Source organism: Streptomyces sp. JN8, assembly GCF_055808075.1.
Genome location: NZ_CM147852.1, coordinates 6,132,218 through 6,188,427, shown reverse-complemented (window position 1 = coordinate 6,188,427; position 56,210 = coordinate 6,132,218). Strand labels below are relative to the sequence as shown.

Below are 56,210 nucleotides of genomic sequence, written 5' to 3'. Positions count from 1 at the left end.
CGAGCCGCTGCCCGGGATGCTAGCGGATAGGAAGGTTTCCTACCAGACCTCGACTCCCGGCGTCGGCAGGCGAGTTCAGGGACGACCGGGGGGCGGCCCCCCGGGGCCCGAGCATCCCCGGAGTCCGGAGCGCGCCACGAGGCGCGGGGGCGCTCAGAGGCTGATGTGGTACGCCTTGCGCAGCGTCTCGTGCACGGTCCAGGTCGTCCGGTCGCCCTCGCGCAGCACACAGGCGTCGCCCGGCCCGAGCTCCAGCACGGCTCCCCCCTCGACGGCGACGGTCGCCCGGCCGGAGACCACCACGAAGAGCTCGTTGGCCTCGGTGTCGGTGACGACGCCGGGCGTGATCTGCCAGATGCCGCGCAGCTGCTTGCCGTCGGCGGACTCCCACAGCACCTTGCCCGTCACCTCGGGCGTGCCGGAGACGATCTGGGCGGGGTCGAGCGGCTCGACCTCGAGCTCCGCGTCGGGGATGTGCACGGCGAAGGAGGGCTGGTCATGTGTCGTCATGGGCGGTGACTGTAGCGGGGGTCCGGGGCCGCCCCGAGACCGGGACCGGGTGGACCGAGGCCCTCCGTTTCGCCTTCCACCAGGGACGATGCCCGGAACCCCGGACGGCGACGAAATCCGCACGAGCCCTTCGGCGCAGCGCCGGACGGGTGGCGCGGCCGCTCCGGACAGGCCCGCCGGGCGGCCCGTGACGGAATCCGAAGGAGCCTCCGCCGGGTGGCCGATGCCCGCCGTCGAGGTTTGCCGGGCTCGTGGCCGCGCCAGGAATGGGACATGTCCACACAGGTGTCCGAAGAGGTACGCGAGGCGCTCCACGAGGGGCGTCCCGTCGTCGCGCTGGAGTCGACGATCATCGCCCACGGCCTGCCGCGCCCGCGGAACCTGGCGGTGGCCCTGGAGCTGGAGGAGCTGGTGCGGGCCGGGGGCGCCGTGCCCGCCACGATCGCCGTCGTCGACGGCACCGCCAGGGTCGGTCTCGACCGGGCGGCGCTGACCCGGATCGCCGAGGACCCGGAGGTGCGGAAGCTGGGTCACCGCGACCTCGCCCCGGCCCTGGCGACCGGCGCCACGGGGGCGACGACGGTGTCGGCGACGGCCTGGCTCGCGCACGCGGCGGGGGTGCGGGTGTTCGCGACCGGCGGCCTCGGCGGGGTGCACCGCGGGTGGACCGAGACGCAGGACGAGTCCGCCGACCTGCGGCTGCTCGCCCGGGTGGGGACCACCGTCGTGTGCGCCGGGGTGAAGTCGATCCTCGACGTCCCCGCGACGCTCCAGCGCCTGGAGACCCTCGGCGTGACGGTCGCCGGATACGGCACGGACCGCTTCCCCGGCTTCTACCTCGCCTCCTCGGGCGAGCCGGTCGACTGGACGCTCGGAAGCCCGGAGGCGGTGGCCGCGGTGATACGGGCCCAGGACCGGCTCGGCGGGCCGCGAGCGGCGCTGATCGTGGCCAACCCGGTGCCGGCGGCGGAGCAGCTGGACCCCGCACTGCACGACCGGGTGCTCGCGAGCGGCCTCGCGGCGGCGAAGGAGAAGGGGATCACCGGGCAGGCGGTGACGCCGTTCCTGCTCGAATACCTGACGGTGCACACGGAGGGCGCGTCCCTGGAGGCCAACCTGGCGGCGGTACGGGGCAACGTGCGGCTCGCGGCGGCGATCGCGGCGGCCTACGCAACGCCGGCCCGGGGCGGGGTGACGCCTTCTGCGGGCGGGGGAACGCCGTCCGCGGACGGGGGGACCGCGCCTGGCGGCCGGGGAACGCCGCCTGCGGACGGAGGAACGCCGTCGCCAGGGGAGGGGACGGCCTCCGCAGGCGCAACGCCGTCTGCGGGCGGGAGGGCAGCGTCTGCCGGCGGGGTGACGCCGTCCGCAGGCGGAGAAGCGCCGTCCGCAGGCGGAGAAGCGCCGTCTGCGGGCGGGGCGACACCGTCGACGGGCGCGGGAACGTCGGCCGCGCACGGCGTTGCGCCGGCTGGGGGCGCGGGGACGCCGGCGGCGGACGCCTCCCCCGGCTCGGCCGGCCGGTGAACCCGGCGGCGGGTGCGCTGCTCGTCGTCGGGGACGTGGTCACGGACGTCGTGGCCCGGCACCGCACCCCGCTGGCACCCGCGACCGACACGGCAGCGGAGATACGGACCCTGCCGGGCGGCGCCGGAGCCAACGCCGCCTGCTGGGCGGCTCGTTCCGGCTGTCCCGACGTACGCGTCCTCGGCCGGGTGGGAACGGACGCGGCCGACTGGCACGAGCGGGCGCTGCGGCGCGCGGCCGTGCGGCCCCTGCTCGTCCGGGACGCGGAGGCGGCGACGGCCACGGTGATCGCACTCGTGGACGCGTCGGCGGAGCGCACCTTCCTCACCGACAGCGGCGCCGTCCTGCGCCTCTCCCCCGGCGACTGGTCGGCCGGCCTGCTCGACGGGGTGGCCCGGCTCCACCTCTCCGGCTACCTGTTCTTCGCCGCGCCGAGCCGCGCGACCGCCCGGCTGGCGCTGCGGGACGCCCGGGAGGCGGGGGTGCCGGTGAGCGTGGACCCGGCGTCCGCGGGGTTCCTTGCGGAGCTGGGGACGGACCGCTTCCTCGCCGCGGCGTCGGGTGCGGAGACCCTGCTGCCCAACGCGGACGAGGCCACGGCCCTCACCGGCCACGCGGAACCGGAGGCCGCGGCCGCCGGGTTGAGCCGTCGCTTCCCGCTGGTCGTGGTGACGCTCGGGGCGGCGGGGGCGCTGGTCGCCGAGGGCGGCGCGGTGATCGCGCGCGTGGCGGCGCCCGCGGCGCGGCCGGTGGACTCCACGGGAGCGGGCGACGCGTTCACCGGCGCCTTCCTGGCGGCCCGGCTCGCGGGCGCGGACCCCGTCAAGGCCGCGGAGGCGGGCTGCCGGGCCGGTGCGGAGGCGGTCGCGGTGGTCGGCGGAAGACCGCCGACCGGTCCGGCGGGCACCAGCGGTCCCGCCGGGTGAGGTGCGCGCCCTGGCGGACGCTCGTTCAGCACGTCCCCCGGCGGACGCCCGTTCAGCACGCCCCCGGCCGACGCCCCGAAGCAGTCGCCCGGCCGCCCGTGCCCGCCCCGGCTAACGGCCGAGGCCCGTCCAGGCCGGATGGCGCGGGTCGTCGGCCCGGACGACGACGTCGGCGGTCCCTGCGGGGTCGACCTCCGCCTCGTACCGTGCGAACGCGGGCAGCGTCCAGCTCTCCTCGGTCCGCCGGGCGAGGGCGGCGGGTGAGAGCCGCAGGTGCACGGAGAGGTCGAAGGGGAACCAGTGCCCCAGGAGGAACGGCCCGTGCAGGACGAGGACCCCGCCGGGCGGCAGCGTCACGTACGGGCTGCGGGTCGCGCGGTCCTTCACCGGGTCCCAGAGGTCGGGCAGCACCCGCCCGGAACCGTCGGGCTCCAGCGGCCCGAAGACCTCCCGCCACAGCGCCCCGGTGTCGGTCCACCCGCTGTAGTACGCGTCGGGGTCCTGCTTGCCGTACTCGTAGCGGAGCGAGGCGGGCCGCAGGAAGCCGCCGGTGCCCACGAGGTGGACGGCCCGCCCGCTCCCGCGCAGGGCCTCGGCGAGGAGCCCGGCGAGCCGGTCCCCCGGCGCGGCGGGCGGCCCGTCGATGCCGACCTTGAGCCAGGACCCGTCCGCCGCCGGGTCGTCGAGGTGGCCGGCGAGCGCCTCCGCCATCCGCTCCCAGGTGATCGCCTCGTATCGCGTTCCGCTCATCCGGTCATCCTGCCCGCAGGTCCTCCGGGCCGTCGTCCCCGGGGGCCGCGGAGGGGTACCGCGAGCCGTTCGGCGGGCGCCCGCACGAGGGTGCCCGGCTGCGCCCGGTCCCCCTGCTGCCACCGGGCCGGCGGGTGCGAACCGCCCGCCGTGCCAAGGAGGACGGCGCCGGGCAACAGGATCCGCCCCCAGGCGTCCCCGCCCCGGCCCCGGCCCCGGCCCGGGCCCGGCTCCGGCCCCAGCCCCAGCCCCGGCCCGGCTCCGGCTCCGGGCCCGGGCCGTACGTCCTGGCTTGACCTTGCCCTTGGCGTCATGGTTCGAGCATCGGATGCATGACCACCGAAACCACGCACACCACCACGCCCGCCAGGGTCGTCCTCGTCACCGGAGCGGGCACCGGCATCGGGCGGGCCACCGCCCGCGCCTTCGCCGGGCAGGGGGCGACGGTCGTCGCCGTCGGCCGCCGCGCGGCGCCCCTGCGGGAGACCGCCGAGGGGCACCCGGGCATCCACCCGCTGACCGCCGACGTCACGGCGGAGGGGGCGCCCGAGGAGACCGTCCGTGCCGCGCTCGCGTCGCACGGACGGCTCGACGTCCTCGTCAACAACGCCGGGATCGCCGCGGGCGGTCCGCTGGACACCCTCGACCGCTCGGTGATCGCCCCGCTCCTGGAGACGAACCTCGTCGCCCCGGTCCTGCTGACCCGGGCCGCGCTCCCGGCGCTCCGGGAGTCCCGGGGCGTCGTGGTGAACGTGACGACGACCATCGGTCAGCGCGGCTGGCCCGGCAACTCCGTCTATCCGGCGACCTAGAGCGCCCTGGAGACGCTGACCCGCTGCTGGGCGGTGGAGCTCGCGCCCGACGGGGTCCGGGTGGTGGCGGTCGCCCCCGGAGCCGTCGAGACCCCGATCGCCGACCACATGGGGCTCTCTCCGGAGCGGCGGGCGGCGCTCCGCGCCTGGCAGCTCGCGCACACCCCGCTCGGCCGGGTCGGCCGGCCCGAGGAGGTCGCCTGGGCGATCACCTCGCTCGCCGCCCCGGACGCCGGCTTCCTGACCGGGACCGTCCTGCCCGTCGACGGGGGCGCGCTGGTCGCGTGATACGACTGCGCGTGGAGGTGGCGTCCTTGCGCATCGGTGAACTGGCCCGGCGGACCGGCGTGTCGCCGCGCGCCCTGCGCCACTACGAGGCGGCGGGGCTGATCGCCTCGGACCGCGCGGCCAACGGCTACCGGGTGTACGGCGCGGACGCGGTGACGCGTGTGTCGAACATCCGGCACCTCCTGGAGGCCGGGCTCACCCTGGACGACGTGTCCGCCTTCCGCTCCTGTCTGGACGGCGACGTGGCCTCGGCCCCGCCGTCCCCCCGCGGCCTGGAGATCGCCCGCGAGCGACTGGCCGTCATCGACGCCCGGATCGCGGCCCAGACCGAGGCCCGGAACCGGCTGGCGCACCGCCTGGACGCCCTCCCGGACCAGGGCTGAACAGCCGCGCAACCGACCGGAGTCCGGCTGCGGACCGTCCCCCGGAGCCCGGCGCGGTCCGGCTGCGGACCGGCCTCGCGAGCCATGCGCGGTCCAGCTGCGGACCGTCCCCGCGAACCCGGCGCGGCGGGGGGGGGACGAGAGCTAGGCCGGGGCGGCCGCGGCGTGCCGTTCCAGCACCGCGCGCCCGGTCTCGATCGCCTCGGCGAGGGTCGTCCCCCCGTCCGCGAGGGCCCGGCAGGTCGCCGCGTCGGTCCGCAGCCGGGCGTCGGGCGCCTCGCCCGTACCGGCGCCGTAGGCCCCGTCCCCGTACGACGCGGTGCCGTCGTCCCCGACCCGTACGAAGAACTCCCCTTCGTCCAGGGTCACCTGGACGACCCCGGCCCCCAGTCCGCCGAGCGCCCCGAGGAGCGGGATCGCGTACCAGTGGGCGCGGACGGCGTCGGTGGGGCGCGGCTCCCCGAGGTCGGGTGCCCCCCAGGCGGCGAGGGTGCGCAGCACGGGCAGCAGGCCGCGGCCGCGCGGGGTGAGCTCGTACACGAACGCCGAGGCGGGCGGCGGCAGTCGGCGGCGGGTGACCAGCTCGGCGCCCTCCATGTCCTTGAGGCGGCCGGCGAGCATGTCGGTGCTGACGCCGGGGAGATCGGCGTGGAGGTCGGTGTAGCGCCGCGGTCCGGCGAGGAGTTCGCGGACGACGAGCAGGGTCCAGCGGTCGCCGACGAGGTCGAGGGCGCGCGCGGCGGCGCAGTGCTGGTCGTAGCTGCGGCGGCGTGGCTGACGTGGCATGCGACGCAGTCTAGACATGTTGTTGGACTTTCCAAGCTCGAACTTGGTAAAACCAAGCAACACTGATTCCGGGGACGTGGGGAGGTCGGACATGGAGTTCCGGCAGTCGAGCAAGCTCAGCGAGGTCTGCTACGAGATCCGGGGCCCGGTCATCGAGCACGCCAACGCGCTGGAGGAGGCGGGCCACAGCGTCCTGCGCCTCAACACCGGGAACCCGGCCCTCTTCGGCTTCGAGGCGCCCGAGGAGATCGTCCAGGACATGATCCGGATGCTCCCCAAGGCCCACGGGTACACCGACTCGCGCGGCATCCTCTCCGCCCGCCGTGCCGTCGCCCAGCGCTACCAGTCCATGGGCCTGCCGGACGTGGACGTCGACGACATCTACCTCGGCAACGGCGTGTCCGAGCTGATCTCGATGGCCGTCCAGGCCCTCCTGGAGGACGGCGACGAGGTCCTCGTGCCCGCCCCGGACTACCCGCTGTGGACGGCGGTGGTCACGCTCGCGGGCGGCAAGCCGGTGCACTACCTGTGCGACGAGGCGGCCGACTGGTACCCGGACCTCGACGACATGGCGTCGAAGATCACCGACCGCACCAAGGCCGTCGTCGTCATCAACCCGAACAACCCCACCGGTGCCGTCTACCCGCCGGAGGTCCTGGAGGGCATCTTCGAACTCGCCCGCCGCCACGGCCTGATGGTCCTCGCCGACGAGATCTACGACCAGATCGTCTACGACGGGGCCGTCCACCACCCGGCCGCCCGGCTCGCCCCCGACCTGGTCGTCCTCACCTTCGGCGGGCTCTCCAAGACCTACCGGGTGGCGGGCTTCCGCTCCGGCTGGCTGGTCGTCACCGGCCCCAGGCAGCACGCCAGGAACTACCTGGAGGGCCTCACCATGCTGGCCTCCATGCGCCTCTGTCCCAACGCCCCCGCGCAGTACGCCATCCAGGCCGCGCTCGGCGGCCGGCAGTCGATCCACGAACTGACCGCGCCCGGCGGCAGGCTCCGCGAACAGCGCGACCGGGCCTGGGAGAAGCTCAACGAGATCCCCGGCGTCTCCTGCGTGAAGCCCAAGGGCGCGCTGTACGCCTTCCCGCGCCTCGACCCCGCCGTACACCGGATCCACGACGACGAGAAGTTCGTCCTCGACCTGCTGCTGCGCGAGAAGATCCAGGTCGTCCAGGGAACGGGCTTCAACTGGCCCCGCCCCGACCACTTCCGCATCCTGACCCTGCCGCACGCCGACGACCTCGACGCCGCGATCAGCCGCATCGGCCGCTTTCTCAGCGGCTACCGGCAGTGACGCGCCGCCCCTCGGCTGTCATGATCTGAGGGCCCGAAGATCCTTCGGGCCGACGGACACGGCGGCAGGACGGGAGGGGGCGCCCGGTCATGGATGTGGCGCTGATTGCGGTGGCGGGGACCCTGTTGGGCGTCATCGCCACGCACTGGTTCCAGGGGAAGGCCACCGAGCGCAACGCCTCGCTGGCCCGGACCGAACAGCTCCGCCAGGAGCGGATCGCGACCTACAGCGCCTACGCGGGCGCGGTCGTCGACTACCGGCACAGCCAGAACGACCGCTGGTTCCGGGCCACCGAGGAGCCGGGGTCGGAGGAGGCGGAGGAGTCCCGTCACGCCTCCTACCGGCAGCGGACGGCCGCCCGGCAGGCCCTGTTCCGCGTGCAGCTGGTCTGCGACGACCCGCGGGTCCGGCAGCTGGCCGAGACCGCCTTCGAGCGCACCCACTGCATGCACGAGGCTCGGGGCGAGACCGAGCGGGCCCACCGCTCGGCGGAGGCGAAGGAGTCGCTCGCCGACTTCATCGCCGCAGCCGCGCCCGGCCTGCGCTGAGCGGGGCCCCTCCATGGACCTCGTCGCACCCGTGGTCGTCGAACCGCTCAAGCGCCGCCGCTGCTCGGAATGCCGGCAGGGGCCCCTGGAGCGGATGATCGTCGAGTTCAACTCCCCGGTCTGCCTCGACTGCGCCGACCTCGGCCATCTCGTCTTCCTCCGGCGGGGCGACACCGCGCTCACCCGCCGGGCCCGCGAGAACAGCGTCCTCTGGGCCGTGGTCGTCCGCCACAACCGGCGCCGCACCCGGTACGAACGCCAGGGCCTGCTCGTGGAGGAGGCGGCGCTCGCCGAGGCGGAGCGGTCCTGCCTGGCGGACGCGGAGGCCCGTGCCAGACGCCGGACCCGGGACGCCGTACGGCGCGCGGCGCTCGACGCGCGGATCACCGAGGTCCTCAGGGAGGAGATCCTCCGGCTCTTCCCCGCCATCCCGGCGGACCGGGCCACGGAGGTCGCCGTCCACGCCTCGGCGAAGGGCAGTGGACGGGTGGGACGCACGGCGGCCGGCCGCTCGCTCGACCGCGGGGCGGTCACGGCCGCGGTGCGCGCCTCGGTCCGGCATGTCGACACGCCCTACGACACCCTGCTGATGCAGGGGCTTCCCCGACACCAGGCCCGGACGAGGGTGGCACCCGCCATCGAGGCGGTGCTCCGGGCCTGGCGCCACGACGGCGAGGACGCCGGCGGCCGGGGGCGGGGCTGACGGCTCGGGCGCCGGCCCACGTCGACCCGGCCACGGGGGCGTGACCGTCAGCCCTGGTCCGCGGCGCGGCGGGCGCGGCGGTACAGCAGGGCGCCGCCGAGCAGCAGGGCGGCGCTCGCGGCGCCCGTGTAGCCGATGCTCTCGGAGCCGGTGGAGGCCAGCGCGACCGTGCTCGTCTCGCCCTGCGGCGCGGGGAGCGGGACGGGCTTCGTCTCGGTCTCGGTCTCCGGCTGCGGAACCGGCACGTTGCGCACGGGGGTCTCCGGGCGCGGAGTCGGCAGCTCGACCGGCGGCGTGGGCTTCGAGGGCCCGTTGACCGACGTGTTGCCGAAGACCGGGTTGAGGATGCCGACCACGTTGACCGAGTTGCCGCTGACGTTCACGGGGAGGTCGACGGGGAGCTGCAGACCGTTCCCGGAGAGGACGCCGGGCGAACCCGCGACGTGCGTCTCGGCCGTGGAGCCCCCGCCGTTGGAGGATCCGCCGCCGTGCGAACCGCCGGCCTGCTCCCCGCCGCGCGGGGTACCGGGCTCGTCCTTGTGGGAGCCGCCCTCGGAGCCGTAGCCGTCGGGCTCCTGCTCGGCGGAGCGGTTGGCACAGCCGTTGCCGAAGGCCGGGTTGAGCAGGCCGACGACGCTGACCGTGTTGCCGCAGACGTTGACCGGCACGTGCACCGGCAGCTGAACCGTGTTGCCGGAGCCGACGCCCGGCGAACCGGCCGCGGCGCCCTGCGCGCCCGCGTCGGCGTGCGCCGCGCCGGCCGAGAGGGCGATCGCCCCACCCGTGACCAACAGTGTGGCCAGACCACTTCGGCGAATCTGCCTCATGGCTTCCTGCCTTCCGGAGGTGTGCGGGCAAGTGCCCGTACCGGAATCAACGCGACAAACGCACGTGCCGGATCCTGCCGTTGACGGGTTTCACTCCATCGAGTGGGCCCCGTTCGAGTGTGGGTCAGCGCCCCAGGAGATCGGTGAGCGCGCCGACCGGGTCGAGGTCGGGGGCGCCGCGCGGCCACCAGTCCTCACGGCCGGCGTCCGACTCGTAGCCGTACCAGAGCCCGTCCCGGCCGAGGCGGAGCTGGAGCGACTCGGTGGAGAGCCGGTTGCGCCAGGGGCGGAAGGCGGGGAAGTCGGCGGCGATCAGGGCGGGTCTCGCCCGGTCGAACGGTCCCGCCGGCGGATCCCACGGCTCCTCCAGTACGGAGAGGCCCGAGGCGCCGCCCTGCCGCCACGCGGCGACGGCCCGGGCGAGGTCGGTCGGGGTGCGGTCCAGGGCGTACGCCAGGTCCCGGTAGAGGGCCCGGGTCGAGGCGGTGAGCCCGGACCCGGGGTGCGCGGCGGCCAGCCGCACGGCGTCCTGCCACGGGGTGAGCGCGGCCACCGGATCCTGCCCGGTGGTGAGGAAGGCATGGGCGCGGACGGCCGCTTCGGAGGCGAGGAGGTCCAGGGCGAGCGGGTCGGGGGCGTGCGGGTCGGGCGGGAAGACGGCGGGGCGGCCGGGCCGGTCGGGCGGCGGCAGCGGGGCGGGCAGCGCCGGCCCGGTCCGGTCCGCCGCGTCGAGCACGGCCCGGGCGGGGACGGTCGGCATCGGGGGCGCGGCGGCGGTCGTCTCCGCGGCGGACAGCGCGGCGTTGCGCCGGGTCAGCTCGGCGAGCAGTTCCTGCTCCCCCCGGCCCCGCATCAGGAACAGGACGAACGGGTCCTCGTCGAGGAGCCGGGCGGCCTGGTAGCAGAGGGCGGCGGCGTGCTTGCAGGGGTAGCCGTCGTCCGGGCAGGAGCAGTCGGGCACGAGGTCGCCCGGGGCGGGCAGCAGTCCGGTGACCGCCTCCAGGGCGTGCGGCACGTCCTTGTCGAGCAGGGCGGCGATGTGGTCGGGGCGGGCGGCGACCTGGTCGAGGAACCGCTCCCAGCCGTCGTCGCCGAGGGTCCGCATCCTGATCTCGGTGCGGTAGGGGCGGGGCCTGCTGCCGTGCACGTAGGCGACGACCCGGCCGGGGGTGACGGTGATCGCGTCGACGTGGCCGCGCCCCGCGTACGCCTTGCCGCGGGCGAGGCGCGCCGGGTCGAGGGCGGTGTCCTCCAGGGCGTCCACCCAGGCGTTCCCCCACCAGGTGGCGGCGAACCTGCCGTCGGGGGCCTCGCGGGGTGCGACCGGGGGGAAGCTGCGGCGGCGGTCGTCGTGGCGGGGCACCGCTCCGCGCGCGCCCCTGGGGGTGGTCACGACGGCCTCCTCAGGGACACCAGGTCGGCGAGCTCCCGGTCGGTGAGCTCGGTGAGGGCCGCCTCGCCGGAGCCGAGGACGGCGTCGGCCAGGGCCCGCTTCGCGCGGAGCATCTCGCCGATCCGGTCCTCGACGGTGCCCTCCGCGACGAGCCGGTGGACCTGCACGGGCTGGGTCTGCCCGATGCGGTAGGCCCGGTCGGTGGCCTGCTCCTCCACGGCCGGGTTCCACCAGCGGTCGTAGTGCACGACATGGCCGGCCCGGGTGAGGTTGAGGCCGGTGCCCGCGGCCTTGAGGGAGAGCAGGAAGACCGGGACCTCGCCGGCCTGGAAGCGGTCGACCATGCGCTCCCGCTCCGCCACCGGCGTCCCGCCGTGGAGGAGTTGGGCCGGGATGCCGCGCGCGGCCAGGTGGTCGGCGAGCAGCCGTGCCATCGTCACGTACTGCGTGAAGACGAGCACCGAGCCGTCCTCGGCGAGGATCGTGTCGAGGAGTTCGTCGAGCAGGGCGAGCTTCCCGGAGCGGCCCGCCAGGCGCGCGGTGCCGCTGCCCCGCGGCGCCTCCTCCTTCAGGTACTGCGCCGGGTGGTTGCAGATCTGCTTGAGCGAGGTCAGCAGGGCCATGACGAGGCCGCGGCGGGCGATGCCCCGGGCCTCCTCGATCCGCGCCATGGTCTCGCGGACGACCGCCTCGTACAGCGAGGCCTGCTCCCGGGTGAGGGAGACGGGGTGGTCGGACTCCGTCTTCGGCGGCAGCTCGGGCACGATGCCGGGGTCGGACTTGCGGCGGCGCAGCAGGAAGGGCCGCACGAGCCGGGCCAGCCGCTCGACGGCCTCCTCGTGCTCGATCTCCTCGTGGTTCTCGACGGCACGGGCGTGCCGGGAGCGGAAGGCCTTGAGGGGACCGAGGAGGCCGGGGGTGGTCCAGTCGAGCAGCGCCCAGAGTTCGGAGAGGTTGTTCTCCACGGGGGTGCCGGTGAGGGCGACGCGGGCGGGCGCGGGGATCTCCCGCAGGGCCCGCGCGGTCGCCGAGAACGGGTTCTTGACGTGCTGCGCCTCGTCCGCGACGACCATCCCCCATTCCCGTCCGGCCAGTTCGGCGGCGCTCGTCCGCAGGGTCCCGTAGGTGGTGAGGACGAACCCGCCGTCGACGCCGTCGAGGTCGCGCTCGGCGCCGTGGAAGCGGCGGACGGGCACGTCGGGCGCGAACCTGCCCACCTCGCGCTGCCAGTTGCCGAGGAGGGAGGCCGGGCAGACCACGAGGGTGGGGGCGCGCCGGGCACGGCGCAGGTGCAGGGCGATGAGGGTGACGGTCTTGCCGAGGCCCATGTCGTCGGCGAGGCAGCCGCCGAGGCCGAGCGAGGTCATCAGGTCCAGCCAGGCGAGCCCGCGCAGCTGGTAGTCGCGGAGGGTGGCGGTGAGTCCGGGCGGGGCCTGTACGTCCTCGGGGCCCGCGAGGAGCCGGTCGCGGAGCACGGCGAGCGCCCCGACGGGCACGGCCGGCACGGTCTCCCCGTCCACCTCGGCGGTGCCGGTGAGGGCGACGGCGAGGGCGTCGACCGGTTCGAGCAGGCCGAGCTCTCGCTTGCGCGCCTTGCGGACGAGGTCGGGGTCGACGACGACCCACTGGTCCCGCAGGCGCACGATCGGCCGGTGGGCCTCGGCGAGGTGGTCCATCTCCCGCTCGGTGAGCGGGTCTCCGTCGAGGGCGAGCTGCCAGTTGAACCTCAGGAGTTCCTCGCTGTCGAAGAACGCGGTGCCGTCGGTCGCCGAGCCGGGCGCGGCGTGGGCGGTGCTGACCACGGCGGAGGCGCTGAGGGAGCGGGCGAGCTCGCGCGGCCAGTGCACGGCGACGCCGGCGTCGGCGAGCCGGGCGGCGGCGGGGCCGAGCAGTTCGTACAGCTCGTCCTCGGTGACGGCGAGGACGTCGGGCACGTCCCGCTCCAGGAGCCGGGCGAGCGGGGGCCAGACGCGGCCGGCCCGGCGCAGGGCGAGGACGGCGTCGATCCGGGCGCGGGGCCCGAAGTGCTCGCCGTCGCCGGCCCACAGCGCCGTGGCGTCGATGACGAGGGTGGGGTCGGCGAGGCTGTGGACCTGGAGGAGCGCGGCGGCCGCGTGCCGCTCGCCGCGGGTGCTCCCGTCGGCGCCGCTCCCGTCCGCTCCGGCGTCCGGGGAGGCGTCGAACAGTTCGTACGGCGAGAAGTCCAGGCGGAGCGAGACGCGGACGCCCGCGTCCATCCCGGCAGCCGCCTCGGCCGCCCAGGCACGGGCGCGCGGGAGGTGCTGGGGCGCCCGCGCGGCGAACGGCGCCCCCACCGCGTGGGCGGCGGCCGGGGTCCGCGGAAGCACGTCGGCGACCGCGTCGAGGAAGGCCCGCACCAGCGCCTCGGGATCGGGCAGCCGCAGCGGTCCGCGCCCGGGGACGGGCACGGCGTGCCCCTCGAACGGCAGGGCCGCGGCCACGGCCCTCAGGTGGGCGATGTCGTCGGCGTCCAGGGGCCCGGCCCGCCAGGCGTCCAGGTCGTCGGAGGTCAGTCCCGGCAGCATCCGACCGCGGGCGACCAGGTGCAGGGCGTGCAGGGCGGCGGCGCCCCAGGCCGCGGTCGCCGGGTGGGCGGCCGGATGGCGTCGGGCCGCGACGAGGTGGGGCAGCGCGGCGGCGACCGGCAGGACCAGGGCGGGGACGGACCGGCTCCGCGCACCGCTGCCGTGCCGCCGGGCGACGGTCAGCTCGACGCGCTCCGCACCGCTCTCCGCCGGGTCCGGCAGCGCACCGCCGTCGGGTGCCCAGAGGGCGATCCGGCCCTCACGGGGCAGTGCGGCGGGCAGGAAGACGGCGGCGCCGCTCGTCCAGGTGTGTGCCACGGCTCCGCGCTCCTTCCCTCCGGCCGGCGGACGTCCACCGGACCTCCGACCTTACGGCGGGGGTCTGACAACGGCCGCCAGGCGGGTTCGCCCGAGCGGCCCACCAGCGGATGACAGGGGCCGTCCGGGGCGCGAGGGTGGCCTGAAACCGGGTGCACCCGAGGTGCGCGCAGGAACGCAGACCCGGACTCCGACAGAAGAGGAACCGACATGTCCGTTCGCCGGCGTCTCACGACCGCCACCGGGGCCGTGCTGCTCACCTTCGCCGTCGCCGGCTGTTCGAGCCTGGGCCGCACGATGGTCGGCACGCTCTCGTACGAGACGGATCGCGAGGTCGTGGTGACCGTGACGAGCCCCTCGGTGAACGGCTGCCACCGCCTCCTCGCCCCGAGCGGGGTCCACCGGGTCGAGAACAACACCCTGGTCGACATCCGGCTGTACCCGACGCGCGACTGCAAGGGGAAGCACAACATCTACCTCCCCATGAACACCAGCTACCGGGTCGCGCCGGGCGCCCTGCCGTGGCGCAGCTACAACGTGATCCACTAGCGGCCACGCGCTCGCCGGTTCCCTCCGCCCCGCCGCCGGGTCCACCCTGGAAGAGCCCCTTCGGGGCTCGGACGGGAGAGGGTGACCGTCATGCGTTCCGGGAACGAGCCGGCGACCGCGCGCAGCCCCCTGCGCATGCGCTTCTGGCTGGGTCTGTGGGGGCTGCTCTGGGCCGCCTTCGGGACGACGGCGTTCGCGCTGCTCGGCCGGCCCGGCTGGGCCGCGGCCTGCGGCGTGCTGTTCCTGGTGGTGCTGGTCGACCTGGCGATGGTGGTGCGCCACATCCGCCAGGGCCCGCACTGGCAGCCGGGCCGGGACGTCCCGCCGTACGAGCCGGACCACGACGGCCCGCGACGCTGAGCACCGGCGGGTGCGGACGGCCGACGGGACGGGTGCGCCCCGGGGGCCGGGAGGCCGGCCGGGCTACTTCTCCGTGTCGAATCCGGCGGCCTGGAGGTACTCCGGCTTGGGGTCGAGTGCGGCCGCGAGACGGAAGTGCCGGGTGGCCTGGGCGGTCAGACCGGAGCGCTCGAAGGTGCGGGCGAGGGCGAAGTGCGCGAAGGCGTTGTCCGGCTCGCGCTCCAGGACCAGCTCGAACTCCAGCTGCGCGGGTCGCAGCTGCGCGGCCGCGAAGAAGGCCCGGGCCCGCAGCAGCCGCGCCGCCGTGTTCTCGGGATGGGCGGCGATCACGGAGTCCAGGAGCTTCACCGCGCCACGAGGGTCCCGCGCGGCCAGCAGGTGCTCGGCTGCGCGGAAGTCGATGACGTGCGTTTCCGGATTACTGTCGGCCACCATGGCATCCTTCCCCTCGTCCGGTGCTTGAACACCGGACCGGGCACCCTCATTCCGCCGACGCGCGCCGCTCCAGCTCGTCCCAGACCTTCCGCACCTGCGGTTCGAGCGCGTCGAGCGGTCCGTCGTTGTCGATCACGAGGTCCGCGACGGCCAGCCGGTCCGCGCGCGTGGCCTGGGCAGACATCCGGGCGCGGGCCTCGGACTCGGCCATCCCCCGGAGCCGTACGAGCCGGTCGAGCCGGGTCTCCGGGGAGGCGTCCACGACGACGACCAGGTCGTACAGCGGTGCGAGCCCGTTCTCGGCGAGCAGGGGTACGTCGTGGACGACGACGTCCCCCGGGGCCGCCTGGCCCTCCAGCTCCGCCGACCGGGCCCCGACCAGGGGGTGGACGATGGCGTTGAGGGTGGCGAGCCGGTCGGCGTCGGAGAACACGAGGGAGCCGAGCCGGGGTCGGTCGAGCGTCCCCTCGGCGGTGAGGACGTCGTCCCCGAAGGCCTCCACGACGGCGGCGAGCCCCGGTGTCCCGGGATCGACGACCTCGCGGGCGATCCGGTCCGCGTCGATCAGCACGGCTCCGTACGAGACGAGCAGCCGTGACACTTCGCTCTTGCCGGCGCCGATCCCGCCGGTCAGGCCCACCTTCAGCATGAGCGGCAGCTTAGGGCCTGCCCCGGGCGGGTCAGGAGTCGCCCTCCCGCTCGGCCAGGAAGCGCTCGAACTCCCGGCCCAGCTCGTCCGCCGACGGCAGGTCGACGGGCTCGGCGACCAGGCTGCCGCGGGTCTCCGCGCCGGCCGCCGCGTCGTACTGGTGCTCGAGGCCCTGGACGAGCGCGACCAGTTCCTCGTCGCCCTCCCCGATCTGGCGGTCGATCTCGGTCTGGGTGCGGCGGGCCTCGGTCCGCAGCGCGTGCGCGACCGCCGGCAGGACGAGACCGGTGGCGGCCGTCACGGCTTCGAGGGCGGTCAGCGCCGCGTCCGGGTACGGGGAGCGGGCGACGTAGTGCGGGACGTGCGCGGCGACGCCGAGCGTGTCGTGGCCGGCCTCGGTCAGCCGGTACTCGACGAGGGCCTCGGCGCTGCCGGGGACCTGGGCCTCGTCGAAGGGGCTGCGGTGGCCCGGCATCAGGTCGGTGCGGCTGCCGTGCGGGGTGAGGCCGACGGGCCGGGTGTGGGGCACGCCCATGGGGATGCCGTGGAAGTTCACGGAGAGGCGTACGCCGAGGCGCTCGATGATCTGCCGGACGGCCGTGGCGAACCGCTCCCACTCCACGTCGGGCTCCGGGCCGGAGAGGACGAGGAAGGGGGCGCCGGTGGCGTCCTGGACGAGGCGGACCTCGATGGACGGCGTCTCGTACGCGGTCCAGCGGTCGCGCCGGAAGGTCAGCAGCGGGCGGCGGGCTCGGTAGTCCACGAGCCGGTCGTGGTCGAACCGGGCCACGAGCTGGTGGGGCAGGGTGTCGAGCAGGCCTTCGACGATCTGCTCGCCGGTCTCGCCCGCGTCGATGTAGCCGTCGAAGTGGTACAGCATGACCAGCCCGGCCGACTCCTGCGCCAGTGCCAGGTCGACGACGGCCAGGCCCTTGGCGTCCCATTCGTACAAATCCTGGGGATCAAGCACGATTACCGCTCCTCCTCGTGTTCTCTCTGGGAACGTCTCGCGCGGCAGGGCCATTCCCGGACGGCGTGATCTTCCGTACGGGTGCGGGCGAGGCCCCCGGGACACGACGGAGGCCCGCTCCCCCGGAAGGGGAGCGGGCCTCGGTTCGCTAGCGGCTAGCGCTCAGCGGAGAGCCTGTTCAGCTCTGGCCGCCGGCCAGCTTCTCGCGCAGGGCGGCGAGCGCCTCGTCCGACGCCAGGGCGCCGGAGTTGTCGTCCGACTCCGAGGAGTACGAACCACCCGAGATGCCCGCACCGGCGTTGCCACCGGCGGCCGGGGCGGCAGCGCCCTCGGCAGCGGCGGCCTCGTCGGCCTCGCGGGACTTGATGACCTGAGCCTGGTGCTGCTCGAAGCGAGCCTGCGCCTCGGCGTACTGGGTCTCCCAGGCCTCGCGCTGGGTCTCGAAGCCCTCGAGCCAGTCGTTGGTCTCGGGGTCGAAGCCCTCGGGGTAGATGTAGTTGCCCTGGTCGTCGTAGGACGCGGCCATGCCGTACAGGGTCGGGTCGAACTCGACCGAGGCCGGGTCGGCACCGAAGGACTCGTTGGCCTGCTTCAGCGAGAGGCTGATGCGACGACGCTCGAGGTCGATGTCGATGACCTTGACGAAGATCTCGTCGTTGACCTGGACGACCTGCTCCGGGATCTCCACGTGGCGCTCGGCCAGCTCGGAGATGTGGACCAGACCCTCGATGCCCTCGTCCACGCGGACGAACGCACCGAACGGAACCAGCTTGGTGACCTTACCCGGGACGACCTGACCGATCTGGTGGGTCCGGGCGAACTGCTGCCACGGGTCCTCCTGCGTCGCCTTCAGCGACAGGGAGACGCGCTCGCGGTCCATGTCCACGTCGAGAACCTCGACGGTGACCTCCTGGCCGACCTCGACGACCTCGGAGGGGTGGTCGATGTGCTTCCAGGACAGCTCGGAGACGTGCACGAGGCCGTCGACGCCGCCCAGGTCCACGAAGGCACCGAAGTTGACGATCGAGGACACGACGCCGGAGCGGACCTGACCCTTCTGGAGGGTCGTGAGGAAGGTCTGGCGGACCTCGGACTGGGTCTGCTCGAGCCAGGCACGGCGGGACAGGACCACGTTGTTGCGGTTCTTGTCCAGCTCGATGATCTTCGCCTCGAGCTCCTTGCCCACGTAGGGCTGGAGGTCGCGGACGCGACGCATCTCGACGAGGGAGGCCGGCAGGAAGCCACGGAGGCCGATGTCGAGGATGAGACCACCCTTGACGACCTCGATGACGGTACCGGTGACGATGCCGTCCTCTTCCTTGATCTTCTCGATGGTGCCCCAGGCGCGCTCGTACTGGGCACGCTTCTTCGAGAGGATCAGGCGGCCTTCCTTGTCCTCCTTCTGGAGAACCAGGGCCTCGATCTCGTCGCCGACCTTGACGACCTCGTTCGGGTCGACGTCGTGCTTGATCGAGAGCTCGCGGCTCGGGATGACACCTTCGGTCTTGTAACCGATGTCGAGCAGGACCTCGTCCCGGTCGACCTTCACGATGACGCCGTCGACGATGTCGCCGTCGTTGAAGTACTTGATCGTCTCGTCGATCGCGGCGAGGAAGGCTTCCTCGTTACCGATGTCGTTGACCGCAACCTGCGGGGTGGTGCTGGTGGCGGTGGTCTCGGTGCTGCTCGTCATGTGGGAAAGGGCTCCGGTTACGGACAGAAAGTCGTAGGTACTGCTACGCCGAGAGCCCGTATCGCACCAAGAAGCCGGACAGCCAATGAGGCTCGCTTCCCGTGAAGGAGGAGCCTCGAAAACCGAGGGGACATACAACAGGTGCGAGCGCGGCCTGCTCCGTCTGAGGCGCGCAGGCCCGCAGCGCAACCTTTAGCATACGGGGGCGGCCGGACAGGGTCAATGCGCGAAGCGCGCACCCGGGGCAGATCTGCTCAACTCCGGCACCAACTCGTGCGCTTCCACGCCGCATCGGCGGGATCCGCACACGGCGGCACTGAGCGCAAACTACATCGGCGGGCGAGATGAACCAAGAGTACGAGCACGAAGTGGCCCCCTCCTCTGCCGAGGACGAGGCCGAGGCGACACGGCGTGACGCGGGGGACGCGGAGAGCAGCCGGGCGAGCCGCGGCTGGTGGGACAGGAACGCCGACGAGTACCAGAACGACCACGGATCGTTCCTGGGCGACGACCGGTTCGTCTGGGGTCCCGAGGGGCTCGACGAGGAGGACGCCGGGCTCCTCGGTCCGGTCTCCTCCCTCAAGGGCCTCGACGTCCTGGAGATCGGGGCGGGCGCCGCGCAGTGCTCGCGCTGGCTGGCGGCCCGGGGGGCGCGGCCGGTGGCCCTGGACCTCTCGCACCGGCAGCTCCAGCACGCGCTGCGGATCGGCGGGGACCTGCCGCTGGTGGAGGCGGACGCCGGGGTGCTGCCCTTCCGGGACGGCTCCTTCGACCTGGCGTGCTCGGCGTACGGCGCGGTGCCGTTCGTCGCCGATCCGGTGAAGGTGTTCCGGGAGGTGCGGCGGGTGCTGCGGCCGGGCGGCCGCTGGGTGTTCTCGGTGACGCATCCGATCCGCTGGGCGTTCCCGGACGAGCCCGGTCCCGAGGGCCTCTCGGTCGCGGCCTCGTACTTCGACCGCACGCCGTACGTGGAGCAGGACGAGCAGGGGCGGGCGGTGTACGTGGAGCACCACCGGACGATCGGCGACCGGGTGCGGGACGTGGTGGCCGGCGGGTTCCGGCTGGTCGACCTGGTCGAGCCGGAGTGGCCGGAGTGGAACGGTCAGGAGTGGGGCGGCTGGTCCCCGCTGCGGGGGAACCTGATCCCGGGGACGGCGATCTTCGTCTGCGAGCGCGCGGAGTAGCGGGCCGCGCCCCCGGGGATCCGGACGTCGCCTGCGACCGGTCCGCGCCTGTGTGCTTGTCGTACTTAAAGGTGGGTCCTGTGGATGACGGGGCCCGCCTTCTCGCGTCGCGTACGAGACTGAGTGCGTGATCCGAAACGACGCACTCGACCGTCTCCCCGTCCGCCACGCCGTCCCCGAGCTGCTGAGCGCACTCGACCGGCGCGGTGCGGCCGTGTTGTCCGCGCCTCCCGGTACGGGCAAGACGACGCTGGTGCCGCTCGCGCTGGCGGGTCTCATAGGGGAGGGACCGCGGCGGCGGGTCCTGGTCGCCGAGCCGCGGCGGATGGCCGTGCGGGCGGCGGCGCGGCGGATGGCGTGGCTGCTCGGCGAGGAGGTCGGCGGCGCGGTCGGCTTCTCGGTGCGCGGTGAGCGGCGGGCGGGCCCCTCGACCCGGGTCGAGGTGGTGACCACGGGCATCCTGCTGCAGCGGCTCCAGCGCGATCCGGAGCTGGCGGGGGTCGACGTGGTGCTGCTCGACGAGTGCCACGAGCGGCACCTGGACGCCGACACGGCGATGGCGTTCCTGGTGGACGTGCGGGCCGCCCTGCGGCCCGAGTTGAGGCTGATCGCCGCGTCGGCGACGAGCGACGCGGCGGCCTGGGCCGAGCTGCTGACGTCCCTGGACGACGGGGGGCCCGCGCCGGTGGTGCGGAGCACGGGCGAGGGCCACGGCTGCCGGGTGTTCTACGAGGCGCCGCCGTCGGGCGTCCGGCCGGCGCACGGCACCTGGGTGGATCCGGCGCTGCTGCGGCACGTGGCCGCGACGGTGCGGCTGGCGCTGGAGCGGCACGAGGGGGACGTCCTCTGCTTCCTGCCGGGCACGGGGGAGATCGCGCGGACGGCCGGGATGCTGGCGGACGTCGGCGCGGAGGTGCTCCAGCTGCACGGCCGGGCGCCGGCCGAGGTGCAGGACGCGGTGCTGCGGGGTGCGGAGCCCGGCGGGCGGCGCAGGGTGGTGCTCGCGACGTCGGTGGCGGAGTCGAGCCTGACGGTGCCGGGGGTGCGGATCGTCGTGGACTCGGGGCTGGCCCGGGAGCCCCGCACGGACCATGCCCGGGGTCTCGGCTCGCTGGCGACGGTGGTGGTCTCGGAGGCGACGGCGACCCAGCGGCTCGGCCGGGCGGGCCGTGAGGCCGCCGGGTTCGTCTACCGGTGCTGGGCGGAGGCGGGCGACGGGGTCAGGCCGCGCTTCCCCTCGCCGGAGATCAGGGTCGCCGACCTGGCGGACTTCGCCCTGCGGGCCGCCTGCTGGGGCGACCCGACGGCGGAGGGGCTCGCCCTGCTCGACGCGCCGCCGGCCGGGGCGATGGCGGCGGCCCGCTCGGTCCTCGGCTCGATCGGCGCCGTGGACGGGGCGGGGCGGGCCACCGACCGGGGGGTGCGGATGTCCCGGCTCGGGCTCCACCCCCGGCTCGGCCGGGCGCTGCTGGACGGCGCGCCCGAGGTGGGGGTGCGGCGCGCGGCGGAGGTGGTGGCGCTGCTCAGCGAGGAGCCGCCGCGCGACTACGGGGACGATCTGGCGGCCGCCTGGCGTGCCGCCCGCCGGGGTGGCGACGGGTACGGCGGTCGGTGGAAGGCGGAGGCGCGCCGTCTGGAGCGGTCGGTGGCGGAGGAGGCGGGCGGGCGGGGAGCGCCCGCGGGGCCGGCGGGCGGGGAGGACGCCGTGGCGGGTCTGGTGACGGCGCTGGCGTTCCCGGAGCGGGTGGCGAGGGCGCGCGAGCAGGGGGGCTATCTGATGGTGTCGGGGAGTGGTGCCCGGCTCGGCGAGGGGTCCGGGCTGCGGACCGCGCCGTGGCTGGCCGTGGCGGTGGCGGACCGCACCGCCAGGGACGCGACGGCGCGGGTGCGGCTGGCGGCCGTGGTGGACGAGGACATGGCGCGGCGGGCGGCCGGGCATCTGCGGTCGACCGGCGAGGAGGTCCGCTGGGAGGACGGGGACGTGGTCGCGCGGTCGGTGGACCGGCTCGGCGCGGTGGAGTTGACGGTCCGGCCGCTCGGGGCGGGAGCGGAGCCGGAGCTCGTGCGGGAGGCGCTGCTCGACGGGCTGCGGCGCGAGGGGCTCGGGCTGCTGCGGTGGGGCCGGGAGGCCGGGGAGCTGCGGGCGCGGCTCGCCTTCCTCCACCGGGAGGTGGGGGACCCCTGGCCGGAGGTGACGGACGGGGCGCTGCTGGAGCGGGCCGGGGAGTGGCTGGAGCCGGAGCTGTCCCGGGCCGCCCGGCGGGCCGATCTGGCTCGGATCGATGCCGGTGAGGCCCTGCGGCGGCTGCTGCCGTGGGCGTCGGGCGAGGCGGGCCGGCTGGGCGAGCTGGCGCCGGAGCGGATCGAGGTGCCGAGCGGTTCGCGGATCCGGGTGGAGTACGGCGGGGAGCGGCCGGTGCTCGCGGTGAAGCTCCAGGAGATGTTCGGTCTGGCCGAGACGCCCCGGGTGGCGGGGGTTCCGGTGCTGGTCCACCTCCTCTCCCCCGCCGGGCGGCCGGCGGCGGTCACCGCCGACCTGGCGTCGTTCTGGCGGGACGGCTACCGGTCGGTGCGGGCGGAGTTGCGGGGGCGGTACCCGAAGCACCCGTGGCCGGAGGATCCGTCCGCGGCGGAGGCGACGCGGTTCACGAGCGCGCGGCTCAGACGGGAGGGGTGAGCGGGGCGGTCGCGGGGGCCGGTGCGGGGCGGCGGGAGCGGGCCTCCAGCCAGAGGGCGAGGGCGAGGAGCAGCAGGGCGAGGAGGGTGAGACTCCAGGGGAGGTAGGAGACGAGCAGGAGGACCGTGAGGCGGTTGGAGGAGACCATCTCGCCGACGCTCCGGACGTAGTCCTCGCGCATCTTCACGTGCCCCTCGAAGACGGTGAGGGTGTCGCGGCCCATGAGGGCCTTGGCGTTGCGGAGTTCCTCCTTGTGGATCTCCTCGCCGTTCACGGGGGCGCCGGTGACCGGCTCGACCCAGAACATCCGCTTGGTGGTGTACCAGCGGGTCAGGCCGGAGTCGGCGAGAAGCTGCGGGGTGATGCCCTTGACCGGCATGGTCTTGGGCATGGGGACCTCGGTCCAGGGGATGGTCTGCTCGAAGTAGTAGACCTCCGTGCCCCGGAAGGTGCGGGTGCCGCGGTAGTGGATGGGGGACGAGGTGCGGGTCTGGGCGTCGAAGTACTGGTAGTCCCGCTTCTCGGTGAGGAAGGGCCACTTGAACTCGATGCCCTCGCGCCGGACCGGGTCGCCGTCGACGGACTCGCCGGTGGCGTTGACGGGGTCCTGGGTGTGGGCGTCGAAGATGTAGCGCTCGGGGACCTTGGAGACCATCTTTCCGTCGGGGCCGGTGATGTAGGCGAGGGCGTCCCAGACGACGACATCGCGTCCGGCGTCGCGTTCGATGCGCCGCGACTCCTCCACGTTGCCCTTGAGGGTCTGGATGATCGTGATCTTGTCGACCTTCTCCGCCTTGAGGGTCGTGTAGTCGAGCAGGGTCGCGGGCTTCGCCTCCAGGACGGTCTCCTGGTACTGGTTCGGCGGGATCTTCGCCAGCCGGGGGAAGGCGTACCAGCGCAGGGTCGGGGCCATCGCCGCGCAGAAGACGGCGAGGGCGAGGAGGACGAGGCTGGCTCGGCGGCGCACGGTCGCTCCCTACTTCTTGGGGCCGGGGTCGGCGGTCAGCAGGGGCTTGGGCGAGGTGGGCCCGTCGGGCGGCAGATCGACCACGGAGACGAGGAGGGCGAAGAGGAGGACTGGGGCGAGTCCGATGGCGGCGGCGACGAGGGCGCGCATGGTCGGCCTCCCGGGATGCGATCTGATAGGTCGTCAGGGCGGGGGCACCGTAGCAACGCGACCGCGAGATGAGAACACGTTGCACCGTCCCGCGCGGGGATCCCGGTGCCGCGGGGCCGGTGGCGCGGGAGTCCGGCTGCCGCCGTGCGGCCGGCGGCGCGGGGTTCCCGATGCCGCCGCGCGTCCGCGGGCCTCCCGCTGGAGGCGTCCGTCCGAGGCGGGAGACGCCGAGCGCCGCTCCCCCGCCCGGTGGGGGCGGAGAGGCGGCGCGTGGGGTGGGGCGGGGAGGACGGAGGGTCAGGCCGAGGGCGAGGGGGAGGCCTCGGGCGAGCCGGTGCCGGACGGGGTCGGCTCCGGGGTCGCGTCGGGGCTCGGCGTCGCGGTGGGCGACTCGACCGTCAGCTTGATCTCCGTGGTGGCACCGCCGGGCGCGGTGAGGAGGAGCACGTACGCGCCGGCCTTGTCGCCCGCGAGGATGGCCGGCAGCGAGACCAGGCCGTTCGCGTCGGCCTTGAGGGCGAGCGTGCGGGTGCCGTCCTTGAAGGTCGGGCCGTCGGTGCTCGCCGTGGTGCCTTCGGCGTCGGCGATCACCGCCGTGACGAGGACGCCGGGGGCGAGGGCGCCCTTCAGGGTGGCCTTCAGCTGCACGGACTGGGCGAACGTGGTGCCGGTGGTGGCCGTCAGCGGGTCGCCGCCGACCCGGACGAGGGCGTCGGCCTGCCGTTCGGTGACGGTCGCGGTGAACCGGGTGGCCTCGATGCCGCGGCCGACGACGGTGGCCTTGACCGTGAACGTTCCGGTCTTCTCGCCGGCCCGCAGGGCGGGGGCGGCGGCGAGTCCGGCCGAGCCCGTGGTGACGTTCGCGGTCGTGCCACCGCCGGGGAAGCGGGTGTCGGTGGTGCCGGTGATCTCGAAGCGGACGACCACGCCGGCGATCGGCGCGCCGGCGGCGTCGAGCGCGGCGACCGTCGGGGTCTTGGCGAAGGAGGTCTCGGTGGGTGCGGTGAGGGACCCGGTGGAGACGGCCGCGAGGCGCGCGACCTTCACGGCCGGCGGCACGACGGGCGGAACCGGCGGCTTCGTCGGCGGCGTGACCGGGGGCTTCACCGGCGTCGTCGGCTTGGTCGGCGGCTTCGTGGGGCCCGGCTTCGTCGGGTCGGGCTTCGTCGGGTCCGGCTTCGGCGCGCCCGTCCCGGACGGCGTCGGAGCGGGCGTGGTCGGCGCCGGCGTGAACGGCGTCGTGGTGCCGGGGTGGCGGGTGCGGCCGTCGCTCCGGTCGACCGGCAGCACGCCCGTGCCGTCCGGGATCTGGTGGGTGCCGCGCCGGTAGTACTCGAACCACGACGTGACCGTGTTCAGGTACTCCGTCGAGCGGTTGTAGCTGAGGATCGCGCGGTCGAGGTCGGCCTTGAGCGCGAGGTTGCGGTCGTTGGCGCAGAGGTAGAGACCGGCGGCCTGCGCGGCGTCGTAGATGTTGTTCGGGTCCTTCTTCCCGTCGCTGTTCGCGTCCTGGCCCCAGGTGGCCCAGGTGGACGGGATGAACTGCATCGGGCCGACGGCGCGGTCGTGGGTGCGGTCGCCGTCGAAGGCGCCGCCGTCGGTGTCGGAGATGTTGGCGAATCCGACGCCGTTGAGGACGGGGCCGAGGATCGGGGAGAGGGTGGTGCCGTCGGCGTTCACCCGGCCGCCGCGCGCCTGCCCGGACTCGACCTTGCCGATGCCGGCGAGCAGCTGCCAGGGCAGGTTGCAGGCGGGGTTGGTCGAGCGGATCGACTGCTCGGCGCGCTGGTAGGCGGCGAGTACGGACGCGGGTATGCCGGCCTGGGCGGGGCCGGTGATCACCGGCACGTTGGCGGAGGGCGCCCCGGGCTTGTTCGGCGTGTTCAGCGGCGGCAGTTCCGTGTAGTACGGCGAGTTGCCGGTGGCGGAGCCGTCGCCGGACGGCGACGTCGTGTCCCCGGCGCCGATGGCACGGTCTCCGCCCGCGTTGTCGGTGGGTGGCGGGATCATCTCCGGCGCCTGTGAGGCGGCGAGCGCGGCGACCGCCGCCGCCACCACCGCACCGCTGGTGGCTCCCTTGCGCAGCCTGCGGCTCAAGTGCGCTGACATGTCCGTGGTCCCTTCCCCCTCGACTGAGGTCCCGCGCTCCCCGCGCGAGACCTCTGGCGACCCTATGCCAACTCCGGTCCACCGAACACCGGGCCTTGACCCTGTTTCACCGTTTCGACACCTCTCGCCCGCCCGGCGAGCTTGCGGTCGGGTCCCGTGGGACGGTCGGGGCGGGAACCGTGCGGAGGGTCGGACACCTCTTGTACTGCGGCCGGTGAGGGACGCCGGCCGGGACCACCGGAGCCTGGGGGAAGACCCGTTGCCGTTCACGCTGAGCCATGCCGCTGCCGTGCTGCCCGGACTGCGGCGCAACGGGACCGCGCGCGGCCCTCTGGTCGCGTCGGCGCTCGTCGCGGGCTCCTTCGCGCCCGACATGACCTACTTCGCGGCGACGGCCTTCCCCGACGCGATGGTCTTCGGGGACGTGACCCACTCCCCCGTCGGGATCGTCACCGCCGACGTCCTGATCACCGCCCTGCTGGTGGCCCTCTGGCTGACCGTCCGCGAGCCGCTCGTCGTACTGCTGCCCGCACGGTGGCGCGGGCGCGTGTACGGGTTCGTCCGGGGCGCGGCCTGGCGCGACCGGCACCCGCCCGTGCTCGCCGGGTGGTTCGCCCTCTCCGCGGTCGTCGGCTCGACGACCCACGTCGTGTGGGACTCCTTCACCCACCTCGACCGCTGGGGCACCAGGGCGATCCCGGTCCTCGGCGACGTCGTGGCGGGCTTCCCCGTCTACCTCTACGCGCAGTACGGGGGTTCGGCGCTGGCGCTCGGGTTCCTGGTGTGGTTCACCGCGCGGGCGCTGCGCTCGGCACCGGAGGCCGACGGTCCCGCCGGGGTGCGGGTCCCGGGCCGGCGGGGCCGGCTGCTCGCGGCCGCCCTCGTCGGAGGCTGCGTCCTCGCCGGGACGGCCCACCGGGTGCTGCGCTGGGCCGCCTACTGGGGCTGGGACCGGATCGAGACGCCCCTGGACGTGATTCCGACGGCCTGCTTCGGGGCCGGGGCGGGCCTCTTCGTCGGCCTCGTGCTGTACGGGGCGGGGGTCCGGCTCCTGGGTGCGTCCGCCTCGGCACCGGCGCCTCCGCCCGGCGGTGCCGCGGCAGCACGGGAGGAGGGGGACGGGGAAGCGGGCGGGCCGGTGGCGGCGGAGCGCTCGCGCCGGGGATCGCGCTGATCCGCGGGAGAGACGCCGACCGCCCCGGCAGGCCAGGGAGGCCGCCCTTCCCCGCAGGCCGGGGACACCCCCCGTGCGGAGCGGGGACACCACCATCCGTGCAGGGCGGACACGCGGCCGCCCGTACACGCGGAGACGCCCGCTCCGGGCTCCGCCGCCGGGCCGGCGGACACGGCGACGGCCCCCGCGGTCGGGGACCGGGGGGCCGTCGGAGTGCGCTGCCGCGGGTCAGTGCGCGGCCGAGTCCCAGTCGTGGCCGACGCCCACCGAGACGTCCAGCGGGGCGCGCAGTTCGGCGGCGGCCGACATCTGCTCGCGGACCAGCGCCTCGACCTGCTCGCGCTCGCCCGGGGCGAGTTCGAGCACGATTTCGTCGTGGACCTGGAGGAGCATCCGGGAGGCGAGGCCCGACTCGGTCAGCGCCCGGTCGACGCCGAGCATCGCGACCTTGACGATGTCGGCGGCCGTGCCCTGGATCGGGGCGTTGAGCGCCATCCGCTCGGCGGCCTCACGGCGCTGGCGGTTGTCGCTGTTGAGGTCGGGCAGGTAGCGCCGGCGGCCGAGCATGGTCTCGGTGTAGCCCGTGGCGCGGGCCTCGTCGACGACCCGGCGCAGGTAGTCCCGGACCCCGCCGAAGCGCTCGAAGTAGGTGTCCATCAGGCCGCGGGCCTCGCCCGGGTCGATGTTCAGCTGCTGCGAGAGGCCGAAGGCGGACAGGCCGTAGGCCAGGCCGTAGGACATGGCCTTGATCTTGCGGCGCATCTCGGCGTCGACGGCGGACCGCTCGACGCCGAAGACCTGGGAGGCGACCGTGGTGTGGAGGTCCTCGCCGGAGGTGAAGGCCTCGATGAGGCCCTCGTCCTCGGAGAGGTGGGCCATCACGCGGAGCTCGATCTGGCTGTAGTCGGCGGTCATGAGGGCGTCGAAGCCCTCGCCGACGACGAAACCGTGCCGGATGGCGCGGCCCTCGTCCGTGCGCACCGGCACGTTCTGCAGGTTGGGGTCGGTGGAGGAGAGGCGCCCGGTGGCGGCCACCGTCTGGCTGAAGGTGGTGTGGATGCGCCCGTCGGCGGCGATCGTCTTGATCAGGCCCTCGACGGTGGAGCGCAGCCTGGCCTGCTCGCGGTGGCGGAGCATGATCACCGGCAGCTCGTGCTCGGTCTGGCCGGCCAGCCAGGCGAGGGCGTCCGCGTCCGTCGTGTACCCGGTCTTGGTCTTCTTGGTCTTCGGCAGGTTCAGCTCGCCGAAGAAGACCTCCTGGAGCTGCTTGGGCGAGCCGAGGTTGAACTCGTGGCCGACGGAGGCGTGGGCCTCCTTGACGGCCTGCTGCACGGCGCCGGCGAACTGCTGCTCCATGGCCTCGAGGTGCTCGCGGTCGGCGGCGATGCCCTGGCGCTCCAGGCGGGCGAGGAGCGCGGAGGTGGGCAGCTCGACCTCGTGGAGGAGCTCGCGGGCCCCGACCTCGCCGAGCTTCTCCTCGAAGGCCCCCGCGAGGTCCAGGACGGCCCGCGCCTGGGCCATGAGGGCCTCGGCCTCGGCGGTGTCGTCGGCGCCGAAGGCGAGCTGCCCGTCGGCGGCGGCCGCGGGGGCGAGCTCGCGGTGCAGGTACTCGACGGACAGCGCGTCGAGGGCGAAGGAGCGCCGGCCCGGCTTCACCAGGTAGGCGGCGAGGGCGGTGTCCATGGTGACGCCCGCGACGCTCCAGCCGTGCTCGGGGAAGACCCGCATGGCGCCCTTGGCGTTGTGCATGGCCTTCGGCCGGTCGGGGTCGGCGATCCAGGCGGCCCAGGCCTGCTCGTCGGCCTCGTCGAGCGCGCTCGGGTCGAACCACGCGGCGGCTCCGCCGGCGGCGGCGAGGGCGATCTCGCCCACGTTCCCCGTGCCGAGGGCCCAGGTGTCGACGGTCGCGATGCCGAGGGGCTCGGTGCCGTGCTCGGCGAGCCAGGGGGCAAGCTCGCCCGCGCCCAGGACGGTGCCGTCGATCTCGACGCCTGCCGCGGGGGCCGGGGCGGTGTCCTCGGCGGCGCCCGGGTCGACGGCGAGGAGCCGCTCGCGCAGCGACGGGTTGCGGATCTCCAGGGTGTCGAGGACGAGGGCGACGGCTCCCCGGTCGTAGGGCTCGCGGGCCAGGTCCGCGACGCCCTTCGGCAGCTCGACGTCGGTGACCATGGCGGTCAGCCGGCGGTTGAGCTTGACCGACTCCAGGTGGTCGCGGAAGTTCTGCCCGGCCTTGCCCTTGACCTCCTCGGCCCGGGCGACGAGCTCGTCGAAGGAGCCGAACTGGTTGATCCACTTGGCGGCGGTCTTCTCGCCGACGCCGGGGATGCCGGGCAGGTTGTCCGACGGGTCGCCGCGGAGGGCGGCGAAGTCGGGGTACTGGGAGGGCGTGAGGCCGTACTTCTCCTGGACCTTCTCGGGGGTGAAGTGGGTGACCTCGGAGACGCCCTTGGTCGGGTAGATCACGGTGGTGCGGTCGGAGACCAGCTGGAAGGAGTCGCGGTCGCCGGTGAAGATCCGGACGTCGAAGCCCTCGGCCTCGGCCTGGGTGGTGAGGGTGGCGATGACGTCGTCGGCCTCGAAGCCGTCGACGGCGAAGCGCGGCACGTTCATCGCGTCGAGGAGCTCGCCGATCAGCTCGACCTGGCCCTTGAACTCGTCGGGGGTCTTGGAGCGGTTCGCCTTGTACTCGGGGAACTCCTCGGACCGCCACGTCTTGCGGGACACGTCGAAGGCGACCGCGAAGTGCGTGGGCGCCTCGTCGCGCAGCGTGTTCGCCAGCATCGAGGCGAACCCGTAGATCGCGTTCGTCGGCTGCCCGGTCGCGGTGGTGAAGTTCTCCGCGGGCAGCGCGAAGAACGCCCGGTACGCGAGCGAGTGCCCGTCCATGAGGAGCAGGCGGGGGCGGATGTCTGCGGGGTTCTTCGATGCTGTCTCTGCCACACGACGATCCTGCCACGGACCACCGACAATCCCGCCCACCGCTGCGCACCGCACCGGCGGGGTGCCGGGCCGTCGCCGCCCCGTGACAGGATCGGAGGCGTACGCCGCAGGATTACCGCTCAAGGGAGAGCGCGATGGTCAGCAAGCCGCCGGTCGGCGACCCGGTCCAGGACGCACCGCAGGTCACGCCCCCGCAGCACGCCGCCGCCGGGCTGCCCGCCGTCGGGCACACCCTGCGGATGGCGCGCGAGCAGATGGGGCTGCGGCGCACCGCGCGGACCCTGCTCAAGGTCAACCAGAAGGACGGCTTCGACTGTCCGGGCTGCGCCTGGCCCGAGGAGGACAAGCGGCACGTCGCCGAGTTCTGCGAGAACGGCGCGAAGGCGGTCGCCGAGGAGGCGACGCTGCGCCGGGTCACCCCCGAGTTCTTCGCCGCGCACCCGCTGGCCGACCTGGCGGAGCGCAGCGGGTACTGGCTGGGCCAGCAGGGCCGGATCACCGAGCCGATGCTGCTGCCGGAGGGCGGCGACCGGTACGAGCCGGTGACCTGGGAGCGGGCCTTCGCGATCCTGGCGGAGGAGCTGCGGGCCCTGGGCTCCCCCGACGAGGCGCTCTTCTACACCTCGGGGCGGACCAGCAACGAGGCGGCGTTCCTGCTCCAGCTCTTCGCCCGCGAGTTCGGCACGAACAACCTGCCGGACTGCTCCAACATGTGCCACGAGTCCTCGGGCTCGGCGCTGACGGAGACCATCGGCATCGGCAAGGGCAGCGTCTCGCTGGAGGACCTGCACCGGGCGGACCTGATCATCGTCGCCGGGCAGAACCCGGGGACGAACCATCCGCGGATGCTCTCGGCCCTGGAGAAGGCCAAGGCGGGCGGCGCGCGGATCATCTCGGTCAACCCGCTGCCCGAGGCGGGCCTGGAGCGGTTCAAGAACCCGCAGACCCCGCAGGGCATGCTGAGGGGCGCCGCGCTGACCGACCTGTTCCTGCAGATCCGGATCGGCGGCGACCAGGCCCTCTTCCGGCTCCTGAACAGGCTGGTCCTGGAGGCCCCGGGGGCGGTCGACGAGGAGTTCGTACGCGAACACACCCACGGCTACGAGGAGTTCGCGGAGGCTGCCGCGGCGGCCGACTGGGACGAGACCCTCGCCGCGACCGGACTGCGGCGCGCCGAGATCGAGCGGGCCCTGGAGATGGTGCTCGCCTCGGAGCGGACCGTGGTGTGCTGGGCGATGGGCCTCACCCAGCACAAGCACGCGGTGCCGACCATCCGCGAGGTGGTCAACCTCCTCCTGCTGCGGGGCGCCATAGGGCGGCCCGGCGCCGGCGTGTGCCCGGTGCGCGGCCATTCGAACGTGCAGGGCGACCGCACCATGGGGATCTTCGAGCGTCCCGCGCCCGCCTTCCTGGACGCCCTGGACAAGGAGTTCGGGATCGTCTCACCGCGCCACCACGGCTTCGACGTGGTGCGGTCGATCCAGGCGCTGCGCGACGGCGAGGCGAAGGTGTTCTTCGCGATGGGCGGCAACTTCGTGGGGGCGACCCCCGACACGGAGGTGACGGAGGCGGCGATGCGCCGGGCCCGGCTGACCGTCCACGTCTCGACGAAGCTGAACCGCTCGCACGCGGTGACGGGCACGCGCGCGCTGATCCTGCCCACGCTGGGCCGCACCGACAAGGACGTGCAGGCGGGCGGCAGGCAGTTCGTGACCGTCGAGGACTCGATGAGCCAGGTGCACGCCTCGCGGGGCAACCTGCCGCCCGCGAGCCCGCACCTGCTGTCCGAGCCGGCGATCGTGGCGCGGATGGCCCGCGCCGTCCTCGGCGCCGGATCGGCCACGCCCTGGGAGGAGTTCGAGGCGGACTACGCGGCGATCCGCGACCGCATCGCGCGCGTGGTGCCGGGCTTCGAGGACTTCAACGCGCGCCTCGCGGCCGACGCGGGCGGCTTCCGCCTGCCGCACGGGCCGCGCGACGAGCGCCGCTTCCCGACGAAGACGGGCAAGGCCAACTTCACGGCGGCGCCCGTGGAGTACCCGAGGGTGCCGGAGGGGCGGCTGCTCCTGCAGACGCTCCGCTCGCACGACCAGTACAACACCACGGTCTACGGCCTGGACGACCGCTACCGGGGGATCCGGGGCGGCCGCCGGGTCGTCCTGGTCCATCCCGAGGACGCGGCGGAGCTGGGCTTCGCCGACGGGGCGTACGCGGACCTGGTCGGCGAGTGGACGGACGGCACCGAGCGGCGGGCCCCCGGCTTCCGGGTGGTGCATTACCCGACCTCCCGGGGCTGCGCGGCGGCCTACTACCCGGAGACGAACGTGCTGGTGCCGCTGGAGTCGACGGCGGACGTGAGCAACACCCCCGCGAGCAAGTCCGTGGTCGTCCGTCTGGAAGAATCCGCCTCCGCCTAAGCGTTTGCTCAGGCAGCTCAGGAAGACCAGCCGTACGAAGACGTACGAAACGAACGGAGCCGGGCATGGGTGAGCAGCAGCACGTGAAGTTCCCGCAGGAGGTCCTCGACGAGTACGCGGCGCTGGGTGTCGACCTCCCGGCGCTCTTCTCGGCCGGACACCTCGGCAACCGGATGGGCGTCCAGATCCTGGAGGCCTCCGCCGAGCGCGTCGTCGGCACCATGCCCGTCGAGGGCAACACCCAGCCGTACGGGCTGCTGCACGGCGGCGCCTCCGCGGTCCTCGCCGAGACCCTCGGATCCGTCGGCTCGATGCTGCACGGCGGGGTGTCGAAGATCGCGGTGGGCGTCGACCTGAACTGCACCCACCACCGGGGCGTGCGCAGCGGCCTGGTGACCGGTGTGGCGACACCCGTGCACCGCGGCCGGTCGACGGCCACGTACGAGATCGTGATCACCGACGAACAGGACAAGCGGGTGTGCACGGCGCGGCTCACCTGCCTGCTGCGTGAGGTCACGGCGAAGGACGCGTCGAGCATTCCGGACACCGCGCACGGCTGAGCGGTGACACACGAGGCCTGACCAGCCACGCACGACCCAGGGGCGGCACCACCAGGTGCCGCCCCTCGCGCGTTCCCGCCCCGGCCGCACCCCCGGTTCCGTCACGCTGTGTCACATACACAAGGGCTGTCCGGCGGTGAAGCGGAGGGGCCGGTTCGTCCGCTCAGCTTTCTGCCGTTGTCCGATATCCGGAGAGTCCGCTGAGCGGACCGTCAGTACCAAGAATCGCTCAAGCCCCTTAGCGGAACTGCGCGTTCTCACTATGTGAACACCGCATTACAGCCCTCTATGCCCCGGTTTTCCCTCCCGGCGCGCACACTCTTTCCCCGTCGGCATAACAAGACAGTCACATCCTGTCCTCGGCGCTCCCCGACCCTCCCCACCTGCGCTTAGAGTCACCGCCAGTCACCGCGCCGCCGGGCGCGTCCTACTGCACGGCCCTGTACCAACCCCAGTACGGCCCGGCGTTCCAAAACGGCACCCCTCGCTCCGCAGCTTCACGGCACCGCCTCATCCGAGGGGGCCGCGCCAGGGAAAGGACCCTTCGTGCGAAACCGTTCGATGCTCATACTCACCACCGCGGTCACCGCGGGAGCACTCACCCTCACCGCCTGTGGTTCGCGCGACGACAAGGGGGCCGAGAAGGGCGGCGACGGCGGCAACGTCACCGTGACCATCGGCCTCGACGCGCCCCTCACCGGCGAGCTGTCCGCCCTCGGTCTCGGCATCAAGAACTCCGCCGACCTCGCGGTCAAGACGGCCAACGAGAAGGCCTACGTCAAGGGCGTGACCTTCAAGCTGGAGTCCCTCGACGACCAGGCGCAGCCCTCCGCCGGCCAGCAGAACGCCACCAAGTTCGTCGCCGACAAGAGCGTCCTCGGCGTCGTCGGCCCGCTGAACTCCTCCGTCGCCGAGTCGATGCAGAAGGTCTTCGACGACGCGAAGCTGGTCCAGGTCTCCCCGGCCAACACCAACCCGGCGCTGAGCCAGGGCATCAACTGGAGCACGGGCGAGAAGAAGCGCACCTACGCGTCGTACTTCCGCACCGCGACCACGGACGCCATCCAGGGCCCCTTCGCCGCGCAGTACGTCTACAACGAGGCCAAGAAGACCAAGGCCTTCATCATCGACGACAAGAAGACCTACGGCGCCGGCCTCGCGGGCACCTTCAAGGGCGAGTTCGAGAAGCTCGGCGGCAAGGTCCTCGGCACCGAGCACATCAACCCCGACACCAAGGACTTCTCCGCGGTCGCGACCAAGGTGAAGAGCTCCGGCGCCGACGTCGTCTACTACGGTGGCGAGTACCCGGCCGCCGGCCCGCTGGCCAAGCAGATCAAGGAGGCCGGCGCCAAGGTCACCGTCGTCGGCGGCGACGCGATCTACAGCCCCGAGTACGTCAAGCTCGGCGGCGCGGCCGCGACCAACGGCGACATCGCCACCTCCGTCGGCTCCCCGATCGAGGAGCTCGCCTCCGCCAAGGAGTTCCTGACCAACTACAAGGCCAAGGGCTACAAGGAGGCCTACGAGGCCTACGGCGGCTACGCCTACGACTCGACCTGGGCGATCATCGAGGCCGTCAAGAAGGCCACCGAGGGCAACGGCGGCAAGGTCCCCGAGCGCGCCAAGGTCGTCGAGGCCATGCAGGGCGTCTCCTTCGAGGGCGTGACCGGCAAGGTCTCCTTCGACGAGTTCGGTGACACCACCAACAAGCAGCTGACCGTCTACAAGGTCGAGGGCGGCGCGTTCAAGCCCGTCAAGTCCGGCACCTTCGGCGGCTGATCAACCTCACCACTCAGCACCACCAGCACCACTCAGCACCACCTTCACCGCGCGGGGGGCCGCACCTGGCTCCCCGCGCGGTGTCACATCCGTCGAAAGTCTCGGAGGACAATGCGGTGAACGAACTGCCGCAGCAGCTGGTCAACGGCCTGCTACTGGGATCCATGTACGGGCTCGTCGCCGTCGGCTACACGATGGTCTACGGCATCGTCCAGCTCATCAACTTCGCCCATGGCGAGATCTTCATGACCGGCGGCTTCGGGGCGCTCACGGTCTGGCTCATCCTGCCCGGCGGCACCAGCATGTGGGTCGCGCTGCCCGTCATGATCATCGGTGCCGTGGTCGTCGCGACCACCATAGCCGTCGGAGCGGAACGGTTCGCCTACCGTCCGCTACGCGGCGGCCCCCGCCTCGCCCCGCTCATCACCGCCATCGGCCTCTCCCTCGCCCTGCAGTACGCGGTGTGGGTCTGGTACCCCGAGGCGAAGTCCGCCCGGACCTTCCCGCAGATCCCCGGCGGTCCGATCGAACTCGGCCCCGTCACCATCCAGACCGGCGACGTCTTCCTCCTGATCGCCGCCCCGATCTGCATGGCCGTCCTCGCCTTCTTCGTGATGCGCACCCGCGTCGGCCGCGGCATGCAGGCCACCGCGCAGGACCCGGACACCGCCAAGCTCATGGGCGTGAACACGGACCGCATCATCGTGATCGCCTTCGCCCTCGGAGCCGCGATGGCCGCCGTCGGCGCCGTCGCCTACGGCCTCAAGTACGGCGTCGTCGACTACAAGATGGGCTTCCTCCTCGGACTCAAGGCCTTCACGGCCGCCGTCCTCGGCGGCATCGGCAACATCTACGGCGCCATGATCGGCGGAGTCGTCCTCGGCATCGCCGAGACCCTCGCGACGGCCTACATCAGCCACATCCCCGGTATGGAGCAGCTCGGCGGCCAGTCCTGGGCCGACGTCTGGGCCTTCGTACTCCTCATCGTCGTACTCCTCGCCCGGCCCCAGGGCCTCCTGGGCGAGCGCGTCGCGGACAGGGCGTGAGCACCATGACCACCATCTCCGAGAACCCCCAGGCGGCACCGCTCTCCCAGCAGGAGCAGGCGACCGGTCTCATCGGCTTCGTGCCGGCCAGGACCGCCCGCGCCCTCGCCCTCGGCGGAGCCGTCCTCACCGTCGCCGCCTGCTTCCTCTCCTGGACCTGGACGCCCACCTTCCCCGGCGACCTCACCTACTACGGCTCCCCGGCCGGCCTCCAGCTCCAGGTCCTCGTCCTGGGCCTGCTCACCGCCCTCTTCGCCCTCTCCTCGTACGGCGTCAAGGGCACCCGCTGGCTGACCCCCGCCGGCGCCGACGGCGCGATCAAGTTCGCCGCCCTCGCCACCTTCGGCACCACCTGGTACACCGTCGCCGCGATCAGCGTCACCCTCGGCGGCCCGGTCAACCTGGAGCCCGGCGGCGCGATCGTCGCGTTCTCCAGCCTGATCACCCTCCTCGGCGCCCTCGCCCTCCCCTTCGAGCGGCCCGCGGTCCACCCCGTGGACCCCGAGGACACCGGCTGGGACCAGTTCAAGCACCGCGCCGGCAACGGCTGGACGGTCTTCAAGGGCGCCTTCGCCTCCACCGGCACCGCCCGCAAGCTGCCGCCCCTGCACTCCTCCGTCGAGATCCTGATCATCACCGGCATCCTCGCCGTGGCGCTCGGAGTCTTCACCTACGGCGTCGGCACCGAGTACGACGAGCTCTTCGTCGGCTTCCTGATCACGGCCGGCCTCGGCTTCGCCGCGGTCAACAAGTCCGGCCTGATGCAGCAGGCCACCCAGCTCACCAAGAAGCACCAGAACCTCACCATCGCGGGCGCGTTCACCGCCGCGGCGCTCTTCCCCTTCACCCAGACCGACGACCAGTACGCGACGCTCGGCGTCTACATCCTGATCTTCGCCACGGTCGCCCTGGGCCTCAACATCGTCGTCGGCCTCGCCGGTCTGCTCGACCTCGGCTACGTCGCCTTCCTCGGCGTCGGCGCCTACGCGGCCGCCCTCGTCTCGGGCGCCCCGACCTCCCCGTTCGGCGTCCACTTCCCCTTCTGGGCGGCCATCCTGGTCGGCGCCGGAGCCTCGCTGGTCTTCGGTGTCCTGATCGGCGCCCCGACCCTCCGGCTCCGCGGCGACTACCTCGCCATCGTGACCCTCGGATTCGGTGAGATCTTCCGCATCGCCGTCATGAACACCGACGGCACCTCCGGACCGGACATCACCAACGGCTCCAACGGCATCGCCTCCATCCCGAACCTCAACATCTTCGGGTTCGACTTCGGCGCCGAGCACTCGATCGCCGGCTTCACCATCGGCCGCTTCGCGAACTACTTCTTCCTGATGCTGCTGATCATGGCGGTCGTCGTGCTGGTCTTCCGGCGCAGCGGCGACTCCCGCATCGGCCGCGCCTGGGTCGCCATCCGCGAGGACGAGACCGCCGCGCTCGCCATGGGCATCAACGGCTTCCGCGTCAAGCTCATCGCCTTCGCGCTCGGCGCCTCGCTCGCCGGCCTCGCCGGCACCGTGCAGGCCCACGTCACCTACACCGTGACCCCGGAGCAGTACCTCTTCGCCGGTCCCATCCCGCCCAACTCCGCCTTCCTGCTCGCGGCCGTCGTCCTCGGCGGCATGGGCACGATGAGCGGCCCGCTGGTCGGCGCCTCGCTCCTCTTCCTCATCCCCAACAAGCTCCAGTTCATGGGCGAGTACCAGCTCTTCGCCTTCGGCGTCGCGCTGATCCTCCTCATGCGCTTCCGCCCGGAGGGCATGATCGCCAACCGGCGCAACCAGCTGGAGTTCCACGAGAACGACGAGACGCCCGCCACGCTCGCCAAGGCAGGTGCCTGAACATGACGACCACCACGAAGACCGCGGACGCCACCACGGCGCCGACCGCCGGCGAGGCAGTGCTCGACGCGCGCGGGGTCACCATGCGCTTCGGCGGCCTCACCGCCGTGCGCGACGTGAACCTCACCGTCAACAGCGGCGAGATCGTCGGCCTGATCGGCCCCAACGGCGCCGGCAAGACCACCTTCTTCAACTGCCTCACCGGCCTCTACGTCCCCACCGAGGGCGAAGTCCGCTACAAGGGCACGGTCCTGCCGCCCACGTCCTACAAGGTCACCAACGCCGGCATCGCCCGCACCTTCCAGAACATCCGTCTCTTCCACAACATGACGGTCCTGGAGAACGTCCTCGTCGGACGCCACACCCGGATGAAGCAGGGCCTCTGGTCGGCGCTGCTCCGCCTGCCCGGCTTCAAGAAGGCCGAGGCCGAGGCCACCGAGCGGGCCATGGAGCTCCTGGAGTTCATCGGCCTCCAGGACAAGGCGCAGCACCTCGCCAAGAACCTCCCCTACGGAGAGCAGCGCAAGCTGGAGATCGCCCGCGCCCTCGCGAGCGACCCCGGACTGATCCTGCTCGACGAGCCCACCGCCGGCATGAACCCGCAGGAGACCCGCGCGGCGGAGGAACTCATCTTCGCCATCCGCGACATGGGCATCGCCGTCCTCGTCATCGAGCACGACATGCGGTTCATCTTCAACCTCTGCGACCGGGTCGCCGTGCTCGTCCAGGGCCAGAAGCTCATCGAGGGCGACAGCCAGACCGTCCAGAGCGACGAGCGGGTCATCGCCGCCTACCTGGGCGAGCCCGTCGCGGACACCCCCGCGGCGGAGGCACCCGTCGCGGAGCCCCCCGCCGAGGAGGCACCCGCCGCGGCCGCCGCCCCGGAGACCACCGCCGACGAGGAGGCGCCGCCGCAGGAGGACGCCCCCGAGACCCCGGACGCCCCCGCCGACGAGGCACCGGCAGCCGAGGACACCACGCGAGACCCTGCTTCGGGCAAGGAGAACGACGCATGACCGCACTGCTCGAAGTCGAGGACCTGCGCGTCGCCTACGGAAAGATCGAGGCCGTCAAGGGCATCTCCTTCTCCGTCGACGCCGGTGAGGTCGTCACCCTCATCGGCACCAACGGCGCCGGCAAGACCACCACCCTGCGGACCCTCTCCGGGCTCCTCAAGCCGGTCGGCGGCCAGATCAAGTTCGAGGGCAAGTCCCTCCGCAAGATCCCCGCCCACAAGATCGTCTCGCTCGGGCTCGCCCACTCCCCCGAGGGCCGGCACATCTTCCCCCGCATGACCATCGAGGAGAACCTCCTCCTCGGCGCCTTCCTCCGGAAGGACACCGCGGGCATCGCCAAGGACGTCCAGCGCGCCTACGACCTCTTCCCGATCCTGGGTGAGCGTCGCAAGCAGGCCGCCGGCACGCTCTCCGGCGGCGAGCAGCAGATGCTCGCCATGGGCCGGGCCCTCATGTCCCAGCCCAAGCTGCTCATGCTCGACGAGCCCTCCATGGGCCTCTCGCCGATCATGATGCAGAAGATCATGGCGACCATCGCCGAGCTCAAGGCCCAGGGCACCACCATCCTGCTCGTCGAGCAGAACGCCCAGGCCGCCCTCGCCCTCGCGGACCACGGCCACGTGATGGAGATCGGCAAGGTCGTGCTCTCGGGCACCGGCCGCGACCTGCTCCACGACGAGTCCGTCCGCAAGGCGTACCTCGGCGAGGACTGACCCGCCGGATCGGCACCACAGACGGAAGGCCCGCCCCACAGAGCCGTGGGGCGGGCCTTCTCCGTACGCGTACGGCGGGGCGGGCGGGCTACTGGCCCTTGGCCGCCTTCTTCTCCTCGGCGTCCTCGATGACGGCCTCGGCGACCTGCTGCATGGACATGCGGCGGTCCATCGACGTCTTCTGGATCCAGCGGAACGCGGCGGGCTCCGTCAGGCCGTACTGGGTCTGCAGGACGGACTTGGCGCGGTCGACCAGCTTGCGGGTCTCCAGACGCTGCGAGAGGTCGGCGACCTCCTGCTCCAGGGCGCGCAGTTCGGAGAAGCGGGAGACGGCCATCTCGATGGCCGGCACCACGTCGCTCTTGCTGAACGGCTTCACCAGGTACGCCATGGCTCCGGCGTCCCGGGCCCGCTCGACGAGCTCGCGCTGCGAGAAGGCGGTGAGCATGAGGACCGGGGCGATGGACTCGCCGGCGATCTTCTCCGCGGCCGAGATGCCGTCCAGGACGGGCATCTTCACGTCCAGGATGACGAGGTCGGGGCGGTGCTCGCGGGCGAGCTCGACGGCCTTGGCGCCGTCACCGGCCTCGCCTACGACCGTGTAGCCCTCTTCCTCCAGCATCTCTTTGAGATCGAGGCGGATGAGGGCCTCGTCCTCGGCGATGACGACGCGGGTCGTCAGCGGCGGGACGTGCGACGCGTCGGCGTCGTCAGCGGGCTGGGGCGACTCGGGGGCGGTCACGGGGGCTCCTCGGTGCGGGGCAAGTACTGCTCCCCTGAGCCTACCTAGCTCCTGTAATGTGGTGCCCCACAGGGAGGGTATCTCCCTCGCTTTCCAAGGCCCCAGTACTCCAACTGGTCAGAGAGGCCGCTCTCAAACAGCGGACAGTGTGGGTTCGAATCCCACCTGGGGCACTTTTCCTTCGAATCGAAGGGCGACGAGCAGTCAGTGATCGTCGCCCACCCGCGTGAACTCCTCCGCGGCTCGCCCCCGGCACCGACCCCTACGTCAGCGGGTCGCCGATGTGGTGGACGCGGACCAGGTTCGTCGAGCCCGCGACTCCCGGTGGGGAGCCGGCCGTGATCACCACGATGTCGCCCTTGCGGCAGCGGCCGATGCGGAGGAGCTCCTCGTCCACCTGGGCCACCATCGCGTCCGTCGACTCGACGTGCGGGCCGAGGAAGGTCTCGACGCCCCAGGTGAGGTTGAGCTGGGAGCGGGTCGCCGGGTCCGGGGTGAAGGCGAGCAGGGGGATGGGCGAGCGGTAGCGGGAGAGGCGCTTGACCGTGTCGCCGGACTGGGTGAAGGCGACGAGGAACTTGGCGCCGAGGAAGTCGCCCATCTCGGCGGCGGCGCGGGCCACGGCGCCGCCCTGGGTGCGGGGCTTGTTCCGTTCGGTCAGCGGCGGCAGCCCCTTGGCGAGGACGTCCTCCTCCGCGGCCTCGACGATGCGGCTCATGGTGCGGACGGTCTCGATCGGGAAGCGCCCGACGCTGGTCTCGCCGGAGAGCATCACCGCGTCGGTGCCGTCGATGACGGCGTTGGCGACGTCGGAGGCCTCGGCGCGGGTGGGGCGGGAGTTGTCGATCATCGAGTCGAGCATCTGCGTGGCGACGATGACCGGCTTGGCGTTGCGCTTGGCGAGCTTGACGGCGCGCTTCTGGACGATCGGGACCTGCTCCAGGGGCATCTCGACGCCGAGGTCGCCGCGGGCGACCATGATGCCGTCGAAGGCGGCGACGATCTCCTCGATGTTCTCGACGGCCTGGGGCTTCTCGATCTTGGCGATGACGGGGAGGCGGCGGCCTTCCTCGTCCATGATCCGGTGGACGTCGTCGATGTCCCGGGCACTGCGGACGAAGGAGAGGGCGATGACGTCGGCGCCGGTGCGGAGGGCCCAGCGGAGGTCCTCGATGTCCTTCTCCGAGAGGGCGGGGACGGAGACGGCGACGCCGGGGAGGTTGAGGCCCTTGTTGTCGGAGACCATGCCGCCCTCGATGACGACGGTGTTGACCCGGGGGCCGTCGACGGAGGTGACCTCCAGGGTGACGCGCCCGTCGTCGACGAGGATGCGCTCGCCCGCGGTGACGTCGGCGGCGAGGCCGGAGTAGGTCGTCCCGCAGCAGTGGCGGTCGCCTTCCACGGGTTCGACGGTGATGGCGAACTCGTCGCCGCGTTCAAGGAGTACGGGACCTTCGCGGAAGCGGCCGAGCCGGATCTTCGGGCCTTGAAGGTCGGCGAGGACGCCGACGCTGCGGCCGGTCTCGTCGGCGGCTTTGCGGACGCGCTGGTAGCGCTCCTCGTGCTCGACGTACGAGCCGTGGCTGAGGTTGAAGCGGGCCACGTCCATTCCGGCCTCGATCAACGCCTTGATCTGGTCGTATGTTTCGGTGGCGGGCCCAAGGGTACAAACGATTTTCGCTCGGCGCATGGTGCGAGCCTAGGGCTTACCCACCAGTAGCGAGTTGGTGGGACATGACTACTCAACAACCTTTCCGTGAAAGGCTGTTGACAAGTATTGAATCTGTGCGCCGGGGTGCTCCGATGAGCGTTTCACGCGCCCCGGCGCCCCCTGTCTCAGAGTGCGGGCGGCCGCATCGTGAAGCGGGCCACGACCTCGGCGGTCACCGTCTGGCGCTGCGGTTCGAGGTCGAGCGGCGGGGCCTCGCCGGCGCCTTCCGCCGCGTACGCCACCGCCGCCGAGCCGAAGGCGGCCCGCCGCGGTCCGAGGCGCTCCGCGGCGCCCGCGTCCGAGAGTTCGAGGAGTGAGGAGAGGGCGGTGCCCAGGGCCTCGGCGTAGGCGCGGGCCCGCTGGACGGCTTCGGAGACCGCGAGCCTGCGGGCCTCCGCGTAGGCCGGGGAGGCCGGGCGGAGGAACCACCAGGGGCCGTCGACGCTGGTCAGTTCCAGGTCGGCGAGTCGCGTCACCAGTTCGCCGAGGACGGTGAAGTCGGTGAGTTCGGCGGTGATCCGCACGCGTCCGTGGAAGGCGTGCACCCGCTCCCCCCGGCCCTTGCGGGTGAGCTCGGGGGAGATCGAGAGGCTGCCGGTCTCCAGCTTCTCGACGGCCGAACCCTGGGCCTTGACCAGGTCGAGGACCTGGGTGTTGCGACGGGTGAGGTCGGCGAGCGTGGTCGCGCGGTCGGGGCCGCGGGCGGAGACGGTGACCCAGATCCGGGCGAGTTCGGGGTCGACCTCCAGGCGCCCTTCTCCTCGGACGGTCACCTGGGGTGCGTCGGGGGTCGCGTGGTCCTGGGTCACGTCCTGCTCCTCGGTGTGCGGCAGCGGTCGTCCTCCGAACACTTTCCCACTCCGTAACCCGAAAGGGCTGTTGCCGGGGTGTCGTCTGAGCCAGAATCTACGCGCGTTGTGCGCCACGGTCGGCGCCGACGGCACGGAACCACAAGGGGAGAACACATGCCGCTGAACCGCAGGACGTTCCTGGAGCGCTCGGCCGCCGCCGGGGCCGGGGTGGCCGTCGCCGGAGCCGTCGCCGCACCCGCCCAGGCCCACGGGGGTCATGCCCGTCCGCGTCCGCGGAAGCGGTACTCGTTCACCGTGATGGGCACCACCGACCTGCACGGCAACGTCTTCAACTGGGACTACTTCACGGACAAGGAGTTCGACGACAAGGCGCACAACGACGTGGGCCTGGCGAAGATCTCCACGCTGGTCGACCAGGTCCGGAAGGAGAAGGGGCGCCGCAACACCCTTCTCATCGACGCCGGCGACACCATCCAGGGCACGCAGCTGTCGTACTACTACGCCAAGGTCGACCCGATCACGGCCCGCCGGGGCCCGGTGCACCCGATGGCGCAGGCGATGAACGCGATCGGGTACGACGCCGCCGCGCTGGGCAACCACGAGTTCAACTACGGCATCCCGGTGCTCCGCAAGTTCGAGGAGCAGTGCGACTTCCCGCTGCTCGGGGCCAACGCGCTGGACGCGAAGACCCTGCGCCCGGCGTTCGCCCCGTACAGCATGCACCGGCTGCGCACCCCGCACGGCAAGGACGTCAGGGTCGCGGTCCTCGGTCTGACGAACCCGGGCATCGCCATCTGGGACAAGGCGAACGTCAGCGGGAAGATGGTCTTCCCGGGACTGGAGGAGCAGGCGGCGAAGTGGGTGCCGAAGCTGCGCTCGATGGGTGCGGACGTGGTCGTCGTGTCGGCGCACTCCGGATCCAGCGGTACGTCCTCGTACGGTGACCAGCTGCCCCACGTCGAGAACGCGGCCGGGCTGGTCGCGGAGCAGGTGCCGGGCATCGACGCGATCCTGGTCGGCCACGCGCACACCGAGATCCCGGAGTACCGGGTGAGGAACAAGGAGACCGGCAAGGACGTCGTCCTGTCCGAGCCGCTGAAGTGGGGGCAGCGCCTGACGCTGTTCGACTTCGACCTGGTGTGGGAGAAGGGCCGCTGGACCGTCGAGAAGGTGGGGGCGCAGGTCCTCAACTCCAACACGGTGGCGGAGGACCCGGAGATCACCGGGCTGCTCGGGGACGAGCACCGGAAGGTCGTGGCGTACGTCAACCAGATCATCGGCACCTCGACCGCCGCGATGACCACGGCCGACGCGCCGTGGAAGGACGAGCCGATCATCGACCTGATCAACGTGGTGCAGACGGAGACGGTGAAGGCGGCCCTGGCGGGCGGCGCGCACGCGTCGCTGCCGGTGCTCTCGCAGGCCTCGTGCTTCTCGCGGACGGCCCGGATCCCGGCCGGTCAGGTCTCGATCAAGGACGCCGCGGGCCTGTACCCGTTCGAGAACACGCTGGAGGCCCGTCTGATGACGGGCGCGCAGCTCAAGGACTACCTGGAGTTCTCGGCGCGGTACTACGTGCAGACCGCGGCGGGGGCGCCGGTCGACACCGCGAAGCTGACGAACGCCGACGGCATTCCGGACTACAACTACGACGCGGTCTCGGGGCTGACGTACGACATCGACATCGCGAAGCCGGCGGGTTCGCGGATCGTGAACCTGTCGTTCGAGGGCCGACCGCTCGATCCGGCGGCGAGGTTCGTGCTGGCGGTGAACAACTACCGGGCGAGCGGCGGCGGTGCGTTCCCGCACGTCGCGGGTGCCCAGCAGCTGTGGGCGAACTCGGACGAGATCCGGAACACCATCATCCAGTGGGTGCAGGCGAAGGGCACGGTGGACCCGGCCCTGTTCGCCTCGGTGGACTGGAAGCTGACGCGGGACGGGGTGCCCGTCTTCTGAGGTCCGGCGGGGCCCGTCCGGTGGTGATCCGCCGGACGGGCCCCGGCCGCTACTGCTGGACGAGAGGCGTCAGCTTCTGGCCCTGGGCCGGGATGCTCGGCGCCTCTCGTGTCTCCAGGCCGAAGCTGGTGAAGGCGGTGCGGCGGGGCAGGGGGAAGACGTCCTTGCCCGTGACGGCGTTGAGGATGGTGGCGCTGCGCCAGGCGGCGAGGCCGAGGTCGGGGGCGCCGACGCCGTGGGTGTGCTTCTCGGCGTTCTGGACGTGGACGGCGCCGGTGACCGAGGGGTCGAGGACGAGGCGGTAGCGCTCGTCGACGCGGGGGCGGCCGGCGGAGTCGTGGCGGAGGTAGGGGTCGAGGCCGGCGAGCATGCGGTCGACGGGGCGTTCGCGGTAGCCGGTGGCGAGGACGACGGCGTCGGTGGTGAGGCGGGAGCGGGTGCCCTGCTGGAGGTGTTCGAGGTGCAGCTCGACCTGGGTGGTGGCGACGCGGCCGGCGGTGCGGACCCGGACGCCGGGGGTGAGGACGGCGTCGGGCCAGCCGCCGTGGAGGGTTCTGCGGTACAGCTCGTCGTGGATGGCGGCGATGGTGTCGGTGTCGATGCCCTTGTGGAGCTGCCATTGCCGGGGGACGAGTTCGCCGCGTACGTGCTCGGGCAGGGCGTGGAAGTAGCGGGTGTAGTCCGGGGTGAAGTGTTCGAGGCCGAGTTTGGAGTACTCCATCGGCGCGAAGGCCTCGGTGCGGGCGAGCCAGTGGATCTTCTCGGCGCCGGTGGGGCGGGCGCGGAGCAGGTCGAGGAAGATCTCGGCTCCCGACTGGCCGGATCCGATGACGGTGACGTGCCCGGCGGCGAGGAGGGTGTCCCGGTGGGTGAGGTAGTCGGCGGAGTGGAAGACGGGGACGCCGGGTGCCTCGGCGAGCGGCTTGAGCGGTTCGGGGACGTACGGTTCGGTGCCGACGCCGAGGACGACGTTGCGGGTGTAGGCGCGGCCGAGGGCCTCGGCCTCGCCGTCGGGGTCGATCTGGGTGAAGTCGACCTCGAAGAGGCGGCGTTCGGGGTTCCAGCGGACCGAGTCGACCTGGTGGCCGAAGTGGAGTCCGGGGAGGCGCTCGCTGACCCAGCGGCAGTAGGCGTCGTATTCGGCGCGGTGGATGTGGAACTTCTCGGCGAAGTAGAAGGGGAAGAGGCGTTCGCGGGCCTTGAGGTACTGGAGGAAGGTCCAGGGGCTCGCGGGGTCGGCGAGGGTCACCAGGTCGGCGAGGAAGGGGACCTGGAGGGTGGCGCCCTCGATGAGGAGGCCGGGGTGCCAGTGGAAGGCGGGCTTCTGCTCGTAGAAGGCGGTGGCGAGGCCGCCGGGGATGCCGTGGGCGAGGGCGGCGAGGGAGAGGTTGAAGGGGCCGATGCCGACGCCCACGAGGTCGTGGGGCCGGTCGGGGTCGTCCTGGGGGGTGCTGCCGGTCATCGGGGGGTGCTGCCTTCCACGAGGGTGATGAGCTGGGCCAGGTCGCCGGAGGTGGCGTGGGGGTTGAGCAGGGTGGCTTTGAGCCAGAGGCGGCCGTCGGCCTGGGCGCGGCCGAGGACGGCGTGGCCCCGGGTGAGGAGGGTGCGGCGGACGGCGGCGACGGTGTCGTCGTCGGGGGCCGGGGGTGCGCCGGGGGCGCCGCCGTCGCCGGTGGGTCGGAAGAGGACGGTGGTGAGGGTGGGGCGGGCGCGCAGGTCGAGTCCGGGGGCCTTCTCGACGAGGTCGGCGAGTTCCTGGGCGCGTTCCATGCAGGCGTCGACGAGGGCGCCGAGGCCGGTGCGGCCGAGGGCGCGGAGGGTGACGGCGGTCTTGAGGATGTCGGGTCGCCGGGTGGTGCGCAGGGAGCGGCCGAGGAGGTCGGGGAGGCCGGCTTCGGTGTCGTCGTCGGCGTTGAGGTAGGCGGCGGTGTGTCCGAGTGAGGCGAGGTCGGCCGGGTCGCGTACGGCGAGGAGTCCGGCGGCGGCGGGCTGCCAGCCGAGTTTGTGCAGGTCGACGGTGACGGTGCGGGCGCGGTGCAGGCCGTCGAGGAGGGGGCGGTGGATGCGGCTGAAGAGGACGGGGCCTCCGTAGGCGGCGTCGACGTGGAGGTCGGTGCCGTGGGCCTCGCACCGGTCGGCGAGGGCGGGGAGGGGGTCGATGAGGCCTTCGTCGGTGGTGCCGGCGGTGGCGGCGACGAGGAGGGGGCCGGGGTGGGTGGTGAGTGCCTCGTGGAGTGCGGCGGGGTCGAGGGTGCCGCGGGGGGTGGGGAGGACGACCGGCTCGGGGAGGCCGAGCAGCCAGGCGGCGCGGCGGAAGGAGTGGTGGGCGTTGGCGCCGACGACGGTGCGGACGGTGGGGCCGAGACGTTCCCTGGCGAGGAGCAGGGCGAGTTGGTTGGACTCGGTGCCGCCGGTGGTGACGAGGGCGTCGGGGTGCGGGGCGTCCGGGTAGACCTCGGCGGCGAGGGCGGCGGTGACCAGGGCTTCGAGGGTGGAGGCGGCGGGGGCCTGGTCCCAGGAGTCCATGGAGGGGTTGAGGGCGGAGGCCGCGAGGTCGGCGGCGGCGGCGAGGGCGAGGGGCGGGGTGTGGAGGTGGGCGGCGCAGAGGGGGTGGGCGGGGTCGGCGGCGCCTTCGGCGAGGGTGCGGACGAGGGTGCGGAGCGCCTCGTGGGGGCCGTGGCCGGTCTCGGGGAGCGGGTCTCCGAGGGCTGTGCGGACCTGGTGTGCCACGGTTTCGGGGCCGCCGGCGGGCAGGGGGCCGCCGCGGACGGCGGCGCCTTCGCGGAGGGCGTCGAGGGTGGTGCCGAGGAGGCGGCTCAGGGCGGTGGGATCGGCGGCGAGGGGCGGGGGTGCGGCACACATGGACGACAGGGTGCCGGGGGTGGTCGGGGTGTGTCCGGGGAGTCGTGGGTTGTGACCCGAACGGGGGACGGCGCCCTGGTGTGCGGGGCGCCGTCCGTGGGATGTGCGGGGGCCGGGTGGGGGCGGTGGGGTCAGCCCTGGCGGACCGCGAGGGCGCGGCGGAGGTCGTCGAGTTGGTCGACGAGCTTGCGGTGGAGGGCGGGGATCATGTCGTCGGCCGCGAGGTGCCGTTCGCCGAGGGTGAGGGAGTCCTGGTCGACGGCGTGGGAGGGGAAGGCGTAGCGGCCCGCGGCTTCGGCCATGGCGGCGCCGCGGCGGGCGCCGAGGGCGGTGGCGGCGGGGTAGAAGCGGGGGACGTACGCGCGGACGAGTTCGGCCTGCTCGGGCTGCCAGAAGCCCTGGGCGGTGGCGGTGAAGAGATAGTTGGACAGGTCGTCGGTGTCGAAGAGGGCGGACCAGGCGGCCGCCTTCGCCTCCGGCGTGGGGAGTCCGGCGCGGCAGCGGGCGGCGCCCTCCTGGCCGGTGGCGCTCGGGTCCCGCTCCAGTTCGGCCGCGATCGTCGGCTCGTCGGTGGCGCCGAGGACGGCGAGGCGGGCCAGGATGCGCCAGCGGAGCTCCGGGTCGAGTTCGGGGCCGCCGTGGACGGTGCCCTCGTCCAGCCAGGAGGCGATCTGGTCGGGGGTGGTCGCGCTGTCGATGAGGGCGCGGACGGCGGTGAGGCGGAGGCCGGGCGCCTCGCCGTCCTCGGTGCGGCGCAGCAGGGCGCGGGCGATCTGCCGGATGGTGGAGAGGGCGGCGGGGCGCTCCTCCTCGGTGACGTACCGGTCGGCGATCTGGGTGCGGGCGAAGCCGAGGACGCCCTGGACGAGGGCGAGTTCGGTCTCGTCGGTGAGGTGGGCGAGGGCGACGGCGAGGTAGTCGGCGGGGGCGAGGTCGCCGTCGCGGACCATGTCGCGCAGGGCGTTCCAGATCACGGCGCGGGTGAGGGCGTCGGGGATGCGGGAGAGGCCGCGGAGGGCGGATTCCGCGGACGCCTCGTCGAAGCGGAGCTTGGCGTAGGTGAGGTCCTGGTCGTTGAGGACGACGAGGGCGGGGCGGGGGCCGGTGAGTTCGGCGGGTTCGGTCTGGGGGACGTCGAGTTCGCGGCGTTCGCGGAGGACGAGGTCGCCGGAGGGGTCGCGGTCGTAGAGGCCGGCGGCGACGCGGTGGGGGCGGCTGCCGTCGCGGTCGACGGTGAGCCTCCAGTGGAGGCCCTCGCCGGTGAGGGCGGGGGTGAGGGTGTCGACGCCGGTGGTGCGGAGCCACTGCTCGGCCCAGGCGTGGACGTCGCGGTCGGTGGCGGCGGCGAGGTTGTCGATGAAGTCGGCGAGGGTGGCGTTGCCGAACTTGTGGCGCTTGAAGTGGATGTTGATGCCGGCGAGGAAGTCCTTCTCGCCGAGCCAGGTGACGAGCTGGCGGAGGGCGGAGGCGCCCTTGGCGTAGGAGATGCCGTCGAAGTTGAGGAGGGCGGAGGCGGTGTCGGGGACGGCCTCGGGGTCGGGGGCGACGGGGTGGGTGGAGGGGCGCTGGTCGGCCTCGTAGCCCCAGGCCTTCCGGGTGACGCCGAAGTCGACCCAGGTGTCGGGGAAGAGGTCGGAGCAGGCCTCGTTCACGGTCTGGTAGCCCATGTACTCGGCGAAGGACTCGTTGAGCCAGATGTCGTCCCACCAGCGGAGGGTGACGAGGTCGCCGAACCACATGTGGGCCATCTCGTGGGCGATGACCATGGCGCGGGTCTGCCGCTCGGTGACGGTGACGGCGGAGCGGAAGACGAACTCGTCGCGGAAGGTGACGAGGCCGGGGTTCTCCATGGCGCCGGCGTTGAACTCGGGGACGAAGGCCTGGTCGTAGGAGTCGAAGGGGTACGGCTCGTCGAACTTCTCGTGGAAGCGGTCGTAGCAGGCCTTGGTGACGGCGAGGATCTCGTCGGCGTCGGCGTCGAGGTGGGGGGCGAGCGAGCGGCGGCAGTGGATGCCGAAGGGGAGGCCGGCGTGCTCGGTGCGGACGGAGTGCCAGGGGCCGGCGGCGACGCACACGAAGTAGGTGGAGAGCGGCGGGGTGGCGGCGGATCGCCAGCGGCCGTCGGGCTCCTGCCGCGTGATGCCGTTGGCCAGGACGGTCCAGCCCTCGGGGGCGGTGACGGTCAGCTCGAAGACGGCCTTGAGGTCGGGCTGGTCGAAGGCGGCGAAGACGCGCTGGACGTCTTCCATGAAGAGCTGGGTGTAGACGTAGGACTCGCCGTCGCTGGGGTCGGCGAAGCGGTGCATGCCCTCGCCGGTGCGGGAGTAGCGCATGGTCGTACTGATCCGCAGGACGTGCTCGCCCTCGCCGAGGTGCAGCGGGAGGCGGTTGCCGTCGAGGCCGGCGACGTCGAGGGGCTCGTCGTCCAGGTGGGCGGAGTGCAGGGTTTCGGGCTTCAGCTCGACGAAGGTGTCCCCGGCGGCGCGGGCGGTGAACCGGATGAGGCTGGTGGACTCGAAGGTCTCGTCGCCGGTGGTGAGGTCGAGGTCCACGCTGTAGTGCTGGACGTCGAGGAGCTGGGCACGGGTCTGCGCTTCGTCGCGCGTCAGTACGGACATGGCCCTATGCTGCCCGATGCTCTCGGCGTCGGGCAGGGGTGGTGGGGCGCGGACCTGTTCGGGGTGCGTTACCGGCGGTTCTCCCGGCCGTTCTCAGGCGCGTCCCGAGCCGTTCAGGTGGGCGAAGGCGGCGGTGATGCGGGGGCGGTCGTAGCCGGCGGGGCCCGCGGCGCCGTCGGAGAGCAGGGCGTGGAGCAGGATCCGGGCCTTGGCGGGGTCGAGGGGCCCGGCGGGGACGAGTCCGTGGTGGAGCAGGTCGTGTTCGGAGCCGGGGCCGCGGTAGGTGTCGGTGAGGGTCGGGCCGGCTCCGGTGCGGGAGGCGAGGACGACCGGGATGCGGCGGGCGAGCGCGGCGAGGGGTTCGACGAGCCAGGCGGGGGCGTGTCCGGCGCCGAAGGCGGCGACGACGAGGCCCTGGAAGCGGTGGTCGACGGCGTCGAGGAGTTCGCCGCGGTCGCCCTGGGAGAGGGTGATCAGGGCGACCCGTACGTCGGGGTCGAGGGTGAGCGGGTGGGCCGCGGCGGGGGCGGCGGGGCGGAACAGGACGCGGGGTTCGCCCTCGACGACGTGGCCGAGGGGGCCGGCGCCGGGTGAGGCGAAGGTGGCGACCGAGGTGGTGTGGGTCTTGCGGGCGTGGCGGGCGGCGTGGATCTCGTCGGCGAGGACGACGAGGACGCCGAGGTCGCGGCAGGCCGGGTCGGCGGCGACGGCGAGGGCGGCGGCGAGGTTGGCGGGGCCGTCGGCGCCGGGCAGGTCGGGTCGGCGCATGGCGCCGGTGACGACGATCGGCTGCTCGGTGGTGCAGAGCAGGTCGAGGAGGAAGGCGGTCTCCTCCAGGGTGTCGGTGCCCTGGACGACGACGGCGCCGGAGCCGGCGGCGACGGTGGTGCGGATCTCGGCGGCGAGGGCCGCGAGGTCGGCGTGGGTGAGGGTGGAGCTGGGGACGCGGCGGAAGTCGTTGAGGACGATGTCGTGGTCGCCGCCGAGTGCGGCGAGGACTTCCCGGCCGCTCATCCGGGCCGCGTCACCGCCTCGCGCGGAGATGGTCCCTCCGAGGGTGAAGACCGTGACGCGGGCCATCAGCGTGCTCCGTCCGCGATCGTCTCGTGGTGGCGGATGACCTCGGCGATGATGAAGTTGAGGAGTTTCTCCGCGAAGGCCGGGTCCAGTCTGGCGCTGCCGGCGAGTTCCCGCAGCCGGGCGATCTGCCGGGCCTCTCGGGCGGGGTCGGCGGGCGGCAGCTGGTGCCGGGCCTTGAGGACGCCGACCTGCTGGGTGCACTTGAAGCGTTCGGCGAGCATGTGGACGACCGCCGCGTCGATGTTGTCGATGCTCTCCCGCAGCCGGGTCAGTTCGGCCTGGACGGACTCGTCGGGCCGGGCCGGGGCCTGGGGCGGGGTGGGCGTCTGGGGGCGCGGGGACTCACTCATGATCTGCGAGCTTAGACGGATCTCGGGAGGATCGTCGGGGGGTGTTCGGGATCCGGAACGGTGGTGCTCCAGCCGCCGTGGACCGATCGGCCCTGCTGTTCGCGGAAGCGGATGGGAGCGGTGCCGACGCGGCGGGTGAACAGCCGGGAGAAGTAGGCGGGGTCGTCGTAGCCGACGCGGCGGGCGACGGCGGCGACGGGGAGTTCGGTGGCCGCGAGGAGTTCCTTGGCGCGGCCGAGGCGGACGGTGAGCAGGTAGTCCTTGGGGCTGCAGCCGGCGGCGCGGCGGACCGCGGTGCGCAGTTCGGCGGCGGTCATGCCGTGCCGGGTGGCGTGTTCGGCGACGGAGTAGGGCTGGAAGGCGTCCCGGGCGAGGGCGGCGAGGACGGGGTCGCCGTCGGCGTTCGTGTCGGCGCGGGCGCGGCGGAGCGCGACGAGGAGTTCGTGGACGCAGGCGCCGGTCTCGACCTCCAGGAGGGGGTTGCCGGGGCGGGCGGCGCGGGCGATGCGGCTGATGGCGTCGCGGGCGGGGGCGGCGTCGGAGAGGGGGACGACGGGCCGGTCGGGTTCGATGTAGCCGAGCTCGGTGTAGGTGGCGGTGGCGGGGCCGGTGAAGTCGACGAAGGCCTCGTCCCAGCCGGTGCCGGGGTCGGCGCCGTAGTGGTGGGGGGTGCCGGGGGTGAGCCAGAGCAGGGCGGGGGCGGTGACGGTGGTGCGGCGGCCGTCGGGGCCGCGGTACCAGCCGCTGCCGGCGGAGACGACGACGGCCACGTGGTGGTCGAGGGTGCGGGGGCCGACGGTGGGGAGGGTGCCGTGCTGGAGTCCGACGCCGAGGCAGACGAGGCCGAGCCGGTGGTGGACGGGGCTGGGCGTGAAGTAGCGCATCCAGGTGTGGTACATGCGGTGGTGCCCCTCCCTGGCCCGTCCGGTGGGTCGGGACCGGGCGGGCTGTAACGTCCAAACTGCGCCGATCTTTGTCCATGGACCGCTTCGCCGCCAGAGGGCGAGGGTGAGGCCATGAGCACGTTCGCTGTGGGTGACGAGGACTTTCTGCTCGACGGTCGGCCGGTGCGCCTCCTGTCGGGGGCGCTGCACTACTTCCGGGTGCACGAGGGGCAGTGGGAGCACCGGCTGGGGATGCTGCGTGCGATGGGCCTCGACTGCGTCGAGACGTACGTCCCGTGGAATCTGCACGAGCCGGAGCCGGGGCGGTACGCGGACGCGGACGCCCTGGGCCGGTTCCTGGACGCGGTGGCGCGGGCGGGGATGCGGGCGATCGTGCGCCCGGGGCCGTACATCTGCGCCGAGTGGGAGAACGGCGGGCTGCCGCACTGGCTGACGGGGCCGCTGGGGCGGCGGGTGCGGACGCTCGACCCGGCGTTCCTCGGGCCGGTGGAGGCGTGGTTCCGGCGGTTGCTGCCGCAGGTGGTGGAGCGGCAGATCGACCGGGGTGGTCCGGTGGTGCTGGTGCAGGTGGAGAACGAGTACGGCAGTTACGGCAGCGACCGGGGCTATCTGGAGTGGCTGGCGGAGCTGTTGCGCGGGTGCGGGGTGAGCGTTCCGCTGTTCACCTCGGACGGTCCCGAGGACCACATGCTGACGGGCGGCTCGGTGCCGGGGGTGCTCGCGACGGCGAACTTCGGGTCGGGGGCGCGGGAGGGGTTCGCGACGCTGCGGCGCCACCGGCCGGCGGGGCCGTTGATGTGCATGGAGTTCTGGTGCGGCTGGTTCGACCACTGGGGCACGGAGCACGCGGTGCGGGCGGCGGGGGACGCGGCGGAGGCGCTGCGGGAGATCCTGGAGTGCGGGGCGTCGGTGAATGTGTACATGGCGCACGGGGGGACGAACTTCGGCGGCTGGGCGGGCGCGAACCGCGCCGGTGAGCTGCACGACGGGCCGCTGAGGGCGACGGTGACCTCGTACGACTACGACGCGCCGGTGGACGAGGCGGGGCGGCCGACGGAGAAGTTCTGGCGTTTCCGCGAGGTGCTCGGGGCGTTCGCGGAGGGGCCGCTGCCGGAGGTGCCGGAGCCTCCGGCGCGGCTCGCCGGCCGGGTCTCCGGGGTGTTCGACGGGTGGGCTCCGCTGGAGGGGGTCCTGGAGGTGCTCGGCGGGGAGGAGCGGGTGACGCCGGTGCCGCCGACCTTCGAGGAGCTGGGGGTGGACCGGGGCCTGGTCCGCTACCGGGTGGGCGTGCCGGGGCCCCGGCAGCCGTATCCGCTGGGGGTGACGGGGCTGCGGGACCGGGCGGTGGTGTACGTCGACGGGGTGGCGGCCGGGGTCCTGGACTCCGTGGACGGCGAGGACGTGGCGCTCGCGGTGCCGGTGGGCGGGGCGGCGGCGGTCGATCTGTGGGTGGAGTCGCTGGGCCGGGTGAACTACGGGCCGCGGCTCGCGGAGTCGAAGGGGATCACCGGGGGCGTACGGCACGAGCGGCAGTATCTGCACGGCTTCCGGTCGCGGGGGCTGCGGCTGGACGCGTTCGAGGCGGCGGCCGTGGACAAGGTGCGGTTCGAGCCGGTGGTGGACCGGAGCGGTCCGGGGCTGCACCGGGGGACGCTGGAGGTGTCCGGGGCGGGAGACGCGTGGCTGCGGCTGCCGGGCGGGACCCGGGGGTTCGTGTGGGTGAACGGCTTCTGTCTCGGCCGGTACTGGTCGGCCGGGCCGCAGGAGGCGCTGTTCGTGCCGGGCCCGGTGCTGCGGGAGGGGACGAACGAGGTGTGGGCGCTGGAGCTGGAGGGGGACGCGGGGACGGGGCCCGTGCTGGACCCGGTCTGAGTGCGGCGTGAGGCAGGCGTGGCGTTGAGGCGACGGCCCGGGCACGACCCGGTGGTGGCGGTGGTGGTGGTGTCGGCGCCGATGCCGGTGGCGACGGCCCGGCGGTGCCGGTGCCGGTGGCGATGGCACGGCGGTGGCGGTGGCGGTGGCACGGCGGTGCCGGTACCGGTGGCGACGGCCCGGCGGTGCCGGTGGTGGTGGCGACGGCCCGGCGGTGCCGGTGGTGGTGGCACGGCGGTACCGGTGGCGACGGCACGGCGGTACCGGTGGCGGTGGGACGGCGGTGGCGATGGCCCGGCGGCGCCGACGGCTTGCGGGCGGCGGGGCGGGCGTCTGCCTGTCGGTGCCGTGTCCGTACCGGCGTGGCGGTGCCCCGGAGCCGAGGCCGCTCCGGGGCACCTGTCGCGTGCGGTCGCTACAGCGTGGCGGCCGCGGACTTGATCGCGGCGGCGAAGGTCGAGACCTCCGTGTAGACGCCGGGGTAGTTGGGCCGGGCGCAGCCCTGGCCCCAGCTCACGATGCCGACCTGGATCCAGGCTCCGCCGTTGTCCTTGCGGAACATGGGGCCGCCGGAGTCGCCCTGGCAGGTGTCGACGCCGCCCTGGGTGTAGCCGGCACAGATCTCCTCGGCGGGGATGAGGTCGCTTCCGTAGGAGTTCCTGCAGGAGGCGTCGGAGACGAAGGGCACGTTCGCCTTGAGCAGGTAGCGCTGCTGCGCACCGCCCTCGCGGGCGGCGCCCCAGCCGGCCACGGTGAAGGTGCCGCTGTTGTACGCGGTGGTCTCGGCGATCTTCAGGGTGGGCAGCGAGGTGATCGGGCTGGCGAGCTTGATCAGCGCCCAGTCCTTGCCGGACCCGTTGTAGCCGGGGGCCTGGTAGACCTTGGTGGACTTGACCTTGATCGCGCTGCTGCTCTGCAGGTCCACGACACCGGCGGTGGCGGTGATGCTGGTGTTGTTGCCCGAGCCGCTGACGCAGTGGGCCGCGGTGAGGACGACCTGCGGGGTGATCAGCGAACCGCCGCAGCCCATGGACAGCCGGACCATCCAGGGGAACTCGCCCTGGGCGGCGCGGGTGCCTCCGACGACGGGGGCGGGGGCGGCGGAGGCGGTGGTGGGCTGGAGGCTGACGGCCGCCAGGACGACGGCGCCGGCCGCGGCGAGCTTCTGGAGGGCACGGACCATTCTGTTCTGCATCACGTGTCTGCCTTCTCTCATGGGGGGTTGCCTCGACCGGCGATGACATGCGCCCGTCAAGTCATGTCCGGAGTATGGACAACTCTCAACTGCCCCCACAAGGAAGCCTTTTCGGCCACTCGGCGCCTGAACCGTAAAATGAGCGGAAGGGGGTCCCGTATGCCGAACCGTCAGGAGGGCGACCGCGTCGCCCACGGATTTCCGCACCGCGCCGGCATCGGCGCCTCGCTCACGGCGCTCTACCGGCGCCTCTCCCCCGACGGCGTGCACCGCTATCCGGCGAGCGTCCCGCCCTCCGACGTGGCCCTCGGCGACGAGGAGGACCTGCACCTCGGCACCCAGCGGGTGGCCCGCGCCCTGGTCCGGCACCTGCGGCTGCCCGAGGCCCGGCTCGTGGTGAGCTTCCGGCCGATGGAGCACGCCGCCGCCGTCGAACTCACCGCGGGGCCCGAGTACTTCGTGGAGCTCAACGACCGCTTCCGGACCCGCCGCCGGGACATCGGGGCGGCCCTCGCCCACGAGATCACCCACGTCCTGCTGCACCGGCTCGGCCTCGGCTTCCCCGGGACCGCGGAGAACGAGGTCCTCACCGACGTCGTCACCACGTACCTCGGCGCCGGATGGCTGCTGCTCGACGCCTACCGCCGGGACGGCGTGGAGAGCCAGAAGCTCGGCTACCTGACCCCGGAGGAGTTCGGCTACGTCCTCGCCAAGCGCGCCGAGGTGTTCGGCGAGGACCCGTCACCGTGGTTCACCAGCGCGGTGGCGTACGAGGCCTGGATCCGCGGCCGGGCCGAGGCCGACCGGGAGCGCTCCGCGCCGCCCCTCGCCGGCGCCGGCTGGGCCGAGCGCCGCCGGTACGGCTGGGAGCGGCGCCGGGGCCGGGCGGGCGAGGGCGCCCCCTACGCCTTCCTGGGCGGGGCGCCCGCGACCGGCGTCTCGTTCCTCTGCCCGGTCTGCCGGCAGCGCCTGCGCATCCCGGCGGGCCGGAGCCTCCGGGCCCGGTGCGGGGTCTGCCGGACCGTACTGGACTGCGCGGGCTAGGGGGTGTCGTCGCGGGGCAGAGGGGAGTTGGACGACGGGCCCCGGAAGGGCCCGGAAGGCGCCCCGCGGACCAGGCTCTTGTGGAAGTGGACGTCCTCGGCGCCGCCGGGGATGCCGAGCACCCGGCCCGTCTCCACGTAGCCGTGGCGGCGGTAGAAGTCCGGCGCCTGGAAGGTGAACGAGGACACGGTGGCCCGGTCGCAGCCGCGCCGCCGGG

The 56,210-nt window shown here is 73.3% G+C and carries 45 protein-coding genes, 1 tRNA gene and 2 pseudogenes (1 of these 48 cut by a window edge); 23 read left to right on the top strand and 25 right to left on the bottom strand.

The window, feature by feature from the left end:
- Positions 1 to 153: 153 nt before the first annotated feature.
- Complete coding sequence (locus tag ACY0MR_RS27250; RefSeq protein ID WP_361862215.1) at positions 154 to 510, bottom strand: cupin domain-containing protein; 357 nt, start codon at positions 508 to 510, stop codon at positions 154 to 156.
- Positions 511 to 783: 273 nt separating this feature from the next.
- Between ACY0MR_RS27250 and ACY0MR_RS27245 the strand changes: the two are divergent.
- Both ACY0MR_RS27245 and ACY0MR_RS27240 read left to right on the top strand, forming a co-directional pair.
- Positions 784 to 1,683: pseudogene (locus ACY0MR_RS27245) on the top strand (pseudouridine-5'-phosphate glycosidase); the annotation flags it as partial.
- A gap of 350 nt (positions 1,684 to 2,033) precedes the next feature.
- On the top strand, positions 2,034 to 2,963 hold the full coding sequence (locus ACY0MR_RS27240; RefSeq protein WP_473555889.1) for a carbohydrate kinase family protein: 930 nt from the start codon (positions 2,034 to 2,036) through the stop codon (positions 2,961 to 2,963).
- 111 nt (positions 2,964 to 3,074) lie between these two features.
- Here ACY0MR_RS27240 and ACY0MR_RS27235 read toward each other — a convergent pair whose 3' ends face one another.
- Positions 3,075 to 3,713: a nucleoside/nucleotide kinase family protein gene (locus ACY0MR_RS27235; RefSeq protein WP_388802485.1), complete on the bottom strand. Its 639-nt coding sequence runs from the start codon at positions 3,711 to 3,713 to the stop codon at positions 3,075 to 3,077.
- Positions 3,714 to 4,045: 332 nt separating this feature from the next.
- On the opposite strand from ACY0MR_RS27235, the pseudogene ACY0MR_RS27230 reads away from it, so the two are divergent.
- A pseudogene (locus ACY0MR_RS27230) lies at positions 4,046 to 4,813 on the top strand (SDR family NAD(P)-dependent oxidoreductase).
- 26 nt (positions 4,814 to 4,839) lie between these two features.
- Positions 4,840 to 5,196, top strand: coding sequence for a MerR family transcriptional regulator (locus ACY0MR_RS27225; RefSeq protein ID WP_392862959.1), 357 nt, complete (start codon positions 4,840 to 4,842; stop codon positions 5,194 to 5,196).
- A gap of 144 nt (positions 5,197 to 5,340) precedes the next feature.
- On the opposite strand, the gene ACY0MR_RS27220 is transcribed toward ACY0MR_RS27225, so the two are convergent.
- Complete coding sequence (locus ACY0MR_RS27220; protein ID WP_473555887.1) at positions 5,341 to 6,000, bottom strand: winged helix-turn-helix transcriptional regulator; 660 nt, start codon at positions 5,998 to 6,000, stop codon at positions 5,341 to 5,343.
- A 73-nt stretch (positions 6,001 to 6,073) separates the two neighbouring features.
- On the opposite strand from ACY0MR_RS27220, the gene ACY0MR_RS27215 reads away from it, so the two are divergent.
- The 3 genes from ACY0MR_RS27215 (at position 6,074) to ACY0MR_RS27205 (ending at position 8,536) form a co-directional block, all read left to right on the top strand.
- Positions 6,074 to 7,285 carry a pyridoxal phosphate-dependent aminotransferase gene (locus tag ACY0MR_RS27215; RefSeq protein WP_361855245.1) on the top strand — a complete coding sequence of 404 codons (1,212 nt, stop codon included), beginning with the start codon at positions 6,074 to 6,076 and terminating at the stop codon, positions 7,283 to 7,285.
- A gap of 89 nt (positions 7,286 to 7,374) precedes the next feature.
- Positions 7,375 to 7,833: a hypothetical protein gene (locus ACY0MR_RS27210; protein ID WP_388802476.1), complete on the top strand. Its 459-nt coding sequence runs from the start codon at positions 7,375 to 7,377 to the stop codon at positions 7,831 to 7,833.
- A 13-nt stretch (positions 7,834 to 7,846) separates the two neighbouring features.
- Positions 7,847 to 8,536 (top strand): DUF2293 domain-containing protein, encoded by a 690-nt coding sequence (locus tag ACY0MR_RS27205; protein ID WP_361855239.1) that lies wholly within the window; start codon positions 7,847 to 7,849, stop codon positions 8,534 to 8,536.
- Between the two features lie 47 nt (positions 8,537 to 8,583).
- On the opposite strand, the gene ACY0MR_RS27200 is transcribed toward ACY0MR_RS27205, so the two are convergent.
- The 3 genes from ACY0MR_RS27200 to ACY0MR_RS27190 form a co-directional block, all read right to left on the bottom strand.
- Positions 8,584 to 9,363, bottom strand: a complete 780-nt coding sequence (locus ACY0MR_RS27200; RefSeq protein WP_361855236.1) for a chaplin — start codon at positions 9,361 to 9,363, stop codon at positions 8,584 to 8,586.
- A gap of 124 nt (positions 9,364 to 9,487) precedes the next feature.
- Positions 9,488 to 10,756, bottom strand: a complete 1,269-nt coding sequence (locus ACY0MR_RS27195) for an SWIM zinc finger family protein (RefSeq protein ID WP_388802469.1) — start codon at positions 10,754 to 10,756, stop codon at positions 9,488 to 9,490.
- On the bottom strand, positions 10,753 to 13,620 hold the full coding sequence (locus ACY0MR_RS27190; protein WP_403316367.1) for a DEAD/DEAH box helicase: 2,868 nt from the start codon (positions 13,618 to 13,620) through the stop codon (positions 10,753 to 10,755). Before ACY0MR_RS27190 ends, ACY0MR_RS27195 begins: the two co-directional genes overlap by 4 nt.
- A 210-nt stretch (positions 13,621 to 13,830) precedes the next feature.
- On the opposite strand from ACY0MR_RS27190, the gene ACY0MR_RS27185 reads away from it, so the two are divergent.
- Together ACY0MR_RS27185 and ACY0MR_RS27180 are read left to right on the top strand one after the other, a co-directional pair.
- Entirely contained in the window at positions 13,831 to 14,169 is a 339-nt protein-coding gene (locus ACY0MR_RS27185; RefSeq protein ID WP_361855228.1) for a hypothetical protein, read from the top strand.
- 90 nt (positions 14,170 to 14,259) lie between these two features.
- Complete coding sequence (locus ACY0MR_RS27180) at positions 14,260 to 14,529, top strand: DUF6343 family protein (RefSeq protein ID WP_388802463.1); 270 nt, start codon at positions 14,260 to 14,262, stop codon at positions 14,527 to 14,529.
- 63 nt (positions 14,530 to 14,592) lie between these two features.
- Here ACY0MR_RS27180 and ACY0MR_RS27175 read toward each other — a convergent pair whose 3' ends face one another.
- The 4 genes from ACY0MR_RS27175 to rpsA form a co-directional block, all read right to left on the bottom strand.
- Positions 14,593 to 14,961 carry a tetratricopeptide repeat protein gene (locus ACY0MR_RS27175; protein ID WP_148005297.1) on the bottom strand — a complete coding sequence of 123 codons (369 nt, stop codon included), beginning with the start codon at positions 14,959 to 14,961 and terminating at the stop codon, positions 14,593 to 14,595.
- A gap of 49 nt (positions 14,962 to 15,010) precedes the next feature.
- Complete coding sequence (gene coaE / locus ACY0MR_RS27170; protein ID WP_473555881.1) at positions 15,011 to 15,613, bottom strand: dephospho-CoA kinase; 603 nt, start codon at positions 15,611 to 15,613, stop codon at positions 15,011 to 15,013.
- 31 nt (positions 15,614 to 15,644) lie between these two features.
- Entirely contained in the window at positions 15,645 to 16,583 is a 939-nt protein-coding gene (locus tag ACY0MR_RS27165; protein WP_404079871.1) for a PAC2 family protein, read from the bottom strand.
- Between the two features lie 178 nt (positions 16,584 to 16,761).
- A complete protein-coding gene (gene rpsA / locus ACY0MR_RS27160; RefSeq protein ID WP_030325237.1) occupies positions 16,762 to 18,276 on the bottom strand; it encodes a 30S ribosomal protein S1 in 1,515 nt (504 codons plus the stop codon).
- 344 nt (positions 18,277 to 18,620) lie between these two features.
- On the opposite strand from rpsA, the gene ACY0MR_RS27155 reads away from it, so the two are divergent.
- Positions 18,621 to 19,460, top strand: coding sequence for a class I SAM-dependent methyltransferase (locus ACY0MR_RS27155; RefSeq protein WP_388802455.1), 840 nt, complete (start codon positions 18,621 to 18,623; stop codon positions 19,458 to 19,460).
- A gap of 127 nt (positions 19,461 to 19,587) precedes the next feature.
- Entirely contained in the window at positions 19,588 to 22,137 is a 2,550-nt protein-coding gene (hrpB, locus tag ACY0MR_RS27150) for an ATP-dependent helicase HrpB (protein ID WP_473555878.1), read from the top strand.
- Here the strand turns inward: hrpB and pgfA are convergent.
- From pgfA to ACY0MR_RS27135, 3 genes are all read right to left on the bottom strand, one after another.
- Entirely contained in the window at positions 22,121 to 23,104 is a 984-nt protein-coding gene (pgfA, locus tag ACY0MR_RS27145; protein WP_388802449.1) for a cell envelope lipid trafficking protein PgfA, read from the bottom strand. The genes hrpB and pgfA overlap by 17 nt on opposite strands.
- A gap of 9 nt (positions 23,105 to 23,113) precedes the next feature.
- Positions 23,114 to 23,254: an SPW_0924 family protein gene (locus ACY0MR_RS27140; protein WP_362217256.1), complete on the bottom strand. Its 141-nt coding sequence runs from the start codon at positions 23,252 to 23,254 to the stop codon at positions 23,114 to 23,116.
- 297 nt (positions 23,255 to 23,551) lie between these two features.
- Positions 23,552 to 25,363 (bottom strand): lytic transglycosylase domain-containing protein, encoded by a 1,812-nt coding sequence (locus ACY0MR_RS27135; protein WP_473555874.1) that lies wholly within the window; start codon positions 25,361 to 25,363, stop codon positions 23,552 to 23,554.
- 259 nt (positions 25,364 to 25,622) lie between these two features.
- On the opposite strand from ACY0MR_RS27135, the gene ACY0MR_RS27130 reads away from it, so the two are divergent.
- A complete protein-coding gene (locus ACY0MR_RS27130) occupies positions 25,623 to 26,537 on the top strand; it encodes a DUF4184 family protein (protein ID WP_473555872.1) in 915 nt (304 codons plus the stop codon).
- Between the two features lie 228 nt (positions 26,538 to 26,765).
- On the opposite strand, the gene polA is transcribed toward ACY0MR_RS27130, so the two are convergent.
- Complete coding sequence (gene polA, locus ACY0MR_RS27125) at positions 26,766 to 29,477, bottom strand: DNA polymerase I (RefSeq protein ID WP_388802439.1); 2,712 nt, start codon at positions 29,475 to 29,477, stop codon at positions 26,766 to 26,768.
- 134 nt (positions 29,478 to 29,611) lie between these two features.
- Here polA and ACY0MR_RS27120 point away from each other — a divergent pair, with 134 nt between their 5' ends.
- The 7 genes from ACY0MR_RS27120 to ACY0MR_RS27090 all read left to right on the top strand — a co-directional run bounded on the left by ACY0MR_RS27120 (position 29,612) and on the right by ACY0MR_RS27090 (position 38,846).
- Positions 29,612 to 31,894 (top strand): FdhF/YdeP family oxidoreductase, encoded by a 2,283-nt coding sequence (locus ACY0MR_RS27120; RefSeq protein ID WP_404079882.1) that lies wholly within the window; start codon positions 29,612 to 29,614, stop codon positions 31,892 to 31,894.
- 65 nt (positions 31,895 to 31,959) lie between these two features.
- Positions 31,960 to 32,454: a PaaI family thioesterase gene (locus ACY0MR_RS27115; protein ID WP_388802433.1), complete on the top strand. Its 495-nt coding sequence runs from the start codon at positions 31,960 to 31,962 to the stop codon at positions 32,452 to 32,454.
- A 561-nt stretch (positions 32,455 to 33,015) separates the two neighbouring features.
- On the top strand, positions 33,016 to 34,233 hold the full coding sequence (locus ACY0MR_RS27110) for a branched-chain amino acid ABC transporter substrate-binding protein (protein ID WP_388802815.1): 1,218 nt from the start codon (positions 33,016 to 33,018) through the stop codon (positions 34,231 to 34,233).
- Between the two features lie 116 nt (positions 34,234 to 34,349).
- Positions 34,350 to 35,279, top strand: coding sequence for a branched-chain amino acid ABC transporter permease (locus ACY0MR_RS27105; protein ID WP_148004563.1), 930 nt, complete (start codon positions 34,350 to 34,352; stop codon positions 35,277 to 35,279).
- A 5-nt stretch (positions 35,280 to 35,284) separates the two neighbouring features.
- Positions 35,285 to 37,117 carry a branched-chain amino acid ABC transporter permease gene (locus ACY0MR_RS27100; RefSeq protein WP_388802427.1) on the top strand — a complete coding sequence of 611 codons (1,833 nt, stop codon included), beginning with the start codon at positions 35,285 to 35,287 and terminating at the stop codon, positions 37,115 to 37,117.
- Between the two features lie 2 nt (positions 37,118 to 37,119).
- Positions 37,120 to 38,133 (top strand): ABC transporter ATP-binding protein, encoded by a 1,014-nt coding sequence (locus ACY0MR_RS27095; protein ID WP_473555868.1) that lies wholly within the window; start codon positions 37,120 to 37,122, stop codon positions 38,131 to 38,133.
- Positions 38,130 to 38,846, top strand: coding sequence for an ABC transporter ATP-binding protein (locus ACY0MR_RS27090; RefSeq protein WP_361849479.1), 717 nt, complete (start codon positions 38,130 to 38,132; stop codon positions 38,844 to 38,846). The genes ACY0MR_RS27095 and ACY0MR_RS27090 overlap by 4 nt, the downstream gene beginning before the upstream one ends.
- 88 nt (positions 38,847 to 38,934) lie before the next feature.
- Here ACY0MR_RS27090 and ACY0MR_RS27085 read toward each other — a convergent pair whose 3' ends face one another.
- Entirely contained in the window at positions 38,935 to 39,588 is a 654-nt protein-coding gene (locus ACY0MR_RS27085; protein ID WP_073917005.1) for an ANTAR domain-containing response regulator, read from the bottom strand.
- Positions 39,589 to 39,686: 98 nt separating this feature from the next.
- On the opposite strand from ACY0MR_RS27085, the gene ACY0MR_RS27080 reads away from it, so the two are divergent.
- A tRNA-Leu gene (locus tag ACY0MR_RS27080) sits at positions 39,687 to 39,761 on the top strand.
- Positions 39,762 to 39,850: 89 nt separating this feature from the next.
- Here ACY0MR_RS27080 and pyk read toward each other — a convergent pair.
- Both pyk and ACY0MR_RS27070 read right to left on the bottom strand, forming a co-directional pair.
- Positions 39,851 to 41,278, bottom strand: coding sequence for a pyruvate kinase (pyk, locus tag ACY0MR_RS27075; RefSeq protein WP_388802420.1), 1,428 nt, complete (start codon positions 41,276 to 41,278; stop codon positions 39,851 to 39,853).
- 146 nt (positions 41,279 to 41,424) lie between these two features.
- Positions 41,425 to 42,150: an SIMPL domain-containing protein gene (locus tag ACY0MR_RS27070; RefSeq protein WP_473555864.1), complete on the bottom strand. Its 726-nt coding sequence runs from the start codon at positions 42,148 to 42,150 to the stop codon at positions 41,425 to 41,427.
- A gap of 114 nt (positions 42,151 to 42,264) precedes the next feature.
- On the opposite strand from ACY0MR_RS27070, the gene ACY0MR_RS27065 reads away from it, so the two are divergent.
- Positions 42,265 to 44,067 carry a bifunctional metallophosphatase/5'-nucleotidase gene (locus tag ACY0MR_RS27065; RefSeq protein ID WP_403316343.1) on the top strand — a complete coding sequence of 601 codons (1,803 nt, stop codon included), beginning with the start codon at positions 42,265 to 42,267 and terminating at the stop codon, positions 44,065 to 44,067.
- A 49-nt stretch (positions 44,068 to 44,116) separates the two neighbouring features.
- Here ACY0MR_RS27065 and ACY0MR_RS27060 read toward each other — a convergent pair whose 3' ends face one another.
- From ACY0MR_RS27060 to ACY0MR_RS27035, 6 genes are all read right to left on the bottom strand, one after another.
- On the bottom strand, positions 44,117 to 45,529 hold the full coding sequence (locus ACY0MR_RS27060) for a lysine N(6)-hydroxylase/L-ornithine N(5)-oxygenase family protein (protein WP_388802411.1): 1,413 nt from the start codon (positions 45,527 to 45,529) through the stop codon (positions 44,117 to 44,119).
- Entirely contained in the window at positions 45,526 to 46,929 is a 1,404-nt protein-coding gene (locus tag ACY0MR_RS27055; RefSeq protein ID WP_392862994.1) for a pyridoxal phosphate-dependent decarboxylase family protein, read from the bottom strand. Before ACY0MR_RS27055 ends, ACY0MR_RS27060 begins: the two co-directional genes overlap by 4 nt.
- A 131-nt stretch (positions 46,930 to 47,060) precedes the next feature.
- On the bottom strand, positions 47,061 to 49,547 hold the full coding sequence (pepN, locus tag ACY0MR_RS27050; protein WP_473555861.1) for an aminopeptidase N: 2,487 nt from the start codon (positions 49,545 to 49,547) through the stop codon (positions 47,061 to 47,063).
- A 93-nt stretch (positions 49,548 to 49,640) separates the two neighbouring features.
- Positions 49,641 to 50,627 (bottom strand): asparaginase, encoded by a 987-nt coding sequence (locus tag ACY0MR_RS27045; RefSeq protein WP_392862997.1) that lies wholly within the window; start codon positions 50,625 to 50,627, stop codon positions 49,641 to 49,643.
- Positions 50,627 to 50,977 carry a chorismate mutase gene (locus ACY0MR_RS27040; RefSeq protein WP_361849463.1) on the bottom strand — a complete coding sequence of 117 codons (351 nt, stop codon included), beginning with the start codon at positions 50,975 to 50,977 and terminating at the stop codon, positions 50,627 to 50,629. Before ACY0MR_RS27040 ends, ACY0MR_RS27045 begins: the two co-directional genes overlap by 1 nt.
- Positions 50,978 to 50,988: 11 nt before the next feature.
- Positions 50,989 to 51,876 (bottom strand): helix-turn-helix domain-containing protein, encoded by an 888-nt coding sequence (locus ACY0MR_RS27035; protein WP_403316332.1) that lies wholly within the window; start codon positions 51,874 to 51,876, stop codon positions 50,989 to 50,991.
- 117 nt (positions 51,877 to 51,993) lie between these two features.
- On the opposite strand from ACY0MR_RS27035, the gene ACY0MR_RS27030 reads away from it, so the two are divergent.
- Entirely contained in the window at positions 51,994 to 53,754 is a 1,761-nt protein-coding gene (locus ACY0MR_RS27030) for a glycoside hydrolase family 35 protein (RefSeq protein WP_473555857.1), read from the top strand.
- 415 nt (positions 53,755 to 54,169) lie between these two features.
- Here the strand turns inward: ACY0MR_RS27030 and ACY0MR_RS27025 are convergent, their stop codons facing one another.
- Entirely contained in the window at positions 54,170 to 54,949 is a 780-nt protein-coding gene (locus ACY0MR_RS27025; protein ID WP_404080436.1) for a S1 family peptidase, read from the bottom strand.
- 159 nt (positions 54,950 to 55,108) lie between these two features.
- Between ACY0MR_RS27025 and ACY0MR_RS27020 the strand changes: the two genes are divergently transcribed.
- Positions 55,109 to 55,993 (top strand): hypothetical protein, encoded by an 885-nt coding sequence (locus tag ACY0MR_RS27020; RefSeq protein ID WP_361849457.1) that lies wholly within the window; start codon positions 55,109 to 55,111, stop codon positions 55,991 to 55,993.
- Here the strand turns inward: ACY0MR_RS27020 and ACY0MR_RS27015 are convergent.
- Positions 55,990 to 56,210: the final stretch of a GNAT family N-acetyltransferase gene (locus tag ACY0MR_RS27015; RefSeq protein ID WP_388802393.1), read on the bottom strand. The gene runs 301 nt beyond the window's last position; only the last 221 of its 522 coding nucleotides appear in the window; its start codon lies beyond the right edge, outside the window; it ends in the stop codon at positions 55,990 to 55,992. The genes ACY0MR_RS27020 and ACY0MR_RS27015 overlap by 4 nt on opposite strands.

Excerpts from the sequence above, each read along its gene's own strand:
- pepN (WP_473555861.1), bottom strand. The coding sequence starts at position 49,547 with ATGTCCGTACTGACGCGCGACGAAGCGCAGACCCGTGCCCAGCTCCTC.
- ACY0MR_RS27090 (WP_361849479.1), top strand. The coding sequence starts at position 38,130 with ATGACCGCACTGCTCGAAGTCGAGGACCTGCGCGTCGCCTACGGAAAG.
- ACY0MR_RS27135 (WP_473555874.1), bottom strand. The coding sequence starts at position 25,363 with ATGTCAGCGCACTTGAGCCGCAGGCTGCGCAAGGGAGCCACCAGCGGT.
- ACY0MR_RS27040 (WP_361849463.1), bottom strand. The coding sequence starts at position 50,977 with ATGAGTGAGTCCCCGCGCCCCCAGACGCCCACCCCGCCCCAGGCCCCG.
- ACY0MR_RS27250 (WP_361862215.1), bottom strand. The coding sequence starts at position 510 with ATGACGACACATGACCAGCCCTCCTTCGCCGTGCACATCCCCGACGCG.
- ACY0MR_RS27140 (WP_362217256.1), bottom strand. The coding sequence starts at position 23,254 with ATGCGCGCCCTCGTCGCCGCCGCCATCGGACTCGCCCCAGTCCTCCTC.
- ACY0MR_RS27045 (WP_392862997.1), bottom strand. The coding sequence starts at position 50,627 with ATGGCCCGCGTCACGGTCTTCACCCTCGGAGGGACCATCTCCGCGCGA.
- ACY0MR_RS27035 (WP_403316332.1), bottom strand. The coding sequence starts at position 51,876 with ATGTACCACACCTGGATGCGCTACTTCACGCCCAGCCCCGTCCACCAC.
- ACY0MR_RS27120 (WP_404079882.1), top strand. The coding sequence starts at position 29,612 with ATGGTCAGCAAGCCGCCGGTCGGCGACCCGGTCCAGGACGCACCGCAG.
- pyk (WP_388802420.1), bottom strand. The coding sequence starts at position 41,278 with ATGCGCCGAGCGAAAATCGTTTGTACCCTTGGGCCCGCCACCGAAACA.
- rpsA (WP_030325237.1), bottom strand. The coding sequence starts at position 18,276 with ATGACGAGCAGCACCGAGACCACCGCCACCAGCACCACCCCGCAGGTT.
- ACY0MR_RS27235 (WP_388802485.1), bottom strand. The coding sequence starts at position 3,713 with ATGAGCGGAACGCGATACGAGGCGATCACCTGGGAGCGGATGGCGGAG.
- ACY0MR_RS27060 (WP_388802411.1), bottom strand. The coding sequence starts at position 45,529 with ATGACCGGCAGCACCCCCCAGGACGACCCCGACCGGCCCCACGACCTC.
- coaE (WP_473555881.1), bottom strand. The coding sequence starts at position 15,613 with ATGCTGAAGGTGGGCCTGACCGGCGGGATCGGCGCCGGCAAGAGCGAA.
- ACY0MR_RS27215 (WP_361855245.1), top strand. The coding sequence starts at position 6,074 with ATGGAGTTCCGGCAGTCGAGCAAGCTCAGCGAGGTCTGCTACGAGATC.
- ACY0MR_RS27115 (WP_388802433.1), top strand. The coding sequence starts at position 31,960 with ATGGGTGAGCAGCAGCACGTGAAGTTCCCGCAGGAGGTCCTCGACGAG.
- ACY0MR_RS27220 (WP_473555887.1), bottom strand. The coding sequence starts at position 6,000 with ATGTCTAGACTGCGTCGCATGCCACGTCAGCCACGCCGCCGCAGCTAC.
- ACY0MR_RS27180 (WP_388802463.1), top strand. The coding sequence starts at position 14,260 with ATGCGTTCCGGGAACGAGCCGGCGACCGCGCGCAGCCCCCTGCGCATG.
- ACY0MR_RS27205 (WP_361855239.1), top strand. The coding sequence starts at position 7,847 with ATGGACCTCGTCGCACCCGTGGTCGTCGAACCGCTCAAGCGCCGCCGC.
- ACY0MR_RS27110 (WP_388802815.1), top strand. The coding sequence starts at position 33,016 with ATGCTCATACTCACCACCGCGGTCACCGCGGGAGCACTCACCCTCACC.
- ACY0MR_RS27020 (WP_361849457.1), top strand. The coding sequence starts at position 55,109 with ATGCCGAACCGTCAGGAGGGCGACCGCGTCGCCCACGGATTTCCGCAC.
- ACY0MR_RS27155 (WP_388802455.1), top strand. The coding sequence starts at position 18,621 with ATGAACCAAGAGTACGAGCACGAAGTGGCCCCCTCCTCTGCCGAGGAC.
- ACY0MR_RS27200 (WP_361855236.1), bottom strand. The coding sequence starts at position 9,363 with ATGAGGCAGATTCGCCGAAGTGGTCTGGCCACACTGTTGGTCACGGGT.
- ACY0MR_RS27055 (WP_392862994.1), bottom strand. The coding sequence starts at position 46,929 with ATGTGTGCCGCACCCCCGCCCCTCGCCGCCGATCCCACCGCCCTGAGC.
- ACY0MR_RS27210 (WP_388802476.1), top strand. The coding sequence starts at position 7,375 with ATGGATGTGGCGCTGATTGCGGTGGCGGGGACCCTGTTGGGCGTCATC.
- ACY0MR_RS27065 (WP_403316343.1), top strand. The coding sequence starts at position 42,265 with ATGCCGCTGAACCGCAGGACGTTCCTGGAGCGCTCGGCCGCCGCCGGG.
- ACY0MR_RS27025 (WP_404080436.1), bottom strand. The coding sequence starts at position 54,949 with ATGCAGAACAGAATGGTCCGTGCCCTCCAGAAGCTCGCCGCGGCCGGC.
- ACY0MR_RS27095 (WP_473555868.1), top strand. The coding sequence starts at position 37,120 with ATGACGACCACCACGAAGACCGCGGACGCCACCACGGCGCCGACCGCC.
- ACY0MR_RS27100 (WP_388802427.1), top strand. The coding sequence starts at position 35,285 with ATGACCACCATCTCCGAGAACCCCCAGGCGGCACCGCTCTCCCAGCAG.
- ACY0MR_RS27030 (WP_473555857.1), top strand. The coding sequence starts at position 51,994 with ATGAGCACGTTCGCTGTGGGTGACGAGGACTTTCTGCTCGACGGTCGG.
- ACY0MR_RS27185 (WP_361855228.1), top strand. The coding sequence starts at position 13,831 with ATGTCCGTTCGCCGGCGTCTCACGACCGCCACCGGGGCCGTGCTGCTC.